This window comes from Pseudohalioglobus sediminis, from assembly GCF_008370495.1.
In the GTDB taxonomy this organism is placed as follows: Bacteria; Pseudomonadota; Gammaproteobacteria; order Pseudomonadales; family Halieaceae; genus Halioglobus.
The window spans coordinates 57,122-113,879 of sequence record NZ_VTUX01000003.1 but is presented as its reverse complement, the minus strand read 5'-3'; the positions used below and the strand labels follow the sequence as shown (position 1 = coordinate 113,879).

Here is a 56,758-nt window from a genome sequence, read left to right as displayed (position 1 = left end):
TTCTGCGCCGGCCCTGCGGCGCTGCCCCAGGCGGTGCTGGAACAGGCGCGCGATGAACTGCTCGACTGGCATGGTGCCGGTTTGTCCATCATGGAAATGAGCCATCGCAGCGCCGAAATCGTCGGTATCGCCGAACGTGCCGAAGCGACCCTGCGCGAGCTGATGGGCATAGGCGATGAGTATGCGGTGCTGTTCCTGCAAGGAGGCGCCAGCACCCAGTTTGCCGCGGTACCACTCAACCTGCTGGGCGAGAATGGCACGGCCGATTACGTAAATACGGGGCAGTGGTCAAAGAAAGCGATTGCGGAAGGCAAGCGCTTTGGCAGTGTCAATGTGGCTGCCAGTTCCGAGGACACTAATTTCACGACTATCCCGCCCCGGGATACCTGGAAGCTGTCCGCAGACGCCGCCTACCTGCACTACACGCCCAACGAGACCATCGGTGGTGTGGAGTATTTCTGGGTGCCCGAGGCAACGGCACCGCTGGTCGTGGATATGTCGTCGACCATCCTCTCGCGCCCGATCAACGTGGCGGACTACGGCGTTATCTACGCGGGTGCACAGAAGAATATTGGTCCAGCGGGACTGACCCTGGTCATCGTGCGTCGGGACCTTCTCGGTCGTGCCGTGTCGCAGTGTCCCGCAATGCTCAACTGGAAGACTGCGGCTGATAATGACTCGATGTATAACACCCCGCCGACGTATGCCCTCTACCTCGCCGGCCTGGTGTTTGAGTGGCTCAAGGCGCAGGGTGGCCTCGAGGCGATCGGCGCGATCAACCGTCGCAAGGCTGAAAAGCTCTACGCCGCAATCGATAACTCCGCGTTTTATGCCAACCCTGTCGAAGTGCCCAGCCGCTCGTTGATGAATGTCCCGTTCACGCTGGCGGACGACAGCCTCGACAAGGTGTTCCTGGCGGAAGCGGAGCAGGCCGGCCTGCTCAACCTCAAGGGTCACCGCTCTGTGGGTGGCATGCGCGCGAGCATCTATAATGCGGTTGGCGAAGATGCGGTCGACGCACTCATCGCCTTCATGCAGGATTTCGAACAACGTAACGGCTGAGCCCATGGCGGACAAACCCGACAACAGAAGCCTGGAGGAGGTCAGGGCAGACATTGATGCCATTGACCAGGAAATCCAGCAGCTGATCAACCGTCGCGCCCGCTGCGCCCAGCGCGTGGCGGATATCAAGCTGGCGGAAGTGCAGGCGGCTCAAGCAGCCGGGCAGGGCGAGGCCGAGGTGGTCTACTACCGTCCGGAACGCGAAGCCCAGGTGCTCCGGCGGATAATCGATCGCAATACCGGGCCGCTGGCCGGCGAGACCGTGGCACATATCTTTCGCGAGGTCATGTCTGCCTGCCTGGCACTCGAAAAGCCCCTGCAGGTCGCATACCTTGGTCCCGAGGGCACCTTCACCCAGGCTGCCGCACTCAAGCACTTCGGCCACGCAGCGATCTGTGTGCCCCAGGGCACTATCGACAACGTGTTTGCGCAGGTTGAGTCGGGGGAGTGCAATTACGGTGTGGTACCGGTGGAAAATTCCACCGAGGGCATGGTCAGCCACACGCTCGACAGTTTCATGGATTCCAGCCTGAAGATCTCGGGCGAGGTGGAGATGCCGATCACGCACCACCTGCTCGCTGCCGAGCACACCGGGCTTGACGGGATTCAGCGCATCTGCGCGCATCAGCAGGCCCTGGCCCAGTGTCGAAACTGGCTGGACCAGCATTGTCCCGGCATTGAAAGGCAAGCGGTCAGCAGCAACGGGGAGGCTGCCCGCATCGCCGCCTCCACGCCCGGGGTTGCCGCCATCGCCGGCGATATCGCCGCAGAGCTTTACGGCCTGGAAAAACAGGCACAGCACATCGAAGACTACGCCGACAATACTACCCGCTTCCTGGTCATCGGTCGCGAGGAGGTGCCGCCCTCCGGCTGCGACAAGACCTCGATCATCGTTTCCAGTCGCAATAAACCCGGCGCCCTGTTCCTGCTGCTGGATCCTTTCCGCAAGGCCGGGGTGAGCCTGACGCGCATCGATACGCGCCCGTCGCGCACCGAAAAGTGGGCATATGTCTTTTTCATTGAGTTTGAAGGCCACCTCCAGGATGAAAAAATCGCTGGCATTGTCGCCGAGCTGGAAGAGCAGTCCATACTGCTGAAACCGCTGGGGTCCTATCCCCAGGCGGTGATGTAAATCGGCTTGCACATGAAAACTCGCGTGGAAACGGTGGCGATCATCGGGCTTGGCCTGATTGGTGGCTCGCTGGCAAAGGCGCTGAAAGACAATGGCTTTTGCCGTGAGGTCATCGGCTACGGACATCGTGAGCCATCGCTGCGCCGCGGTCTTGAGCTCGGGGTGATCGACTCCTTCACGCTGGATCTGGACGCGGCGCTGTCGGCCGCCGATATCGTGGTCATCTGCACCCCGACGCTGGTAGCGGCGGAGATCCTGGTTGATATTCTGGCTCGAACCGAGGCGCTGGAGCAGCCACCGGTGATCACAGACGGCGCCAGCGTCAAGGGCAACCTGGAGCGCGCTGCGCGCAGCGCCTGTAAGGAATTTCCGCCGTATCTTGTATTGGGTCACCCGATAGCGGGGTCCGAGCGCAGCGGCGTTGAGGCGGCCAGGTCTGACCTGTACGTCAATCACCGGGTGATCCTGACCCCGGTGGCGGAAAACAGCAGCGAGGCCCTGGCCCTGGTGAGCGACATGTGGGCTGCCGCCGGCGCGACAGTGGTGCAGATGACGGTAGCGAGGCATGACGCTGTGTTGGCTGCTACCAGTCATTTGCCCCATGTCCTGGCCTATGCGCTGGTCGATGCGCTGGCCGAATCTGACGAAAGCGACGAGATTTTCCGCTGTGCGGCAGGTGGCTTTCGCGATTTCACGCGCATAGCGTCGTCAGACCCGGTGATGTGGCGCGATATCGCCATCGCCAACAAGGCTGCCCTGTTGCAGGCGATAGATCAGTTCAATGAGCATTTGCAGCAGTTGCGTCGTGCGGTGGTGGAAGAGGATGCAGCGGGCATGCATGAGACATTTACCCGTGCCAAGCAGGCCCGGGATGAATTTGCCGCCATTCTCGCCGAACGTGAACAGGCGAAAACATCGTAATCATTAAATTGCCCCCGGGCGCCGGCGGGTAATACGGAAGTTCTTTACTATGCAATTCATACTACAGCCAGGTGGCAGTTTAAGCGGTGAAGCCCGCGTCCCCGGCGACAAATCCATGTCACACCGCTCCATCATGCTCGGTGCACTGGCGCGGGGCACAACTCGCGTCAGTGGCTTTCTCGAGGGCGAGGACGCGCTGGCCACACTGAACGCCTTCAGCGCGATGGGGGTCAGTATCGAGCGCCCGGAGGACGGACATGTACTGGTGCACGGGGTTGGCCTGCATGGCCTGAAGGCACCCTCTGATCCACTCGACCTGGGGAACGCCGGCACCGGTATGCGCCTGTTGGCCGGCCTCATGGCCGGTCAGGCATTCGATACCGAACTCACTGGCGATGCCTCGCTGTGCTCGCGCCCGATGGGGCGCATCATGGATCCGCTGGCGTTGATGGGTGCCCGGATCAGTGCGCAGCCTGGCGGGCGGCCGCCGCTTAACATTCAGGGCGGCACGGCGCTGCGCGGCATACATTACGATCTGCCCATGGCCAGCGCCCAGGTCAAGTCCTGTGTGCTGCTCGCGGGACTTTACGCGGAGGGCTGTACCTCGGTCACCGAGCCCGCACCGACCCGGGATCACACCGAGCGTATGTTGCGCGGTTTTGGCTATCCGGTGAGCTCCGTAAACGGGGTGATCAGCCTGCAGGGTGGTGGGGCGTTGCAGGCTACCGATATCGACGTGCCCGCGGACATTTCCTCGGCTGCGTTTTTCCTTGTTGCCGCGAGCATTGCGCCTGGATCAGAGCTCTTGCTCACGCATGTCGGGGTGAACCCGACCCGCATCGGCGTGATCAATATTCTCCTGCTGATGGGGGCGGACATCGAACTGCTCAATGAGCGAGAAGTGGGCGGCGAACCGGTCGCCGATATCCAAGTGCGATACGCGCCGCTGCACGGCATCGACATCCCGGAAGACCAGGTGCCGCTGGCCATAGACGAATTTCCCGCCCTGTTCATCGCCGCGGCCTGTGCCGAGGGGCGCACTGTGCTGCGCGGCGCAGAGGAGCTGCGGGTGAAGGAAAGCGACCGCATTGCCGCAATGGCCGAGGGGCTGGACACCCTCGGGGTTACCAACGAGGTGCTGGAAGACGGCATCGTTATCGAAGGCGGCACCCTCGGCGGAGGTGAGATCCACACACACATGGACCACCGCATCGCCATGGCTTTCTCCATCGCCGCGCTGCGGGCGCAGGGAGAGATTGTGGTGCGCGATTGTGACCACGTGGCCACGTCCTTTCCGGGGTTCGATGCCCTCGCCGGCGCTCTCGGCCTGCAAATCCGTACCGAGCGGGGTTGAGATGCAGGCAGCGCCGGTCATCACCGTAGACGGCCCCAGTGGTGCCGGCAAGGGCACCATCAGCCACATGCTGGCGGCAACTCTCGGCTGGCACTTGCTGGACAGTGGTGCGCTGTACCGCGTCACCGGGCAGGCCTGCCTGATCGAGGGTGTCAGCTGGGACGATCACGCCGCGGTGACCGATATCGCCCGGCACCTGGATGTCACCTTCACGGCTGCCGAGAGCGGCGAGATCCTGGTGGCATATAAAGGCCGTGATGTTTCGGCTGCCATACGTACGGAAGAGGGTGGTCGCGGCGCTTCCAAAGTGGCCGCGATTCCGGAGGTGCGCCAGGCCCTGCTGGCCAGGCAGCGCGACTTTTGCCGTGCACCGGGGCTGGTGGCCGATGGTCGCGACATGGGCACGGTGGTGTTCCCCGACGCCCCGGTGAAGTTCTTCCTCACTGCCTCTGCGGAAGAGCGCGCCGAGCGGCGCTATAAGCAGTTGATATCAAAGGGGGAAAGTGTTAGTCTCGCGCGCCTTCTGGACGACATCAGGGAGCGTGACGCGCGCGATTCAAGCCGCAAAGTCGCCCCGCTGGTGCCGGCAGAGGACGCCATTGTCATCGACAGCAGCGGCCAGGGCATCGAACAGGTGTTTGATCTGGTTATGCAGAAAGTGACGGAAAAGGGGCTTTTATAGCGGCCAAATGCCGCCATCTCCTTATAAATGGCAATCACTGTAGTGGCGATCGAATCCAGTCATGGTCGCTGTTGGCAGTGCTGACTAACGAACCCCGTACCCGGCTGGAGGGACGGATGACAAACCAACAGGTAATGTGTAATGAGCGAATCTTTCGCTGAACTATTTGAAGAAAGCCTTAAGACCGTCGATATGCAGCCGGGTGCCATCGTCACCGGCGTTGTGATCGATATCGACAGCGACTGGGTAACCGTGCATGCGGGACTCAAGTCTGAAGGAGTAATACCCCGTTCCCAGTTCACCGACGCAGCAGGCGAGTGCTCGCTGAATATCGGTGACGAGGTGCAGGTAGCGCTGGAATCAGTCGAAGACGGCTTTGGTGAAACCAAGCTGTCCCGTGAAAAAGCCAAGCGCGCCGAAGCCTGGAAAGAACTGGAAGCCGCCCACGAGGCCGAAGAAGTGGTCAAGGGCGTGATCAATGGCAAGGTCAAAGGTGGCTTTACCGTTGACGTGAATGGCATCCGCGCATTCCTGCCCGGCTCACTCGTCGATGTGCGTCCCGTGCGTGACACCGTGAACCTCGAAGGCAAGGAACTGGAATTCAAGGTCATCAAGCTGGACCAGAAGCGCAACAACGTGGTCGTTTCCCGTCGCGCAGTCATGGAAGCAGCCAACTCTGAAGAGCGCGAGGCGCTGATGGAGACGCTGCAGGAAGGCATGTCCGTCAAGGGTATCGTCAAGAACCTGACCGACTACGGCGCGTTTGTCGACCTGGGCGGTGTGGATGGACTGCTGCACATTACCGACATGGCCTGGAAGCGCATCAAGCATCCGTCCGAGATTGTGGAAGTTGGCCAGGAAATCGATGTCAAGATTCTCAAGTTCGATCGCGAGCGCAACCGTGTATCTCTTGGCCTCAAGCAACTGGGCGAGGATCCCTGGGTGGAAATCACCGGTCGCTACCCCGAGGGCAGCCGCGTCAAGGCGAAGATCACCAACCTCACCGACTACGGTTGTTTCGCCGAGTTGGAAGAGGGCGTCGAAGGTCTGGTGCACGTTTCCGAGATGGACTGGACCAACAAGAACGTTCACCCGTCCAAGATTGTCCAGCTGGGCGACGAGGTCGAGGTGATGGTACTGGATATCGACGAGGAGCGTCGTCGTATCTCCCTGGGTATCAAGCAGTGCATGCAGAACCCGTGGGATGCCTTCGCATCAAGCTACAGCAAGGGCGACAAAATCGCTGGCACCATCAAGTCAATCACTGACTTCGGCATCTTCATTGGCCTCGAAGGCAATATCGATGGCCTGGTGCATCTGTCTGACATCAGCTGGAACGAAGCCGGTGAAGAAGCTGTGCGCAACTACAAGAAGGGCGATGAAATCGAGACAGTCATCCTGTCTATCGACCCCGAGCGCGAGCGTATTTCCCTGGGCATCAAGCAGCTCGAGGACGACCCCTTCGGTAACTACGTTGCGGTCAATGATCGCGGCACCATCGTTACCGGTGAAGTGATCGAGGTAGATGCCAAGGAAGTGATCGTCAAGCTGGCAGACGAAGTAGAGGGCATTCTCAAGGCGTCCGATATTTCTCGTGATCGCGTCGAAGACGCGCGGAACTCGTTCAAGGTTGGCGATGAAGTGGAAGCGAAGATCGTTTCCGTTGATCGCAAGAACCGCGGCGTGGTCCTGTCCATCAAGGCCAAGGACTACGACGACGAGAAGGAAGCTGTGAAGTCGCTCAAAGAGCAGGAGCAGGAAGCTGCCTCTCCGGGCACCATCGGCGACCTGATCAAGGCGCAGATGGGCGACAAGTAAGCGACGACATCAACCCGGGCCCTGGCCCGGGGAAGCGGAAGGGCTCACGTTGTGGGCCCTTTTTTTTGCCCGCGCTTTATCGCCCGGCGAACCCGAATTCCTGTGCCCTGGGCGGGATTTGGTAACTTTTCCTATATAAAATAAGGAGTTGCGTAATTTCTAAACTGGGTCCACAATACCATCTGGTTAAAAAAACGGCCGTATAAGACCGATGACGAAAAGTGAACTGATTGAGTCCATCGCCGCAAAGCAGGCGCAGTTGTCCGCCAAGGACGTGGAGTTGGCCGTCAAGACCATCCTCGAGCACATGTCCCAGTCCCTCGCCGATGGCGAGCGGATCGAGATCCGCGGTTTCGGCAGTTTTTCCCTGCACTATCGCGAGCCCCGGCGCGGACGCAACCCCAAGACCGGTGATGCGGTTGAACTGACCGGTAAGTACGTACCCCACTTCAAGCCGGGAAAGGAACTGCGCGAACGCGTGAACCAGGGATTACAAATGGGGCTGTAAACTTGCCCTTGTTAATACAGGCGGTATGATCGCGAGGTCATACCGCTTTTTTGATCGCCAGCAACCGGAAGGCCCGATGAAACTGCTTCGCAACATTTTGTATATCGCTATTGTCCTGGCCATGGCCGCCATCGGTGTGCTCTTTGCCCTGCAGAACGCGACGCCGGTGCCCCTGGATATGCTGGTGTACACATTTGCACCGCGCAGCCTGGCGCTTTGGTTGTTGCTGGCTTTCGCGATCGGGGGCGTACTTGGCCTGCTGGTGTCGTCGGCTCTGCTGCTGCGCAAGCGCGCTGCCCTGGCCTCGGCAAATCGCCAGTTGGCCAAGACCCGGGCGGAGGTGGATACGCTGCGCACGGCAGGCCTGAAAGACGGTGAATGATTATCTCGTCTTCTCCCTGCTGTTTGTCGCAATCGCCATAGGCTGGTTTCTCGGTCGCCGCAGCCAGCGTGGTTCGGTCAATGCCCGCGACCTCCCGGGGCAATACTACAAAGGACTGAATTACCTCCTTGACGGCCGCCCTGACGGCGCCGTCGATGCCTTTATTAACGCGCTGGAAGTCAACAGTGAAACGCTGGAGACCCATATCGCGCTGGGGAACCTGCTGCGCAAGCGCGGCGAGGTCGACCGCGCTATTCGCATACACCAGAACCTGCTCGCCAGGCCGAGTCTGCCCCGGGTACAGGTGCACCAGGCCCACCTGGAACTGGCGCGCGACTATATCAGCGCGGGCCTGCTCGATCGGGCAGAGCGCCTGCTTATGGATCTGGTGGCGGAGTCGCCGGCAAAGCGCCGCGCCAGCCAGTGGCACCTCCTGGATATATACCAGAGTGAGCGCGAGTGGCAGCGCGCGATCGATATTGCCCTGGACCTGTTGCCGCGCAAGTCCCTGCTCGGTGGTTCCAGCGCGGAAGACCCCGAGGAGCCGGGTCAGTCGGTGCCGACGGTGCTGGCACACTTCTACTGTGAGCTGGCGGAGGAGCGCCACCGAGCGGGTGAGTTGACGGCTGCCCAGAACCTGCTGCTTGAAGCGCTGGCACGAGACAAGCAGTGCGTGCGCGCCTCGATCATGCTCGGTGCCGTGGAACTGGATGCCGGTCGTGCCAAGCAGGCCATCAAAGCCCTGCGTCGGGTGCGCCAGCAGGATCCCCTGTATATCAGCGAGTCGGTGCCCACCTTGCGTGATTGCTATCGGCAACTTGGCGATGAGAAAGCCCTGCGCGCCTATCTCAAAGAGTGCCTCGACAGCCACCCCTCGCCGCCCTTGCTGCTGGCGACAGTCGAGGATATTCGTGCCTCCGAGGGCAGTGAGGTCGCCGAGGCGTTCCTGGTAGCGCAGTTGGAAAAAATGCCCTCGCTGCGCGGGCTGGAACAACTGCTGGATCTGCAAGCCGATGTCAGTGAGGGGCAGTCCGGCGATAAACTGGGGCTGGTCCAGAACCTGGTCCAGCGGCTGATCGAGGAACGCCCCTCGTACCGCTGCAGCCACTGTGGATTTTCCGGTCGACACCTGCACTGGTTCTGCCCGGGCTGCAAGTACTGGGGTACGGTAACACCTATTCGCGGCACCAGCCTGGAATAACACGGCACACCGTAAGAGATAAGATGTGATGAATGACAAACCCGTGATTGTGGCGCTGGACTTCCCGGCGGCGGAACCCGCCCTCGAATTGGCCGCGCGCCTGTCGCCTGAGCTCTGCCGGCTGAAGGTGGGCAAGGAGCTGTTCACCCGTGCTGGTCCGCAACTGGTTGAGTCCCTGCAGGACCGCGGCTTTGAAATCTTCCTGGATCTCAAGTTTCACGATATACCCAATACGGTTGCCGGAGCGGTGCGTTCGGCGGCCGAATTGGGCGTGTGGATGGTGAATGTGCACGCCGGGGGTGGCCGGCGCATGATGGAAGCGGCGAAGGAAGCGCTGCAGTCGTTCTCCACACCGCCGCTGCTGATCGCGGTGACGATACTGACCAGTATGTCCGATGAAGACCTGCGCGAACTCGGCTATACGGAATCCGCCGGTGATCGTGTTATGCGACTCGCAGCCCTGACCCGCGATAGCGGGCTGGACGGGGTGGTCTGCTCCGCCATGGAGGCACCAGCATTGCGGCGGCAGATGGGCGCCGACTTCTGCCTGGTCACCCCGGGTATTCGCCTGCAGGGAGATGACGCTGGCGATCAGCGGCGTGTACTTACGCCCGCCGCAGCGCTTGCCAGTGGCTCTGATTACCTGGTGATCGGCCGTTCCATCACCGGTGCAGATGAGCCCCTGGCGGCGCTGGAACGGGTTCACCGGGAACTGGCGGCCAGCGAATAACATCAAATTCGGCGGCGGTGTCGCGATCGCGGCATCGGCCTGCTAGCCTGCTCCTTGATACGGGTGCCTGCACGGACGCAGAACTGATCAAGGAGATCACACTATGAAACTTCAATTGACTGGATTACCACCGGCGGCCGCTGCCGCCTATTCGCGTTCATCGTTGCCAGCAGCGCTTGCTGCTATCGCGGTTACGCTGCTCTGCCTGTTGCCGGGAATATCTCCCGTGCATGCGCAAGACGGCGTTGCCGGCCAGGGCAGTGTGCAAACGGTGAACATCAATGCCGATAATGCGACGGAAATGGCTGCAGGGTTGACCGGTGTCGGCCTCACGCGGGCGGAAGATATCGTTCGCTATCGGGAGCAATTCGGGCCCTTTACCACGGTGGAGCAACTCGCCGAGGTGAAGGGGATAGGCACGGCCACGCTCGACAAGAATCGAGCGCGGATAAAACTGGATTAAGGCGGCTGCATCCGTATCATGAGGGGGCTTATGCCCCCTTTTCTCTACATCGCTGCATGAAGTGCCTGGTAACCGGCGCTACCGGTTTTATTGGCCGGCAGCTTTGCCACCTGCTGGCTGAACACGGACACCAGGTGCTTGCCTACAGCCGCGCTGGCCAACCGCTTGATGACGGCTCTGCCACGCAGCCTGTTGATTTTCGCCATGAAAGTATCAGCGAGACGGCACTAGCGGCCGCCGACGTGGTTTTCCACCTTGCCGGTATTGCCCACCAGAATGCGCTCGCTGCCGATTACGAGACCGTCAACTATCGCGCAAGCGTCGAACTGGCGCGGCGGGCGTGCAGCGCGGGGGTGCAAAAATTTTTGTTCCTCAGCAGTGTCAAGGCGATGGGGGAGGGCAGTGCCGGGCAGGAACGTGCCGAGAGCGATTGCAGCCTCCCGCAGGACGCTTACGGCCTCTCCAAATGGCAGGCGGAAGCTGCCATCAACCGGGATCTGGGGGATGCGGCGAACAGTATCTGCATCATTCGTCCGGCACTGGTCTATGGCCAGCAACCCAAGGGTAACCTGGCTACACTGGCGCGAGCGGTGGCCCTCGGCTTGCCTGAACCCCCGGAGATCGGCGCCCGCTCAATGATCGGTGTCAATGATCTCTGCAGGCTGATGCTGGTGCTGGCGGCAGAGGGGCACGCCGGCGTGAGCACCTATATTGCCACCGACGGAGAGCGTTACAGCACGCAGCGTATCTACCGGGCAATACGCCGTACGCAGGGCCGGCCCCCGGCCCGACACTGGTGCCCGCGCTGGGTGTGGCGAGCGGGCAGTGCCGTGCTGGATGTGCGCGACTCCGGCGCCGCCCAGTCGACCTGGGACAAATTGTTTGGCAGCGAGCTGTACAGCAATACGCAGGTGCTGCGCTCCACCAGCTGGCGGCCGGCCGACCAGTTGGAAGACATACTGGTCGGTCAGGGCATCAGGCCATGACCGCGTCATTAATGACCATGGCACTCTCTGCGCTTATGTGCCTTGCGTATCTGCTACTGGCCCGTCGTTGGCGTCTTGTGGCGCAGCCCAACGAACGCAGCTCGCACCAGGTGGCGACACCTCACGGCGGCGGCGTGCCGCTTTTTCTCGCTGTTTTTGCGGGTGCCTGGCTGGCGTCACTTGGCGGTATCGTCTGGACACATGAATACCTGGCCGTTCTGGGGGTGACCGCTGCGCTGGTGGTGATCGGCGTGGTAGATGACATGATGGAGCTGTCGTCAGGTCGGCGCCTGGTGCTCTACGCGGTGTGTTGCCTGGTCGCGGTGGACGCGGTGCAGCCTTTCCTCGCAGCGGGAATATCCCTGCAGCTGTTGGTCGGCCTGCTGCTTGCCCTCGGGCTGTTGTGGCTGGTGAACCTTTACAATTTCATGGATGGTATTGATGCCTTTGCTGCCATGCAGTGCATCCTCGCCTGCGGCGGTGCCGTGTTGCTGGCCTGGCAGCAGGGCGCCGACCCGGCCTACCTGCAGATGTGCCTGTTACTCGCGGCCGCGCATGCCGGATTCCTGTTCTGGAACTGGCCACCTGCGCGGTTATTCCTGGGCGACGCCGGTAGTGTGCCCACCGGCTTCCTGCTGGGGGCCATGGCATTGCTGGGGGCGTCACGGGGTTACCTCCCGCTGGCGGCCTGGTTGATCCTGCTCGGCTGGTTCATCGTCGACGCATCGGTGACCCTGGCCTGGCGCATCGCCAGTGGCCAGCCCTTTACCCAGCCCCACCGGCTGCACGCCTACCAGCGCCTGAGTCGCTACCTGGGCGGGCACCTGCCCGTGGTCTTTATCCTCCTGGCCGTCAACACCCTGTGGTTGTTTCCTTTAGCCTGGTTCGCAACAGTTCAATCCAAGTACGTATTTTTATTGGTAATTTTGGCGTATGTTCCGCTGCTTGCAGGCGTGGCTAAAGTGGCCAAATTGGGCTAATATCCTTACTGCGTCGGCGCCTTTCTAAAAACTACTACAGCAGCCGCACAAGACCGTTAGACCATTATCTTAGAGAGTGAGGAAGGGGCTTGCTGAATTACCTTGGTCGTATATTTACGCAGTCGGTTTCCGGAGTTCTCGGGGGCCTCAAGGGCGGCCTTGAGAAACTGATCGAACTTCCGCGCAATATCAAGCAGGCCTGCCTGCTGGCCCTGGACATGGGCTTCGTCACCCTGGCCATGTGGGCAGCGGTGGTTTTTCGCTACGGACACCTCAATTTCTCACTCGGCCCGGTAGAGTACTTCTGCGCTGGCTTTACCGTCCTTGCCAGTGCCATCATCTTCCTGCGACTGGGGCTGTACCGGGCGGTTATCCGCTTTATGGGACAGCAGGCCATCTGGGCTGTTATTACCGCCGTCAGCTACTCCTCGCTTATCCTCGGGGCGACAGTGTTTTTCACCCAGGCCGACGTGCCCCGGTCCATGCCGTTCATCTACTGGGTGCTGGCGATGCTGGGCATCGGCGGTACCCGCCTGAGCGTGCGCGCCTACTACCAGGCCAAACTGCGCTCTTTATCAGAGAACGTGGTCATATACGGCGCCGGTGAGTCCGGCCGGCAGTTGCTGACCGCACTGAATCATGGCGACCAGTATCGACCGGTGGTATTCGTTGACGACGACCCCCGACTGCATAACTCGGTAATCAACGGCTTGCAGGTCGTGCGCCCGGAAGAAATTGAACGACTGATCACTGAATACGACATCACCCAGGTACTGTTGGCGATCCCCTCGGCTACCGCAGATCGCCGCAAGGAAATCATCAATTCGCTGGTTGGCCTGCCTGTCTATGTGCGCACCGTGCCGCGCATTGCCGCGCTGGTTGCAGGCGAGGCCAGCGTGAACCAGATTCAGGACGTGGACCTGGACGACCTGCTCGGGCGCGATCCGGTGCCCCCCCATCCTGAACTTATTGATCGCTGTATAACCGACAAGGTCGTCATGGTGACCGGGGCAGGTGGCTCGATCGGTTCCGAATTGTGTCGACAGATCGTCAAGTCAGGGCCGCGTGAACTGGTGCTGCTGGACAACTCCGAGTATGCGCTCTACAACATCGAGCGCGAGTTGCGCGCCATGATGGATTCGGTCGACTGTGACTTCGAACTGGTGTCCCTGCTGGGCACGGTGCAGGACAGCCGGCGCCTGGAGAACATCTATCGCACCTTCAAGGTAGAGACGGTCTACCATGCGGCTGCCTACAAGCACGTGCCGATGGTGGAGTACAACGTCGCCGAGGGCGTTGCCAACAATGTGTTTGGGACCTGGTATGCCGCCGAGGCGGCGCGCAAGGCGGGTGTCGATACCTTTGTGCTGGTGTCAACGGATAAGGCTGTGCGTCCGACCAATATCATGGGCGCATCAAAGCGTTTTGCCGAGATGATTTTGCAGGGTCTTGCCCAGAAAGAGACCAAGACGCGCTTCTGTATGGTGCGTTTCGGCAATGTCCTGGGGTCTTCAGGTTCGGTAGTACCACTGTTTCGAGAGCAAATTGAAAGCGGTGGGCCGGTGACCGTCACCCATCCGGAAGTCACCCGCTATTTCATGAGCATTGCCGAGGCCGCACAGCTGGTGTTGCAGGCCAGTGCCATGGGCACGGGTGGCGATGTGTTCGTACTCGACATGGGCGAACCGGTGCGCATTGTCGACCTCGCCCGACGCATGATCCGCCTGAGCGGGTACGAGATGAATCACGACAACCATGTCGGTCATCATATCGACATCGAATTCATTGGTTTGCGCCCCGGTGAGAAGCTCTATGAAGAGTTGCTGCTGGGCAGTAACGTGGCGGGTACCGGGCACCCGATGATCATGCGTGCCGAAGAGGAATGCCTGTCCTACGGGCAGATGCATGGTTATGTTTCCGAGCTGATGCGCTATTGCGACGGGCTGGATTGTGCCGGCATTACCGAGGTCTTGCGCAAGGCTGTCAGCGGGTTCAGCGAACAGGAAGTGCGTCACGACTATATCTGGAACAAGCAGGCCGATCAGGGCAGCCAGCCAAAGGTTCCCGTCGTTTCCTCAAACGTGAAGGAACTGTTCCCGGAAAAGTCTTCCTGACCCGCGCGTCAGTGCCGGGCAACGCTAGTCTTCAACGTCATCGACGTCAAATTGCCCGGTCAGGCGGCGACGGATGTGTGACCACGACATCCCTACAGCCAGCAGGAATGCGACCAGTACCAGGGCTACCCAGGTAATGGCGCCGCTGGAATCCAGCGCCAGCCATCCGAGGTCCACGAACAACCACACTACACAGCCAAACAGCGCCGCGCCGAGGATGATGCCGAGCCAGCCCATGGACATGAAGGTGGCGCGCAGAAACACGATCCAGGCGATCAGCAGCGCCACGCCCACCAGCGCGGTGACAGGACCGAAAGTGGTAGTTTCGTTCATAACCCAGCTGACATAGGAATAGTCGGTAGGGTTGTAGGTGCCAAAAACAAGGACAAGTGCGAATACAAGCCGGCTGATAAAGCTGAAGGCGGTGAATTCCCTGGCCATGGTCTAATCCTTCTAGGTTGACTGGTGCTGCCGTGTTATTGGGTTCAGGCTGCTGGCAACAGCGCCCTGACAATAGTAGTTATTTCGGTTTCTGACATGTAGCGGGGCACAGGGTAGAGGTCGCCGGCTTCCTTCAAGGCCTCCTCAACGATGCCGGGGATATCACTGGCCTGTAGATCTTTTGGCTTCAAAGGCAGCTCCATTTCAGCGCGCATGGCGATAATCGCCTGTATGAACTTCTGCGCCAGCGCCGCTTCGCTCTCGCCCTTGTCGCCAAGCTCCACCAGTATCGCCAGATCCGCCAGACGCGAATGAACGCAGTTGCCGTAGGCGGCCAGTACCTCTGGCAGCACCATGGCGTTGGCATTGCCGTGTGGGGTATGGCAAACACGGCCCAGTTGATGGGCCACACCGTGGACGTAACCGACTGACGTGCGGCCGAAGGCGGCGCCGGCATAGAACGATGCGATTGCCATGGCGTCGCGCGCTTCCATATCGTTCCCATCGTGCCAGGCCCGGGTCAGGTACTTGAAAATCAGGCGAATGGCCGCCGTCGCCTGCAGTTCAGTCGAAGCGGTAGAGGCTCGCGAAAGGTACGACTCGACTGCGTGGGTCAGCGCGTCCATGCCGGTAGCGGCGGTGATGCCGGGCGGCATCCCCTTCATAATGTCGGCGTCGAGCGCCACGTAGCCCGGTATCAGCTTGCTGTCGACCACCGGGACCTTGCGGTGCGTTTGCGGGTCGGTAATCACTGCAGCCAGGGTTATTTCAGAACCTGTACCCGCCGTGGTCGGTATGGCGAATAGCGGCGCACCGGGATTATTTGCTTTCTGGATACCATCGAAAGAGGCCAGGTCGCCGGGGTTGGTGTGCAGCAGGGAAATCAGTTTGGCGGCATCCAGTACGGACCCGCCACCCACTGCCATGACAGTGTCGCAACTCTCGGTGCGCATCTGTGCCTCGCCAGCCTGAACCTGGTCGAAAGCCGGATCGGGCAGGACGCCGTCAAAAACAGAGTAGGGTATGCCATCTTTATCAAGCTGCGCCTTGATGCCATCGAGTATGCCAGAGCCGCCGAGAAAGCTGTCGGTAACGATCAATACCTTCTTCAGGCCCAGGATGGCTACCTGTTCCGTCAAGGTAATGGACGATCCCTGTCCTTTGTATACCACGGGTGCATTGCGCGGAATCAGGCGCAGCAGCCAGGTAACAACAAAGGCCCTGAATCTAAAATAAAGCATTTTCATTGGTGGAACCCTCGAATCAGCTGAAGCGCACAATAATACGCCCGGGACTGGCTCTAGGCTACCCTGCTACGCCGCGGTTTTTTCTGTTTGCGTTGCCAGGAACTGACGCTGGCTAGCGGTGGCAGCACCTTGTTGCGAACAGCCCTGGCGACGTTCTCGTTGACGAAGCGGGTCATCGCTGCTGTTATCTGACGGGCCATGCTGTTGCCCTCGGGGGAGGTAGACATGACCAGAAGATGGGGGTTGAGCGGGTCTACCGAGAGTTGCTCGTGTTCGCGGGGCAGGATGACCAGGCGCGCGGGAACACGTAAATCTGATTCACGCGAGACCCCTTCCTTGCGCAAGCGCGCATTCAGCAGGTAGCGATGCTCCTCTCGGTGTCGGCGGGCAGACACCAGGAAGTCGTCCTGGTGAATGATACTGAGAAACGGTATGTCGTAGGCCAGCAGTATGTCCAGTGCCTTGAGGTGTCGCGCCTGGTAGGTGACGGGATCATGCAGGGCGGCGTTGACCTCCTTGGCCAGGCCATAGAGCGACGCCGTTTTCAGAAGCCGGCCGCCGACCAGCCTCATCACGTAGGGCATGTCTGAATTCAACATACGTTGCTGCACGGTCTGGTTGTTCAGCAGACTCCGGAGTCCCACGGTCATGCCGTTGATCAGCGGGCGTGATATGCGGCGCTTGAGGAAGTTGTCGAGGCCGGACAGATTGTCAGCGCTACTGGCGAGCTTGTCCCCGTGGGCGGGCTGTAGCCTGCCATCCTCGCCAACCGTGTAGGTGCGCTCCAGGCCACTGTAGTCCAGGTCAGTAGCGTTGCGCAGGTGAGAAACCAGGGAGCCTATGTTGGCACCGGTATTCGGCCCATCTGTGGGCGACCAGGTGGCGAGGTGGATGATTCCGGACGCGCGCAACGCATCCACCAGGGCGCGATTCTCCTTGTTGAGATCCTCGTAGCGTGGAATCTCCGCTTCATAGTCGCCGAGTATCGACAGTAGCAGGTGGTCAGAGATGACACCGGCGATGGAATGCCCGGCGATGGGCACCGGGCGCTTATTGCGCCAATTGCTCAGTATCGCTTTGCGCAGCGCCCGAGCGTAGTGGGGGAAGATGTCCTTGTTATCCATGAACTTCGCCCGGCTGCCCCTGTGCAACGCCGAGACTTCCCACGCGCTGGGCAGGCGTATCAGCAGGTTGGCGAAACTGAACAGGCCCATGAATCCGTGCAGGAGCAGTATGTGAACGCCGTTTTCTTCCTCGCCCGGACGCGTCTCGGCCTTGATGGTGACTGCCTGGCCGCGTTCACTGAACTGGAACTGGGTTTCACTGAAGTGCAGTGCCTGCTCGTCGGCGAATATGTACACTTTCTCCGCAATTTCGCGATTTTCCCGCAGCATGCGCAATGGAGTCTCCATCACGGTTTGCTCGAAGTCGGTGGCTTCCTCCATCTCGAAACGGCCCAGCGCTTTCAGTTTATGCATGCCCGAAACAATCAGGTAGATCTGCTCGGCGTTGACCAGAACGCCACGGCTGAGTGCGATACGCAGTGAACCGGAGTCTTTTTTGAGTAGCACCGCATCGGCCTGACGCTCAGCCAATTCTGGCGTATAGGGTGAAAATGCGCCCAGAGTGCCGTCCTTGCCGACACCACTACAGATACAGTGGAATGCCATCGACGCTCCGAGCTTGTTGCGGATACTGTCGGCATAGCGTTGCGCCTCGATGCGCGCCAGGCGCAGGGCCTTGCGCCGGTCTTTGGTTTCCAGGGCCTGGGTAACCGGCGCAATGTTGATCGGGTGAATTAACCTCGCCACGGCCGCATCAATGATATCGTCCTCGTCGGCACCGCTGTCCAGGCCGAGGGTCCTGGCCAGTGAGCGACGGCCTTTCTGTTTGCTGAGTTTCCGTGTCAGCGGCACGATGAAGTGCATGATCAGGGCGTGCTCGGCGCTCTCCCAGCCGCTTTCCCCGGCGGTCTCTTCGAGGAAAAAGAAGCGGACGTGAGCCAACCAGTCAATGCTTCCTGAAAACCCGTCGAGCCAGGCTCGGTACTGCGCCTTAACCGTGTTGCCGCCGCCGACCGCAACGGTGAAGTATTCGCGCTTGTAATGTCCCCAGGCGTGAAAGCGGTCACGTTTCAGCCAGCGCTGGTACTGCTCATGCAGCGTGATTGCAGCGTGTTGCCCGGCGAGGGCGAGGTTGGCGGAGATGCCCATGGAGATGCCTGCCTCTTCCTGAATCAGGGCAAATCGCTGCCGCTTCGGCTTACCCACTTTCATGCTGACTCCATGGCGAAATAATTGGTGGCCTGACCACTAATAGTCTCACAAATACCGGGGTTATGAGAGGGCTCAGGCTGAATTGCGGCCTGAGGCATGGAAATCTGGACTCCTGCGAACGGCCGCCCTGATTATTGATGTCGATCATTTTGTGCCCTGGCATGAGCAGCTTCGCGGTAGATGCCTGAGCCGGGATGCCCGATAGCGGGTTGCAAGCGGCATAGCGTCGTGACAGTCACTGGTGTGTCGGTTCTCACTTTCGTCCATTGTGGATACCAGCAAGCAACATTATTTGGCACACTGCGACGTCGAAAGGTAACCAAAAGCCCGGGCATCGAACTCGAAGCCACCGTCCTTGTCACAATGAAGAGCCTCTTTGCTCAGCCTGAACAACAATAGAGTATTTGCATGCCCCAGGAAGAGACGGCACGGGTAACAGCGGTACCCAGCGTCGCAGTGATTTTAGGATTTGACTATACCGGCGTGGCTACCGCTCGATGTCTCGTGGCTGCGGGCGTTGAGGTATACGGCGTCTCGCTCGAGAAGCGGGACATCGGCCGATGGTCGCGCTGCTGCAAGCTGGTGAAGATGCCAAACAACAGCGAGCAAGACCTGGTAGCGTCATTGATGGCATTCCTTGGCGGTTTCAGCAACAAACCCGTGATCATACCCACGTCTGATGGTCTCGCACTGCTGCTGGCAAAGAATCGGGATAAGCTGTCGATGCGTGCTCACTTCTCACTTTGTGACCAGTCACAGTTACAGGAAATAATTTTCAAGGCCGGCCTCGCGCGTCTGGCGGCCAAAGCAGGTGTAAGTGCGCCGGCTCAGTTGACGCCGGATAGTCAAGAACAGATAACACATTGGGCTGAACAGAATGATCCACCGTACCTGCTAAAACCCCTGTATCAAAACATTGAGAACTGCTCGCTTGGGGTCAAGAATCTTCAGTTGGAAACGGTGGGCGAATTACAGGCCCAGACGCGAACAAGCGGTATCGCGCAACTGGTGATCCAGCAGTTGCGCCAGGGGGGCGACGGCAATATCTACGACTGCTACGGGGTCAGCGATAAGTTCGGTCGACCGATCACCATGGCTGCGCACAAGCGCATACGCCAGTGGAAGCGGGACCTCGGCGCGACCTGCTATGGCGAGATTCCTCTATCTGGTTCAAGCCAGTTCGAGCGTCGTCTTTTTGCTGAGACCGAGAAACTGCTTGCGGTCAGCAGCTATCATGGCATTTTCGGTATCGAGTGGTTGCACGATATCGAGACCGACGAACTTCTACTTGTTGATTTTAATGCCAGGCCATTCTCCTCCATCGGCCACCTGTATGACTGTGGCATGAACCTACCCTGGCTTAACTACCTCGAATTGTCGGGGCACGCACTCTCGGCAGTTGACCTGGCGCCGCGTTTGCAACACCTTTTCTGGATACATTTTTCACGCGATCTGAAAACCCTGCCGGGTCGTCTGGCCGATCGAAGCCTGACGCCTGTTGCCTGGCTGCGAAGCGTATTCCAGGCGCGATCCTATGCGCTGTGGTCGTGGAAGGACCCGCTGCCCGCGGTGGTGGAGGGTGCCAGGTTGCTGTCAGATGCGCTGCGCCACACCTGGAAAGCCCTGCGCGGGCTGTTCGGGTACAAGCGGGCCCCGGAATAGGTTAGCGGGCAACTACGCAGGCGAAAAAAAGCCCCGATGTCATCCGACATCAGGGCTTTTCTTTATATGGCTCCGCCTGCTGGGCTCGAACCAGCGACCCAATGATTAACAGTCATTTGCTCTACCAACTGAGCTAAGGCGGAATTAAGCGTTAACCAGAGGCCGCGTATATTAATGATCGGGGGAGGTGGGGTCAACACCCGCAAACGGATTATTTCGGCCCGTGGACGATTCCTGAATTCGGGCTGCAATCGGTCGCTATGTGAATGATAATGCTGGGGTATTTTTCACCCCAGTTACAGGCAAAACACCGTGTCGCGTCCATTTGAAGTGCATTCTAAATTCCAGCCCGCCGGCGATCAGCCACAGGCCATCCACCAGCTGGTTGAGGGCGTGCAGGCGGGCCTGGCCTCCCAGACCCTGCTGGGCGTGACCGGGTCGGGCAAGACTTTCACCATGGCGCAGGTGGTGGCGCAGCTGCAGCGCCCCACCATCGTAATGGCACACAACAAGACACTGGCGGCCCAGCTGTACGGTGAGTTCAAGGACTTCTTCCCCAATAATGCGGTGGAATATTTCGTCTCCTATTACGACTATTACCAACCCGAAGCTTACGTGCCGTCCTCGGATACGTTCATAGAGAAGGATGCCTCGGTCAACGACCATATTGAGCAGATGCGCCTGTCTGCGACCAAGGCGCTGATGGAGAGAGAAGACTGCCTGGTTGTGGCCACGGTCTCGGCCATCTACGGCCTTGGCGACCCGAAGTCCTATTTCAAGATGGTTATGCACCTGTCCCGGGGGGAGTTTATCGACCAGCGCCAGATACTGCGGCAATTGGCTGAACTGCAGTACACGCGTAACGATGTGGATTTTTCCCGCGGAACCTATCGCGTGCGCGGCGACGTGATTGATATCTTCCCTGCCGATTCCGAGCGGGAAGCGGTGCGCGTCGAGCTGTTTGACGAGGAAATTGACAATATCACCCTGTTCGATCCCCTGACCGGTGCCGTGGAGAGCAAGCTGCCGCGGGTCACCATTTTCCCCAAGAGTCATTACGTCACCTCACGGGATGTCATGCTCGATGCCGTCGACAAGATTGAGGCGGAGCTGGCCGAACGCGTCAAGCAGTTGCAGGACAACAACAAGCTGGTAGAGGCGCAGCGGCTGCAGCAGCGCACCCGGTATGACGTGGAAATGATTCGCGAGCTCGGCTATTGCCAGGGAGTGGAGAACTACTCCCGCTATCTCTCCGGCCGCGCTGCTGGCGAGCCTCCGCCCACGCTGTTCGAGTACCTGCCGGACAACGCACTGGTCATCATTGACGAATCCCATGCGACCATCCCGCAAATAGGCGGCATGTATCGCGGTGACCGCTCGCGCAAGGAAACCCTGGTCGAATACGGCTTCAGGCTGCCCTCGGCCCTGGACAACCGTCCACTGCGCTTTGAAGAGTGGGAAAAACTGGTGCCGCAGGCGATATTCGTTTCCGCCACCCCGGGTCCCTATGAGAAAGAGCACGCGGGTCGCACGGTGGAGCAGGTGGTGCGTCCCACCGGCCTGGTGGATCCGGAGGTTGAAATTCGCCCGGCCACATCGCAGGTAGATGACCTGCTCGGGCAGATTCATAGCACAGTCGCGCGTGGGGAGCGTGTCCTCGTTACCACCCTGACCAAGCGTATGGCCGAGGACCTGACCGAATACCTGGCGGAGCATGACGTGCGCGTGCGCTACCTACACTCGGACATCGACACGGTCGAGCGTGTTGAGATTATTCGCGACCTGCGCCTTGGTGAGTTCGATGTGCTGGTGGGTATTAACCTGTTGCGGGAGGGCCTGGATATGCCGGAGGTCTCCCTGGTGGCGATCCTGGACGCAGACAAGGAGGGTTTCCTGCGCTCGGACCGCTCGCTTATCCAGACCATTGGCCGCGCCGCACGCAACCTGAATGGACGAGCCATTCTCTATGCTGACAAGGTAACCGGCTCGATGGAGCGAGCGATGGCAGAAACCGCGCGTAGGCGGGAGAAACAGGTAGCGTTTAACCTGGAGCACGGCATCATCCCGAAAGGCGTGGAAAAGAGCGTGCAGGACATCATGGAGGGCGCGCGGCGCATGCCGACTCGCGGTAAGGCCAAGGCTAAAAAGGTTGCCGAGCCGCGTCTGTCATTCGGTGCGGAAGTGGCCCAGTTGTCACCGGCCGCACTGTCGAGAAAACTCAAGCAACTGGAGTCGCAGATGCAGGAACACGCCAAAAACCTCGAGTTCGAGGAGGCGGCGGCCCTGCGCGACCAGTTGGCCGAAATAAAGCAGGCGGCCTTTCTCTCAAAATAACGGCGACAGCGGGCGTTAACGGTTGTTTTTCCCGCGGAATCGACTATGTTTGCTGCAGGGAATCGCTTCCCGTTTCCATATAAGGAGTTTTTAATGTTGAAATTCACCAAATCGCTGGTTGCCGGCACGCTGGCCTTTGCGGCCCTGGGTGCGCAAGCAGCGGATAAACCCAATATCCTGGTGGTGTGGGGTGACGATGTTGGTCAGTCCAATATCAGTGCCTACACCATGGGTATGATGGGGTACCAGACCCCCAATATTGACCGTATCGCCAATGAAGGCATGATCTTCACTGACTACTACGGCGAGCAGAGCTGCACGGCGGGGCGATCCTCATTCATTATGGGCCAGTCGGTATTCCGGACCGGCCTCAGTAAGGTTGGCCTGCCGGGTGCTGATTTGGGCATGCGTGAGGAAGACCCGACTATCGCCGGCCTGCTGAAGAATCACGATTACATGACCGGGCAGTTCGGCAAGAACCACCTGGGTGATCGCGACGAGCACCTGCCGACCAACCATGGTTTCGACGAATTCTACGGCAACCTGTATCACCTGAATGCCGAGGAAGAGCCTGAAAACGCGGACTACCCCACGGATCCCGAGTTTCGTAAAAAGTTCGGGCCACGAGGCGTTATTCGCTCTTCTGCGGATGGCAAAATCGAGGATACCGGTCCGCTGACGAAAAAGCGCATGGAAGTGGTTGACGATGACACCGCTGCTGAAGCGCTGAAATTCATCGAGAAGGCGCATCAGGCCGGCAAGCCCTTCTTCGTCTGGTGGAGCGGCACGCGTATGCACTTCCGCACCCACGTCTCTGACGAAAAGATGAAATGGTGCCAGGAGCAATACCCGCGGCGGGGCAAGGACCCCTATACCTGCGGCATGCTCGAGCACGATGCCCACATCGGCCTGTTCCTCGACAAGCTGGATGAGCTGGGCATCGCCGACAACACCATCGTTTTCTATTCCACCGACAACGGCCCGCACATGAATACCTGGCCCGATTCGGCGATGACGCCTTTCCGCGGTGAGAAAAACACCAACTGGGAAGGTGGCTGGCGGGTGCCGGCCATGGTGCGCTGGCCTGGCAAGATCGAAGCCGGTTCCGTGTCCAATGAAATCATGCACCACATGGACTGGCTGCCCACTTTTGTGGCCGCTGCCGGCGAGCCTGACGTCAAGGAAAAACTGCTCAAGGGCCACCGCGCCATCGGGCGTAAATACACCGTCCACCTCGACGGCTATAACTTCCTGCCGTTCCTGACCGGTGAAAGTGATGCGGCGCCTCGCGACGAGATCTTCTACTTCTCCGATGACGGTGACCTGACAGCGCTGCGATATCGGGACTGGAAGCTCGTGTTCATGGAGCAGAAGACTGCCGGTACTTTCCGCGTGTGGATGGAGCCCTTTGTACCGCTGCGCGTGCCGCTGATCTTCAACCTGCGTCGCGATCCGTATGAGCGCGCACCGCTCACATCCAACACGTATTTTGACTGGATGATCGATCGCGCCTATATGCTGGTACCGGCACAGGCTTACGTCGGTGAATTCCTGGAGACATTCAAGAAGTATCCGCCGCGCCAGAAGGCGGCCAGCTTCTCGCTGGACCAGGTGATGGAAGCACTTTCCGAGCCAGGCGGTCCGCAGTAAGGTCTGTAGTAGCTACCGAAAGGCCCCGAAAGGGGCCTTTTTTTTGTCACAGCACCGGCAGGCTGACAGTGATGCGGACGCCGGGTGGCGTGCTGGTATTGGCGGCGCTGATCTCTGCGTCCAGGTACTCGCTGATCAGTCTGGCGATATGCAGCCCCAGACCCAGGTGTAACTGCGGGTCGTCCGCGGGTCGCTGTGACACCATCGGTTCGAACAGGGTGCTGTGCACATCGGCAGGGAGTAGTGGCCCACTATTACTGACCGAGATATGCCAGCGTTCCTCGACGCGATCTAGCGAGAGTATCAGTGGCTCTCCTTGCGGGCTGAACGACGCGGCGTTGTCCATCAGTTTGTCCAGCAACTGCACCACCAGTTCCGGTGCTGCCAGCACGCGGGCCTGGCCCTGTTCCGGCAGTGACACTTTCACGGGGTGATCGTGATAGACCGCCCCGTAGGCTTCTGCCAGTTCCCGCAGTAGTGGTACCAGGTCTGTTTCCACCAGTGGGTTCTGTGACAGGCTTTCCTCCAGCCTGCTGGCTTCGCTCATGGCGCCCAGTATGCTGTTCAGGCGATGCAGCCCCTGCCTTGCGCGATTGAGGTAGGTGCCGGCCTGTGCCGGGTTCGCGGTGGTTTCTTCCAGGTTTTCAAGAGAGGTTTCTATTACCGCGATCGGCGTGCGCAACTCGTGTGCCAGCTTGCGACTGAGTGTTCGCAGGTAATCATTGTACTCGCGCAAGCGTTGCAGCAGTTCAGCGTATCGCCGCGAGAGATCGCCGATTTCGTCGGGCGCCGAGCTGTGCGGGAAGCTACCGCGTATCGACCCGTCGGCGGCGATGACAGCCTGGGCCGAGCGACTCAATTTGCGGATGCGCCAGGACAACAGCGTCGCGTAGCCCAGTAAGCCAAGTGAACCCACGGCGATGGCGATGGCGCTGTAGCCGAGCAATCGGCTGAAGGCCTTGTCGGTCAGCGACAGGTACTGTTCACTGCTCTGGCGTGTGATTACCGCGCCGATAACCTGCCCACCGTGCCTGACCGGGACGGCCGCGACGCGCAGTTGCCTGTTGCTGCTGGACGGATCGCGATAACGCAGGTTGGTGGCAGTGCCGCCAAGGGCCATGTCGACTTCTGCGGGAGCCAGTTTTCCTGGCTGCTCCGCCGGGTCAGGGTAGGGCAGTCGGTCATCTGCCAGGATATTCCTGTAGATGAAGCGCAACAACCAGAAGGTATCGGATTTGCCCGCGGCAGCGTCCGGTGCCGGCAAGTCCGCCACTACCCAGCCAGCATTGTCCAGCAACTGTATGGAGTAGGTCTGGGCCCGGAACGGGGATAATGCCATGGCAGCGGCAGGGGGAGTGCGAATCAGCCAGGGTGGGGCACCTGCTTGCCCTGGGCTGATATTGCCCGCCGTGCTTCTCGCTGCAGGGAGCGCATTGTTGTGGTCAACAAAATTGCTGCTCTCGTCACCGGAGGCATGGCCGCGCTCGTTGAAGGCCAGGTTGGCAGCGTCGCTGTCGATCACCAAAAACCCCAGTCGTTCCCCGGTCAGCGGCAGTGGCAGTTCCAGCTCCAGCGTGTATCCGTGCAGCGCGTCCTGCCAGTAGCCCCAAATGCCAGCCGCGTCGCTACCGGGTGCTGTGGCGCCGATTTTCCTTGCCTGCAGGCGCCCCGGTGCGGCGGTGGTGAGCACGTAGTCCTGGCGTTCGCCACCGGCCCACAGGCGCAACAGCAGCCGGTCACCATTAGGGGCTCGTGTTAAACCCGGGTTGTCATAAACGACCTGCCTATCGTGCACCTTGAGCAGCAGGTAGAGCCTGTCATCCTGCGTCGCCGCCTGTGTGCGCACGACGAGGTCGCTGCCTTGTTGCGATGATGTCCAGGCTTGTTGTGCAACGTCTTCCCATTCCTCCGCGTAGCCATCTACCACCACGCGCTGTGTTGCCGGCGTGGCGTAAACCGGCGCCGCGGGTGCATCTGTCGCCGCCATTCGCTCTGGGTCGACGTAGATGAGCCCGGGGCGCTCGCCGGCCATTGCCGCCACCGTCTCCGCGGTAGCGCGCAGGGCCTGCTGCTGGGCATTACCCAGTGCATCCTCCAGTTCCCTGATGAACTGGCAGCCCGCCCAGGGCAGAGTCAACAGGAACAGGGAAACGATTATCAGCTGACGGCGCAGGCTGAAGTTCAGCCTTTCCATCGGTAACCCACGCCATAGGCGGTTTCAATGGCGGCAAAGCTTTCGTCGTGCTGGAGAAACTTGCGTCTTATACGCTTGATGTGGGACGTGATGGTGTTGTCGTCCAGGACCACGTCGGCGCTGTCCATCAACTGCTGCCGGCTTTTCACATGTCCCGGGTGCAGGGCCAGGGCGTTGACCATCCAGAATTCGGTGACGGTCAGGTCCACGGGCTTGCCGCGCCAGCATGTGGTCATGCGTTCCAGGTTCATTTCCAGCTCGCCCTGTTGCAACAGCTGTTCCTCACGCTCGGGCGCGGTCAGGGCGCGCACGCGGCGTAGCAGGGCATGTATGCGGGCCAGCAGCTGGGCATTGGATATGCCTTTGGTGAGGTACTCGTCTGCACCGAGCCGCAGCCCGGAGATTTCGTCGAGCTCGGAATCCCTGGCGGTCAGGAACACGATGGGCAGCGTGGCCGACCGCGCCCGCAGTTCACGGCACAGGTCGAATCCGCCTTCCATTTCTTCACCCAGTCCGATATCGACGATGACCAGGTCGGGCAAACGGTCACGAAACGCCGTCGCGGCCGAGTTGCGGTCGCCATACAGGGACACTCTGAAGCCCTGGCGACGCAGGTGATCACGATAATTTTCGGCTATGGCCGCCTCGTCTTCGACAATGGCGATATGTTGCGACATGGCGTGTGGGCAGGGCTTAAGGGTGACATGGCATGGTTCCAGATAACGGCCACCAGCTCAAGCGCTTGCCACTATTCATCACAATTGCCCAGCGCTTTGCCATTTTTCGTCTCCTCTACAGCCACAAAGCTGCGCTGTAATCTCGACACGATGATTTTGGAGAGAGGGCGTTATGGTGATTTACCGGAGTTTGCTGCGTGACCAGCGGCGTTTTGGCGGACTATCTTGGTGGCTGATCTTTCGCTGCCTGCCAACTTTACTCCTGACTATGCTGACCTTACTGCTGCTGTCCGCCGCCACGGCCCGTGCCGAGCAGGGCAGCCTGGCAGGGGTGGGCAGTGGCCAGTTGATGTTATCCGATGCGGCAGGCACTGCGCATCCCGCGGTGATGCAGCGCAGTGAAATCGACCTGGAGATCGCGGGCATGGTGGCAGTGGTCCGGCTGCAGCAGGTGTTTCGCAATGACACAGCGAAATGGATGGAAGGCGTTTACGTCTTTCCACTGCCCGGCAATGCCGCGGTGAGGGCGATGCATATGCAGTTGGGGGAGCGGCGCATTATCGGCCAGATACAGGAGAAATCCGCCGCGCGCTCAACCTATAAGGCTGCCCTCAAAGCGGGCAAGAAGGCGTCCCTGCTCGAGCAGCAGCGCCCCAACCTGTTCACCACGCGAGTCGCCAATATTGCCCCGGGGGAGGAGGTCCTGGTGTCACTGGAGTTTGTGCAGCAGGTCGACTATCGCGCTGGAACCTTTTCCCTGCGCCTGCCTACCACCATTACTGCCCGGTATATCCCAGGTGTTCCGCTGGAGCGGGGGCCGGCAGATGGCGTAACCGAATTGAACAGCCACGGCTGGGCACTGGCGACCGATCAGGTAGCGGAGGCAAACGCGGTGTCGCCACCGCAACATCGCCAACCGGGCAATAACGTAAAACCGCTTAACCCGCTATCCATTCGCGTCCGCCTTGATGCGGGCATGCCCCTGGCGAGCGTGGAGGCCACCTATCACGACGTTGCGCTCGCCCGTCGCGAGCGAATTTATGAGCTGGAACTGGCCGACGGCGTGGCCGAGATGGATCGCGACTTTGAGTTGGTCTGGCGCCCGGTGACCGGCGCAGCGCCCACAGCTGCGCTGTTTACCGAGCGAGTCGACAACGCATGGTATGGCTTACTCATGGTGCTACCGCCGCAGCTAGAGCGCGCACCCAGTCCACCGCCCAGGGAGCTTGTGTTGGTAGTGGATACATCGGGCTCCATGGGCGGAGAGCCCATTCGCCAGGCGCGGGCCAGTGTGTCGAGTGCACTGCAATGGCTGCGTCCTGAAGATACCTTCAATATCATTGAATTCAATGACAGCCACCGCGCCCTGTTCAGCCGCGCGCGACCGGCAACAGCGCATAACCTGCAGCTGGCGATGGAGTTTACCCGCCACCTGCAGGCATCCGGGGGCACCGAAATGCTGTCGGCCCTGCGTGCCGCACTGCTGTCCCCGGTAAGCGCGGACGAGCTTGCGCCGCAGCCGGCATTGCGCCAGGTGGTATTTATCACTGATGGTGCAGTCGCCAACGAAGATGCCTTGTTCAGCGAGATTGCCAGTTCGCTGGGAGCGTCGCGGCTGTTTACCGTGGCCATTGGCTCCGCGCCCAACAGCTGGTTTATGCGCCGTGCAGCCGATTTTGGCCGTGGCAGTTTTACCGCCATAGGCCAGGTCAGTGAGGTGGCGGGCAAAATGGCGGCCCTGTTCCGGCAGCTGGCGTCGCCGGTTGCCGTTGACCTGGAGGTCGACTGGCCGGCAGGGGCAGAAGTCTGGCCCCAGCGCGTGCCCGATCTTTATCTCGGCGAGCCCCTGGTGCTGGCCGTCAGGTTGCACGACGCGCCGCCGCAGCAGGCGCTGCGGGTTAGTGGTCGCCTGGCGAATACGCACTGGCAGAACCGGGTGCCCTGGCCCGGGGCAACAAAGGAGCAGGCCGGTTCCAGTCACGATGGTGTAGCATCGCTGTGGGCACGCAAGAAAATACAGTCACTGCTGGGTACCCTGCGCCACGGCGAGAGTTCTGACGCAGTGCGTGGCGAGGTGTTGGCCCTGGCCCTGCAGCACCAGTTGCTCAGCCCCTACACCAGTTTTGTCGCAGTGGAACAGGTGATATCCCGTCCAGACGATGCCGATACCGGCAGCGCTGCTGTGCCCAATACCCGGCCGGCCGGGCAATCTCCACAGCCCTATGCGTTCGCACGCACCGCGACCACGGCTGCGGCCAAGCTCTGGTTTGGCTGTTTGCTGCTGTTGCTTGCAGTCGTGGTTTACGCCTGCAGACAGGAAGGTCGCTATGCCTGACCGCGGCCTCAAACTCGTCGCGGCACTGGTGCTCATTGTGGCACTGCAACAATTCATGAGCGCGGGGCTGATTCACGCCAAGGCCTGGCTGGCGCCGATACTGGTGGAGCGGGCGTGGGCGGCGACGCTGGCGAGTGACGGGGCGCCACACAGGCCGTGGCCCTGGGCTGATACCTGGCCGGTGGCGCAGCTCTCGGTGCCAAAGTTGCAGGTGTCGCGTCATATACTGTACGGAGATGGCGGACATGCCCTGGCATTTGGCCCGGGACTGGACAGCGGATTGGGCCTGCCGGGAGAGGAGGGCGTGACGCTGGTCAGCGGGCATCGGGACACCCACTTCGCTTTCCTGCGGGACCTGCGCCCGGAGATGCGCCTGGTTTTGCAGCGACCCTCTGGCGACGTTCATGCTTATCGCGTGGTGGACGCCGTCACCGTGGATAGCCGTTGGCAGGGGCTGCCACTGTTGTCCGCGCCAGAGCAGTTACTGTTGGTCACCTGCTATCCCTTTGATGCAATCCGCGCCAATGGTCCGCTGCGCAGGGTGGTGCGGGCACTGCCGATACCCGGCACCCGTGGTACCGTCGCGCAGGGATCCTCCTCAAGCTGACGATCGCGCCCGGGTGGTATCTCATGCTGCCGCGGACTTGGTATACTTCCCGGCCCGAACCGCATCGACCTGACAGACTTATGAAGACGACTCGCATCAAACCGCTGGACGCCGTCTGGCTGATGATGGAAACCTCGGATACACCCATGCACATGGGTGTGCTGTCGGTGTTCCAGAAGCCGCGGAACTGTGGCGCAAAGTATTTTGTGCAGCTCGCCGAGCAGATGCGCAGCGTGCAGCCGGTAGCACCCTGGAATTACCGTCTTGCCAAAGGCATCGGCTATCGCACCGTGGTGGACGAGGACTTCGATATTGATTACCACTTTCGGCGCTCGGCCCTGCCGGAGCCGGGGGGTGAAAGGGAACTTGGACAGATGATATCCCGTCTGCACAGCAGTGCCCTGGACCTCGGGCGGCCGCTGTGGGAAGTGCACCTGATCGAGGGCCTCGAGCGCGATCGCTTCGCCCTCTATATCAAGATGCATCACGCGCTGGTGGAAGGCGTGAACGGCGTACCCGCGTTGCTGGCAACACTGTCGCACAGTGCGCGCTCGCGGAGCGTGGAACCGTTGTGGGCACAACCTCCGGTGAACCGCGACCAGCATGAAGACATTGCTGAAAACCTGCAGTGGCCAGGGCTGGCGGAGTCGATTGATTCCGCAGCCGCCATGGGCCGGGCGGCACTGGGCCTGCTGAGCGGTGCGCTGCGGCCGAGCGAGCGCAACAGCTTCCTCTTGCCCCGGGGTACGCCCCGTTCAACACTGAATCGCCGTATCAATGCCCAGCGCCGTTTCGCTACCCAGCAGTTTGATCAGCAGCGTATCGAGGCAGTGGCGGATGCCACGGACAGTACGGTGAACGAGATACTGACCTATCTTTGCGGCAGTTCCCTGCGCCGTTTTTTCAAGGAGTACAACGCGCTGCCGGATGAGTCCCTGGTGGGCATGATACCGGTGTCACTGCAGGAGCGCGGCCAGCACCTCGCCGGCAATGCCATAGCCGGCCTGCGCATGCCGCTGGGTACCCACATTGCTGATCCACTGAAGCGACTGCAATGCGTCAAGAAGACCATGAAGGAAGTTCGCCGCGACCGCGCCTCGTTGCCGGAGGAGTCAGTGACGTCATACGTGCTCTTACGGGCGGCCCCGATATATGCCAGCCAGATCGAAAAGCTGGGGCAATTTGTACCGCCGCTATACAATCTCGCGGTATCCAACACCGCCGGCGCTGAAAAGACCTGCTATTACAACGGCGCACGATTGGAAGCGGTCTATCCACTGAACCCGCTGTTGCAGTTCAGCGCGCTGAGCATTGACTGTGTCAGTTACGCCGGCACCCTGAACGTTGGCTTCACCGGGGCCAGGGATACACTGCCGCACCTGCAGCGCATGGCGGTTTACCTGGGTAAGGCGCTCGCCGACCTGGAGGAACTGGTGGCCAAAGGGGAGGCAGCGTGATGAATAAACTTTCCCGCATCGCACTGGACCGTGGCCTCGCCCTGAACCAGCGCCTGGCCTCCTCTACTGCCAACAGCATCGACTGGTTGTTCAAACGCGATACGCTGATCAAGTCCGGCCGCACCTGGTTTGAGCTGGTACACGATGGCGACCTGATGTCCGTGCGCTACTACGAGTTACCTGACGACGACGAAATCGAGCTGGTCGATGGCAGCAAGATGCCGATCGAGCGCCAGCAGCACGCCGTGCCCCTGGTGCTGGTGCCCCCGCTGGGGGTGACCACGGAGACCTTTGACCTGATGCCCCAGCGCAGCCTGGTAAGATACATGGTTGCCCGCGGCTTCAAGGTTTACCTGGTGGACTGGGGTAAACCCAAAAAGGAGCACGCGCACCTGGGCATGCTCGATTACGCACAGGACATGATGGGTGTGGCGCTCGACAAGGTGCGCCGACACTCGGGCAGCAAGGAGCTGTCACTGATGGGCTGGTGCATGGGTGGCCTGTTTTGCCTGCTGTACCAGGGTTTCACCCGCGACAGGCATATCCGCAATATCGTCACGGTGGCCAGTCCTATCGACCTGGAAACCGGCAAGGGCGTGATATCCATGGTCGCCAGCGTGGCGCAGGCGATGGACGGGCCGGCGCAACTGGTTAGCAACTATTCCAACTTTCGGCTCAACACCCTGGATCCGGCGCGCCTGTCACTGCCGGACTGGGTAACCACCCTGGTGTTCAAAATGACGGACCCGGTGAGCAGCGTCACCACCTATTGGGACCTGGTGACGCACCTCAGGGACCGGGAGTTTGTCGAGTCGTATTCAACCACGTCTGACTACCTGAACAACATGCTGCGCTATCCCGGCGGCGTGGTGAAGGACATGGCCGGGGGCGTGGTCAACGAAAACCAGCTCGCCCGTGGCCGGGTGTACATCGGCGATGAGGTCGCCGAGCTGGATCGGATAGACTGCAACCTGCTGGCCTTTGCCGGCAAAACCGACAACCTGGTGCCGCCCGACGTCGCCCGCGGCATTATCAATGTGGTGGCTTCAGACGACAAGGAGTTCAGGGAAGCTCCCGGCGGCCACATGGGGGTGATTATCGGCAGCAAGGCCCAGAGCGCGGTGTGGGCAGAGTCGGCCGATTGGCTGGCGTCGCGTTCTGCGGGCCGCCCGCCGGCGCGGCGGAAGAAAAAGGCAGCGCGAAAAAAGGCTGCCTCCCGTGGCGGTGCCCGAGCCGGGCGCAGCGGCTGACTGCGCCCCACGGCCGGCAATTTTCACAACGGCGGATAGCTGCGATTCGCCGGCAAACCTGTGCTAGAATGCGCCTCCAATTTTAACCGCGGTTCACCGAACCGGTAATTCAGCCATATATCCCGGATTGAAGCTGACTCACGTGGCCTTTAGTAGGGGTCACCACTGACACAAGGAAAGCTCATGCCTGTCGTTACGCTGCCTGACGGCTCCCAGCGCACTTTTGAACAACCTGTTTCTGTACACGATGTAGCCGCCGATATCGGCCCCGGCCTGGCCAAGGCTGCCCTTGCGGGCGTGGTCGATGGTCGCGAGCGCGATACCTCATTCTTGATAGAAGACGATGCCGAGATCGCGATCATTACCGACCGTGACGAGGCGGGCCTGGAAATTATTCGTCACTCCACCGCGCACCTGTTGGCCATGGCTACCCAGGATATATTCCCGGGTGTGCAGGTCACTATCGGTCCCGTCATCGAAGACGGTTTCTACTATGACTTCGCCACCGAGCATCATTTCACGCCGGAAGACCTGGAAAAGATCGAGGCGCGCATGCAGGAACTGGTGGCCGAGGATATCCCGGTTCAACGCATCGTTACCTCACGCGAGCGTGCGATAGAGCTGTTCCAGGGCATCGGTGAAGACTACAAGGTAAAGATCATTGAAGAGCTGCCTGAGGGGGAGGAAATTTCCCTCTACAAGCAAGGTGACTGGGGCGACCTGTGCCGCGGGCCTCACGTACCCAGCACGGGCAAGCTTGGCGCCTTCAAGCTGACCAAGGTGGCAGGCGCTTACTGGCGCGGCGACTCCAGCAATGAAATGTTGCAGCGCGTCTACGGTACGGCCTGGGCCAACAAGAAGCAGCTCAAGCAGTACCTCAACCGCCTCGAGGAGGCGGAAAAAAGGGATCACCGCAAGATCGGCAAGAAACTGGACCTGTTCCATACCCAGGAGGAAGCGCCGGGTATGGTGTTCTGGCACCCGGCGGGCTGGACCATCTACCAGACCATCGAGCAGTACATGCGCGCGCAGCAGGTTGCGCAGGGCTATCAGGAGATCAGGACACCCCAGCTGGTGGACCTGTCCCTGTGGGAGAAGTCCGGGCACGCGGACAAATTCGGCGACGACATGTTCATGCTCAAGGCCGAAGAGCGCGAGTTTGCGGTGAAGCCAATGAACTGCCCCTGCCATGTGCAGGTGTTCAACCAGGGCCTTAAATCCTACCGTGACCTGCCGCTGCGGCTGGCAGAGTTCGGTTCCTGCCATCGCAACGAGCCCTCTGGATCGCTGCACGGCATCATGCGGGTAAGGGGCTTCGTGCAGGATGATGCGCACATATTCTGTACAGAAGAGCAGATTCAGCCCGAGGTGTCGGCGTTTATCGACTTCCTGCACGAGGTCTATGCCGACTTCGGTTTCTCCGACGTGATTTACCGTCTCTCTACCCGCCCGGAGCAGCGGGTGGGCTCGGATGCTGACTGGGATCGGGCGGAAAAGGCCCTCGCAGATGCGCTCGATGCCCAGGATCTGCCCTGGGAAGAGTTGCCGGGTGAGGGTGCGTTTTATGGCCCCAAGATCGAGTTTTCACTCAAGGATTGCATCGGGCGGGTATGGCAACTGGGCACCATACAGGTCGATTTTTCCATGCCCGGTCGCCTGGATGCGCAGTATGTCGCCGAAGATGGTTCACGCCAGGTGCCGGTGATGTTGCACCGGGCGATCCTCGGATCTTTCGAGCGTTTCATCGGTATTTTGATCGAACATTACGAGGGAGTATTCCCCACCTGGTTGTCGCCGACGCAGGCGGTAGTGCTCAATATCACCGACAAACAGTCCGAATACGCCAAATCTGTGGAAGATTCCTTAAAAAACAAGGGCTTTCGGGTCGTTTCGGACTTGAGAAACGAAAAGATCGGCTTTAAAATCCGCGAGCACACGATTCAGAAGGTCCCATACCTCCTTGTGGTGGGGGACAAAGAAGTCGAATCACAGACAGTGGCCGTGCGTGCACGTCGCGGCGAGGACCTGGGATCCATGGATCTCGGCGCGTTTGAAGCGCACCTCGCACAGGACGTAGCGCGCCGCGGTCGCGTTGCATTGGATTAATGGAGAATCAGCATTAAGAGAGACAGTAAAGGTGCCGCAAAAAAGGCGCTGACGAACGACCAGATTACGGCGGACCCGGTTCGCCTTGTTGGTGCCAACGGTGAGCAGGTAGGTATTGTACCCCTGAGTGAAGCCAAGGCGGCGGCGGAAGCCGCCAGCATGGATCTCGTATTGATAGCTGATTCGGATCCCGCAGTCTGCAAGATCATGGACTACGGGAAACACATCTTTGAAGCGAAGAAGCAGAAAGCTGCCCAGAAGAAGAAGCAGAAGCGGACTCAAGTCAAAGAAATGAAGTTTCGTCCAGGGACGGAGGAAGGGGATTACCGGGTAAAACTACGCAACCTGGTACGTTTCCTTGAAAATGGCGATAAGGCCAAGGTCACGCTGCGTTTTCGCGGTCGTGAAATGGCTCACCAGGAAATTGGCATGGAACTGCTCAAACGAGTGGAAGCTGACCTGGCCGAGTTGGGTGCTGTTGAGCAATTCCCGAAAATGGAAGGCCGACAGCTCACAATGGTTATTGCCCCCAAGAAGAAGAGCTAGCGGCTTTGTGACGCCCTGGTTTCTCTATTTTTTAATTGCGAATGCGGAGTAATTTATTATGCCTAAAGCGAAAGTTCACAGTGGTGCTGCCAAGCGGTTCAAGAAGACCGCCGGTGGCTACAAGCGTAAAAGCGCGCACAAGAGTCACATCCTGACCAAGATGACGACCAAGCGGAAGCGCCAGCTGCGCGGAACCTCCATGATTCACAAGAATGATGAGGTTCTGATCGATCGCATGCTGCGTGCCAAGTAACGGCCGGACATTAACTACCAGGTAAAGGAGAAGACTCATGCCTCGCGTAAAACGTGGTGTGGTGGCTCACCGCCGTCACAAGAAAATTCTGAAGCAGGCCAAGGGTTACTACGGAGCCCGCAGCCGGATATTTCGGGTTGCCAAGCAGGCCGTAACCAAGGCCGGGCAGTATGCCTACCGTGACCGCCGTCAGCGCAAGCGTCAGTTCCGCGCGCTGTGGATCACACGCATCAACGCTCAGTCCCGAGCCAATGGCCTAAGCTATAGCCGTCTTATCAACGGCCTGAAGAAAGCCGATATTGCCCTGGATCGCCGTGTACTGGCGGACCTGGCGGTGCATGACAAGCCGGCTTTTGCAGCGATTGTGGAGCAAGCGAAGGCCTCGCTGGCCTAAGCCCACCCCGCTGCGGCGATAGCTGCCGCAGGCTCGCTGGCTACACTGTAAAACCAAAAGGGAAAGGGCACTGCTCTTTCCCTTTTTTTATTTCGTAGGAGCGGCTACAGCCGCGATAGGCCTTGAGCATCATGCTGGAACCTAGCGCGGCTGCAGCCGCTCTCACAGCAGTAATTGATTCATAGATTGAGAACCAAATTAATGGAAAACCTCGACACCCTCGCGGGACAAGCCAAAGCCGCTATCGAAGCCGCTGACGACGGGGCCACGCTGGAACAGCTGCGCGTCGACTACCTGGGCAAGAAAGGGCAGATCACAGCGCTGCTCAAGGGGCTGGGCAAGCTCTCCCCCGAAGAGCGTCCCGCCGCGGGGGCGCAGATCAATGTGGTCAAGCAGGAACTCCAGCAGCTGATCGGCGAGCGCAAGAGTGCTCTTGAGGCTGCGGCCGTAGAGGCACAGCTCGCTGCGGAGACGATTGATGTCACGCTACCGGGCAGAGGGCAGTCAACCGGGGGTATTCACCCGGTGAGTCGCACCATGGAACGCATGGAAGCGTTTTTTGCCGCCATCGGGTTCGAAGTCGTCGAAGGTCCGGAGGTGGAAGACGATTACCACAACTTTGAAGCCCTGAATATCCCGGCCCACCATCCTGCGCGAGCCATGCACGATACGTTCTACGTCGACGAGCATACGGTGTTGCGCACACATACCTCGCCAGTGCAGGTGAGGGTAATGGAAAGCCAGCAACCGCCGCTGAAAATCATCTGCCCCGGGCGTGTATACCGCTGCGATTCAGACCTCACCCATACGCCGATGTTTCACCAGGTGGAAGGCCTGTTGATCGATGAGCACACCAGCTTTGCTGACCTGAAAGGCGTGATCGAGGCCTTCCTGCGCGAGTTCTTCGAGCGCGAGCTGGCGGTGCGCTTCCGCCCGTCCTACTTCCCCTTTACCGAGCCTTCGGCGGAAGTGGACATACAGTGTGTCAACTGCGGTGGTGACGGTTGCCGGGTTTGCAGCCAGACAGGGTGGCTTGAAGTGATGGGCTGCGGCATGGTTCACCCCAGGGTGTTTGAGTACTCCGGCATCGACACCGAGAAATACACCGGATTTGCCTTTGGGATGGGTGTCGAGCGACTGGCAATGCTGCGCTACGGCGTCAATGACCTGCGCTTGTTCTTCGACAACGACCTGCGTTTCCTCGAGCAGTTCTGATCGCCACCCTTATAGTATTGGAGAGAATAGACAGTGATTATCAGTGAGCAGTGGCTGCGCGAGTGGGTCAGCCCGAAGATGTCTACCGAAGAACTGGCCCACCAGATCACCATGGCCGGGCTTGAAGTGGACGCCGTGGAACCGGTCGCAGGAGACTTCAGCGGCGTGATCGTGGCGCAGATCATCTCGGCGGAACAGCACCCCGATGCCGACAAGTTGCGCGTGTGCGAGGTCAGTACCGGTGATGGCAGCGTGCAGATCGTATGCGGCGCGCCCAACGCGCGTGCCGGCTTGAAAGCGCCCCTGGCCATCGTCGGCGGCGTGTTGCCGGGAGACTTCAAGATCAAGAAGGCAAAGCTTCGCGGTGTCGAGTCCTTTGGCATGTTGTGCGCCGAACAGGAACTCGGCTTGTCAGATGCCAACGAGGGCCTGATGGAACTCCCCGACGACGCGCCGGTGGGTCGTGACCTGCGCGACTACCTGGGGCTGGAAGACAAGGCGATAGAGATTGGCCTGACACCGAACCGGGCGGATTGCCTTGGCGTGGCCGGTATCGCGCGCGAGGTCGGACTGCTGAATAATCTCAGTGTCTGTGAGCCGGTGATTGAGCCGGTGCCTGCCAGCGTTGACGATAGCCTGCCGGTAGAACTGCTCGCTCCCGAGCGCTGCCCGCGCTTCGTGGGCCGGGTGATTCGCGGAGTGGATATCACGCGTCCAAGCCCGCTCTGGCTGCGGGAAAAACTGCGTCGCGTCGGCCTGCGTTCGATTGATGCCGTGGTGGATGTCACCAACTACGTGATGATGGAACTGGGCCAGCCCATGCACGCCTTCGACCTGGCCAAACTGCGCGGTGGCATTCGCGTGCGCACGGCGGAGCGGGGCGAGAAGCTGGAACTGCTGGACGGGCAGACGGTTGAACTCGATAGTGAGACCCTGGTGATCGCGGACCACGAGAAAGCGGTGGCCATGGCCGGTGTGATGGGCGGGCAGGGCACCTCCGTCAGCGCAGCCACGACAGACCTGTTTCTGGAAGTGGCGTTCTTTGCGCCCACGCCGATGGCAGGCAAGGCCCGGGCTTACGGGCTGCACACCGATGCCTCGCACCGCTTTGAACGCGGCGTGGATTTCACGCTGCAGCAGCGTGCCATGGAGCGCGCCACCGGCCTGTTGCTGGAGATCGTGGGCGGCGCAGCGGGGCCGCTGCAGGAGACCGTATCGTCAGCCCATCTGCCAGCGCGGCCTGACGTGACGCTGCGCGCCGCGCGCATACCCAAGCTGCTCGGCTTCGAGCTCGATGGCGAGGAAGTGGAACGGATCCTCAGTGGGCTGGGCCTGGGTGTTACTGCTACCGGCGAGGGCTGGCTGTGTACGGTGCCTAGTTGGCGCTTCGATATCGCCATTGAAGCCGATTTACTGGAGGAACTGGCGCGCGTTTACGGTTACAACCGGCTGCCGGCGACGCGCCTGAGCGGTGACCTGGTCATGCCCGCGAGGCCGGAAAAGCATCAGTCGGTGTCGGCACTGCGGCGCCATCTGGCGGCGCGTGGCTATCGCGAGGCGATTACCTACAGCTTTGTCGACCCCAAGTTGCAGAAACTGTTCGACCCCGGGCTGGAACCGGTGGCGCTGAGTAATCCTATCTCCGCCGACATGGCTGTTATGCGCACCAGTCTGGTACCGGGACTGGTCTCGGCAGTGCTGCGCAATACCAAGCGGCAGCAGCCCCGGGTGCGCCTGTTCGAGACTGGCCTGCGATTCCTGCCGGGGGAGGACTGTCTCAAACAGGTGCCGACACTGGCCATGGTGATTACCGGCAGCCGTTTTGCCGAGGGCTGGAACGTGGACGCCAGTGCGGCGGACTTCTTCGACCTGAAAGGGGATCTGGAGAGTCTGGTGGCGCTGACACGTGCCAGTGACGATTTCAGCTTTCATGCAGCTCGCCGTGATGCACTGCATCCCGGTCAGACGGCATTCATAACCCGCGATGAGGAAACTGTCGGTTATGTGGGCGCCCTGCACCCCTCGATCTGCAGTGAGTTGGGCGTGCAGGCGCCACTCTATGTGGCCGAAATCACCCTGTCGACACTGCTTGAAGCGGAGCTGCCAGTCTTTGCCGAATTGTCGAAATTCCCCGAAGTTCGCCGCGACCTGGCGATTATCGTGGACAAAGAGGTGCCTGCAGAGGCACTCTTGAGAAATGTTCGAGCTTCGGCAGGGACTTACCTCACGGACTTAACCTTATTTGATGTCTATGAGGGCAAAGGTATTGATCCTAAAAGAAAAAGTCTCGCTCTTGGTTTGACATTCCGGGATTCTTCGCGCACTCTAAGCGACGAAGATGTGAACGAAGCGGTCAAACAAGTGGTTGATTCGCTGGATAAAAATTACAAAGCCGAGCTTCGGGGCTAGTGAGGGGACATGGCGGCGCTGACAAAATCTGAAATGGCTGAGCGCCTGTTTGAAGAGCTTGGGCTCAACAAACGCGAGGCCAAGGAGATTGTCGAGCTCTTCTTTGAAGAGATACGCTCCTGTCTCGAGAATAACGAACAGGTGAAGCTTTCCGGCTTCGGCAATTTCGACCTGCGTGACAAAAGCCAGCGCCCAGGTCGTAACCCGAAGACGGGTGAAGAAATCCCTATTTCCGCCCGCCGTGTGGTGACGTTCCGTCCTGGCCAGAAGCTGAAAGCCCGAGTAGAAGAATATGCTGGAACCGAGCAACAACAATGAACTCCCCGCCATTCCGGGAAAGCGCTACTTCACCATAGGTGAGGTCAGCGAACTTTGTGCGGTCAAGCCGCACGTGCTGCGCTACTGGGAGCAGGAGTTTCCCCAACTCAAACCGGTGAAGCGTCGTGGCAATCGCCGTTACTATCAACGCGACGATGTGCTGACAATTCGCCAGATACGCAGCCTGCTGTACGACCAGGGGTACACCATCGGCGGTGCCCGCCAGCGCATGACCGATGAGGGTGACGCACCTGCAGGTGTCGACATCAAGGCGGTGATCAAAGAGACCATCGAAGAGCTGGAAGAACTGCTGGAAACGCTGGCGCCCGCGCAGAAATAGTATTTGTCTGCAGGTAGGATTTCAGTATAATGCCGGCCTCGCAAGCAACGCGATACTCGGGGCGTAGCGCAGTCTGGTAGCGCACCACACTGGGGGTGTGGTGGTCGTAGGTTCAAATCCTGCCGTCCCGACCAACAAGACAAGAAGGGTTACAGCATAAGGCTGTGACCCTTTTTTTACGCCTGTAGATTTACCATCACAACCGGGCTGGCGTCATTCTGCGCCGGCATGCTCCGGCAGAGGCTATCAGGGCAGTGCGACGCTTGTTACGCAAGCCCGGCCGTAGAACGCGTCTGCCCTGGCCGCAGCTGGACAACACCCTAACGAGAGGGCCGCTATGGTTGATCGGCATCTTTTCCGCGCTGCAGCAGGGCCTGGCGCCTGGCCTCAAGTTGCTCAGCGCGCTGTCTGTCTGCGGCGATCTCTGTCCTGGTTTTCAGTACCCGGTCGCGCGTGAGTTGCCCTTCGAGCATAAGCTTCAGCCACGCGCTCTGCTCGACCGGCTTTTTCGTGTTGTCTGGCATGCTGTGGATACTAGCAGTTTTTGAGCGTCGGGTTTTGCCGCAGTCGTTGTCGCGAGAGCCCGGCCCCGGAGCTTTTCGTCGGGCTCGGCGCCAGCCGCAGTCTCGCAGCCGGAATACTGCCGACCCAGTTGGGCGCTGTTCAGCTCAGGCCGGTGGGGCGGTGGTTCGCTGGACGTCCACCACCATGGATACCAGGTCAACCGGGTCGCCGAACTGGGTGAAGATGGCCACGTCTGCCGCATCGCGTCCGTAGGCAATCGCGACGCGTCCTCCCTGCAAGCTTTGCTGGGTAGGATCAAAGGTGTACCAGCGCCCGCCCACAAAGGCTTCGAACCAGGCGTGAAGATCCATTGGCGCAAGTGGTTCGAGGTAGCCCACGACCATGCGCGCCGGGATCGACAGGGCCCTGGTCAACGCGATCGCCAGGTGCGTCATATCGCGACAGACGGCATCACTGCTGCCGTTGACTTCACGCGCGCTGCGCAGGGTTGTCCCGCTGCCGGGTGTATAGCGAATGCTGCGCGCAACGTAGTCTATGATCGCGTTAACCTGGTCCCAGCCGGGCGCGCAGCCCGCTGTCAGTTCGGAAGCCATGTCATAGAAGAAGTCAGATTCGCAGTAGCGCGAGGGCAGTAGAAAAGGCAGCACACTTTCCGGGAGAAACTGGACCTCGACAAAGTGCGCCCCGGGGGCAGCATCTGCCCATTCAGCGCACTCAACGTCGGCACTGGCTAGAATCGAAAACGGGCCAACCGGTGAGACCAGGCGCTGGCACAAGTTGCCAAATGCGTCGGTGAACTCGACGGCAGGCACGCTGGGCGATAGCACGTATTGCTCCCGGCTGACCCACTGCTGCCAGCCGCTGCGTGGGCGCAGCATGAGCAGGAACGGGGTGGCGACCTCGGCGTGAAACTGCAGTCGCGTGGATGTGTGTAACCACATGGTGATTCTCCGAATTGCTGCGTATGGGCCCTCGGGGGCTGGCTGCTCCCCATTGCCGGGAGATCAGGGCCGTGTGCAGACAGCTGCTGCCCGGTCACAGCATAACGCACATTGCCGTGCGCAACCCGGACGACTTCTGCTGGCGTCGGCTGCGCAGTCGATCTCCGGCAACATGTCTGCCGTCGTCACCAAACGCCGCCTGGCTGGGTGGCGGATAAGCCTAGGGTGGTGGCTGCAGCGTTTGCGATGCTATCCAGTCGGTCACAATTTGTTCGAGAATGGCGATCGCGACCGAACCATTACCAACGATCACATCGTGAAAAGCGCGAATGTCGAAGTCCTTGCCCAGTGCCTGTTGCGCATGTTGACGCAGTGCCTTGATGCGTAACTCGCCGATCTTGTAGGCGGTGGCTTGCCCTGGCCAGGTGATATAGCGGTCGACCTCGGCTGCCACCTCGGCTTGTGTCAGTGCTGAGTTTTGCAACAGGTAGTCGATAGCTTTTTTCCTGGACCAGCCGAAGGCATGGATTCCGGTGTCGACGACCAGTCGATTGGCGCGCCACATCTCGTAGGTCAGGCGGCCGAAGTCACTGTAGGGGTCAGCATAGAAGCCGGCTTCCTTACCCAGGCTTTCAGCATACAATCCCCAGCCTTCCGAGAAGGCTGCGTGGTAAACCGTGCGCCGGAATTCGGGCAGATCGAGCTCCAGTGCCAGCGCCGTCTGGTGGTGATGGCCCGGCACGGCCTCGTGCAATGTCAGTGCTTCCAGGTTGTACAGGGGTTGGTATCGCAGGTTGCTGGTGTTGATGAAATAGATTCCGGCGGAGGAGCCGTCCTCTGCGCCGCTGACGTAGTAGGCGCCGCGCCCTGTGCTGCTGCGAATTTCATAGGTGTTGCGCGCCAACCGGCCGAAATATCTCGGCATCAGGCCGTCCATGCGCTTGGCGATAAATGCGGTTTTCTCCAGCAGGTCCTGTGCATCGCTGGCGTAAAAGCGCGGGTCGCTGCGCAGGAAGTCCAGGAATTGGCTGAACTCTCCCTCAAAGCCGGTCTCGCGGATGACGGCATCCATCTCACGGCGGATACGTGCCGTCTCCGCCAGCCCAAGCTCATGTATCTCCACCGGGGTCATATCTGTGGTGGTGAAATAGCGCAGCAGGTAAGCATAGTAGGCCGCGCCTCCAGGCAGACTGCTGATGCCGGGCTGGCGTCGGCAGGCCGGCATGTACTCAGTGGTGAAGAAGGTAAACAGCTCGCGATAGGCGGGCATCACGCGTTTATCGATCAGTTCCCGGGCACGTGCCTGCAGTTGCGGGGCCTGGGCTTCGCCGACGCTGGAGGGTATACGTTGAAAGGGCTTGTAGAGGCTGCTCTCGGTGGCGTCGTCGACGATCAGGCCGGAGATGGTTTGTTCATATCCGCCCATCGACTCACAGTAGTGGGTGTAGCCCCTTGCCACCGCTTCATCAAGCAACGCCATCTGCTCGCGGTTATAACGGGGGAAATCCTCAAGGCTGGTCAGGAAGGTCTCGTAATCCTGGGCTGTGTCGAAGGTCATGTTTGCCGGCGCGTTGGCAAAGTAGGTGTGATAGCCGAACAGGCTGGTGATGGGAAACAGGTAGTCCGGGCTGGCGAAGCTTGCGCGCTCGGTTTCCCGTTCGTAGCGGAACAGCTGGTAGCTTATCCTGTCCTGCCCGGTCAGTGCGTCCAGATCGATGGCCGCCAATTTCTGCAGCATGGCCTCGTTGAATTGGCGGCGCCGCTCACGTGCCTGCTGGTTCACCTCCGGCAATTTGCCATCGGGTCGGAAAGCATCACCGTCGGTGCGAAAGAAAACCCGTTCCTGCTCGGCGTTGGCCCAGTGCTCAGCGAGCAACTGCTCTAATCGCAGTGAAGCGTCAGCATGGGCGAGGGCGCACGAGAAGATACAGGTAAGGGCAATCAGGGCACGATATGGCATGGCAGTGGTTCTTTTAGGGGGTCGGGCCAGAGTTTAGCGGCTTGATTGGCCGTTTTCATTGATTTTGGGCTGAGTCCATCCTCACGTTGGCGACACTGATTGCGGCCGGGGCATAACTCCAATAAGCTCGTGCCTCCGTCCGGCGTAAGGAAAACACGACATGGCTGAAGTCATACTGCATCAATATGAACTCTCTCCCTTTGGCACGGCGATGCGCCTTGCTCTCGGGCTCAAGGGTATCCCGTGGAAATCCGTGGAGGCGCCGATGGTATCGCCCAAGCCGGACCTCAGCGCCCTGACCGGCGGTTATGAAAGAATACCGGTGTTGCAGATCGGCGCTGATATCTACTGTGATACTGACTGCATCACGTCGGCTCTGGAGGCCTACGCGCCTGAACCGACCCTGTACCCGCAGCCCCTTGGGCTGGCCGGTAAATTCATTGCACAGTGGGCCGGGAACTGCTGGTTCATGCCCGCTGCGGGTACTGCCCTGGGTGGCAATGCGGACAGTCTTCCCGAGGAATTCTGGCTCGACCGGGAAAAACGCTTTGGCATGGACCGCAAGACTTTCCTGCCCGCTGTGCCGCACATGCAGTCACAGTTCGCAGCCGGGGCGCAGTACCTGGTCGCGGCTCTCGCCGACGGTAGGGATTTCATCGCCGGGGATACGGTGGGACATGCAGATCTCACACTGTACATGATCGTGCGCTTCGTGCAGTTGTCAGGTATCCAGCCAGCGGATCTCAGTGCAGCGGTTGCGGAGTGGTACCAGCGGGTGGAGGCAATCGGTTGGGGCGACCTGGAATCATGGACGGCGGAACAGGCCATCCAGCATGCCCTGGAAAACACCCCTGTTGATGCCTGTGCAGTGGCACCGGGCCAGGGCTGGGAGGCTGGCCAACGCGTGTCAGTGCGTACCGAATCACCTGACCCGGCGGCCGTGGAGGGTACCCTGGTGGGGCTGGATGATGCACGCATCTCCATCGCTCGCGACGACCCCAAAGCGGGCCTGGTACACGTGCACTTCCCGCGCATGGGCCAGATTCTTACCCCGGCATAGGATGCCTCGCCAGTGTGGTGTCAGGCCCGGTGCCCGTTAAGTGCGGGACTCAGAAGGCGCCGCCGCTGGCACACTCGATCAGTAGCTGGCCTTCCAGTCCGGCGGCGCGGTGTTGTTGCGCTTGCTGGTAGGTTTCGTCCCTGAGCATATCCAGCATGACCTGGGCAGAGGGGTATTGAATCAGCGCGACTTCGTCCCACAGGTCATCGCCGGCGCCGATCAGCAGGCCCCTGACATCCCCGGCATAAAGAATCTTCACGCCCCGGGGCTCCGTGACTTCCCGAAATCCTGCGGCGTAGAGTTTGTAGGCGTCGCGCCCGCTCAGGTCTGTCTCCCTGCCGTCTTCGTAGAGTGCACGCTCTCTGAACTTGAGCAAATTCAGCATGGCAATCGGTTCACCCGTGGCGCGATCGCGAAACGCGCGCACCTGGTCACCCGTGGGTTGCAGTACGTTGTTGATCATTCGAATGTCTCTCTGGCTTCAGCTTATAAATGGGGAGCGGTATCGTCGCAGCCCCGGGGAGCAGGGGCAAGCCTGTGCGGGTGCGAATTCCGCCGCGCAGCCAGAGGTTCCGTCCGAATTTGTCTGGAAAATGCAGCGTGCAGCAGACTTATCCGCTCAGCGCCCGGAATATGAGCATTTTATTTTTTCCTGGCGAAGAAAATAAATATAGCAAAAACAGTGAGTTAGCTTCACTCTGGGCCGTCCAGGAGATTTTTTTCAGATTTTTTTGCGATAAATGGAATAAACCCGCCAGCTGAGCCGTCAAGTTAGCAAAGTGGAGTGAAACACCACGAGAGGTAACGGGTGGTAAGCCATTTGGGTACGCATCACAGAGCCATAAGGCCATACAGAATGCGTGGCACCACCGCAGCCCTCACCCCTTTTCGCCACGGCGGACAGGCATACAAAATGCCGGTCTGTTCGTGGCTCATGCCTCCCAGAGCGGGGACCGCTAGCCCTCCGCACTGAACCTCAGGGTCTGTCGTCTACATGGGGCGGCAGGCCCTGCTTCTCTTCCCTCACTGTTATCACCCTGTTTTCAGGCCCTGCTGTGTGAAAAGCTGCCGGTTCTGGATTTCCTGCGTTGGAACAAACTGCGCAGCAGTGACTGCTGATCCGCATCACTGATGCCTCCGCATGCGGTTCCAGGCCTGTGCCTGTCCGTTTCGCTGACAAAGTTGGCGCCGGGGCCGTGAATCGGCAAAAAAAAGCCCGGTCGCCTTTGCGAGGCGACCGGGCACGAAAACGATTGGTGTTTGCCTAGCGCAGCCAGGCTTGTTCTATCAGGCGCTGTTCTTCACTGGCGCTAAGAGCAATATCGGCACTGTAATCGGCGAGGTAGTCTGCCACCTGGTCCGCATCACCGGCGCCCGCCGGGCGAAATTCGGCGCTGCTGCCAGGCAATTCAGCTGCTGCGGCGACCCTGACCTGCCACTGGCCATCGTCAAGCCGACAGGCCACGCCGCGGGTGCTGGCCGCGTTCGCCTTGAGCAGGTATTCACGACACCAACTACCGTCGATGTGGCTGAAGCTCAACACCGGCCGCACCTGTTCGCCGTTTGCCAGTGAAGCCCAGCCAGACGCCATAGACGGCGTTGATTCGAGCACGGTGGCCAGGGTCGGGGAGGAGGGCGTCGATGTCTGCCACTGTGGGGTCAGCAGCAAGCCCGCTGCCGCCACCAGGGAAGCGGCCACGGCATACTGCCAGGCGGGGCGCGCCGGGCGCTGGCGCGTGAGAGGTACGACATTGCTGCTGGGCCGCACCATTGCGGCGACGCTTTCAGGTACCGTGTCGGTACCTGCAAACGTTTCGCGCAGACGCGCGTTCAGCGCCAGCAACTTGTCCAGGGTCTCTCGTAACGCGGGTTCGGCATCCAGTCGCGCGCGCACTCGCTGGGCGGTGACCTCGTCCAGTTCCCCGTCCACATATTGTGACAGCAGTTCGTATTCCTGGTCTTTCATATTTCGTTCCTGTCAGCCCTCATCGCGTTGCGGACTGTAGTGCTGTAATAAATTCTTTCTTGCCCTGGCAATACGGCTCATGATCGTTCCCACCGGTACCTCGAGTATCTCTGCCGCTTCAGCGTAGGTCTTGCCTTCTATGCTCACCAGGCTCAGTGCCAGTCGCTGGTCTTCCGGCAACTGGTCAAGCGCGGCTGCTACCGCGTCCAGTTCTTGTTCGCCCGCTGCGACTTCCTGTGTACTCAACGCCACCTCCGAATCGGTTACCGTGGCGGGGTAGCGCTGTCTCACGTCGCGCGACCTGAGTTCGTCGATCCACACGTTCTTGCAGACCCGGTAACTCCATTTCGCCGCGTGTGCATCCTCAGGCATGCCTTTCTGCAGTAGCCTCTCAACTGTGGACTGCAGCAGGTCGTCTGCATCGGCGTTGTTACCGGTCAGCGAGTAGCAGAAGCGGCGTAATCCACCCAGTTCGGCCATAAGGGCCTCACGCTGTGAATCGCTGAGCGTTGGCATACGAATCCTGTTAAAATAAGGGACGTTTAAGCATGCGATTTTATTCCCCAGACCGGAATTTTTATTCGCGCTAAACGTCATCTATGTAGAAGGTGACGCTTTATTTTCACGGTAAATACTATCATGATTTTCCGCAACTCTTTGAAAGAATTGAAGATATTCGCCCTCCGAGGGCTGTCTTCCACCGCCTCGGCGGCATTTTTGGTGCTGTTCCTGTGCCTGCCGCTGGCGCAGCAGGCCTCGGCGCAGGTTCCCGGTAGCCTGGACGACTCTGACCTCATAGAGGAGCAGGTGGAAGACGAGGTCGAGGAAGATGTCGAGGACCAGGTCGATGATTCGGTAACTGACGCCGCCGAAGACCAGGTGGAGGAAGCGGTTGAAGACCGCCTGGACGAATTGCTGCTGGGCCCCGGCGATCGCTTCGTAGAAGAGAAGGTGGAAGAGCAGATAGAGGACGAGGTGACAGACAGCGTGGAAGACGTTGTCGAGGACGCGGTCGAAGAGGTTGCCGAGGAAGAAGTCGAGAATTCTCTGGAGGACGCGGTAGAGGAGCAGATCACTGACGCTGTTACCGAGGAAGTGGAAGACGATGTCGAGCAGGAAGTGCAGGACGAGGTCGAGGAAACCGTAGCTGACAACGTGGAAGATTCCGTCGAGGACCAGATCGAAGAGTCAGTGCAGCAGGAAGTTGCCCAGAATGTGGAGCAGAATGTTGAGGACAACGTCGAGAGCTCGGTGGAGACCAGCGTGCAGGAAGACCTCGAGCAATCTGTTGAAAGCGAGGTGGAAGCCAGCGTTGAAGTTGCCGTTGAAGACAACGTGGAGCAGTCGGTAGAGAGCGCGGCTGAAGTGCAGGTCGCGGCGGTCGTGGAAGAGCGCCTTGAGAACGAGATAGACGATATCCTCGACGACCTCGAAAGTGAGCTGGAAGTCGATGAAGCGCGGATTCAACGCGAACAGTGGCTGGTGATGGCAGAGCCGGAAGTCTTCGAGGAACTGGCCGAAAAGGGCTACCTCTTCGACACCGTGACTGACCTGCCCGGGCTGGGAATGCGTCTTGCCGAGGTGGCGGGCCCTTCCAGCTTTGACATAACAGAAGTGCGCCGCGGTGTTCTCGACGTCGTCGGCAAAGACCGCGCGGAAGTCGACCTCAACCATATTTACACCGCAGGCTCTGAAGTCGCGGTGGCGGAGCAGGGCATTGTGCCGCGCTCCGCGATCACCATGCCCGCGTCTGCCGATAACGATGGCGTGCGGATCGGCATGATCGACAGTAAGGTGGACACTTCTCACCCTTCGCTGGCAAATGCCAGTATCGAGAGTCGCTCATTCGTATCGGCAAAGGCGACCTTGCCGGATTTTCACGGTACCGCGATCGCCTCAATCATAGCGGCCAACGATGGCGACTATCAGGGCCTGTTGCCAGGCGCTGAGGTCTATGCCGCTGCCGTGTTCGAGGTGGATGAAGAGCGTGGCGAGATCGCTTCCACGGTCAGTTTGCTGCGCGCACTCGATTGGCTGATCTCAACCAGGGTTGATGTGGTCAATATAAGCCTTGCCGGCCCACCCAACCGTCTGTTGGAAGCTGCGCTACAGCGTGCGTCGGAGCAGGATGTGCTGGTCATGGCTGCCGCCGGAAACGGTGGTCCCGTGGCGCGGCCAATGTACCCTGCGGCTTATGACACGGTGGTTGCAGTGACTGCCGTCGATGAGGGCCACAGGGTCTTTCGCCTGGCCAATCGTGGTGATTATCTCGATATAGCTGCGCCGGGAGTGGGGCTGCTGCATGCGCGCGCCGGTGGCGGTTATGTGGCGTCTTCGGGCACATCCTTTGCCGTGCCTTTTGCCGCCACGGCTGCTGCCCGACTGCGTAAACAACAGCCGGGCGCCGACGTCATGGCCTTGCTGTATAACTCCGCCGAAGACCTCGGTCCGCCGGGGCGCGATGATATTTACGGTTACGGCCTGTTACGCATCCGGGAATCCTGAAGCAGCGTCCTGAACAGCACGCGGTCCGCTACCAGCGGTAGGAAAACCGGGTTCCCACAACGTGCTGGTCGTAGTCTGAACGAGGGAAGTTGGAGTCGTAGTCGGCGTACCCCACGTACAGTTGTATCGCGGCCTTCTCCAGGATCGGGTACTCGATATCAACCTTCCAGCGATGGCGGTTATCTTCCCTTTCTTCGCCAATGCTGGGGGTGATAGAGCTGTAGTCACGGTATTCGTAACGCCACGAGAATTCGGTTTTCAGAACCTCGCCAAAGGCGTCGAAACGGTGAATGTAGCGCAGCTTCAGGTTGCTCGCGCTGTAGTCAAAACGGTCTTCTACCGCGTTTTCATCTTTAAATTTGTAGCCAAGATTAAAATAGCTGCGCAGACCGCGGCGAAAGAAATACAGGTCTATCTCTCCCGCATGACTATCAGCATCTCTGCCCGGGTTCTGTTCGATGCTCTTGTCTGAATAGACGTAGGCGCCGCGGGCAAACCACTTTTTCGACAGGAAGCCCGAGACATACGGCGATGCGCGGTAGTATTCGAGGAAAGCATTTCCATCCAGGCGTGCATTGATGTAGTACAGCGTAAGACCGGAGTTGACGGCACCCAGGTCAGCCCCGAAATCGACTCCCAGCAAGTGCGTTTGCCTGTCAAGGGCACCGAACTGTTCGTAGTTGCTCTGGCTGACATCATAGGTCACCGCCATGTCCAGCGTATCGTTGAAACGGTGGTCGAGCTGCAGTTCCGCGTCGATGATAAGCGCGTAGTCGCTCTCGCTGCTGGACGCATCGAGTTCGTCGACGGAGACGTTACTATCGTACTCGCCGCCTATGCCCACTTCTGCGGAGAATTCAGTGGAGGAACCGCCGGCCGCGGAAAAGGCGGGTGCTGTTGTACCCGCCATCATAAGAGCGCAAGACAGGTGAACCGTGTATGCCGGCCATTTCATCTGACGGTATCCGGGAGTAGCCTGATTATGGCGTTAAAGTGTTGAACCACGAAACTGCGACATAATAGCAAAATTTACCGTTCCGGGAGGGGGTACCATGGCAAATTCCGTGCACCGTGCGACTGTTGGCCAACGACGCTCGAAGCGTCCATTATTCTCCCTATGATGCGCAATTTACTCTTACCTGTCGCCCTTTGCGGCGCGCTCGTTACTGGTGTGGTTTGGGCGCAACCGTCAACGGAACGTGAACAGGCCTGTGTGGTCTTGCTGCACGGACTATTTCGCAGTGCGGCCGCGATGAAGCCGCTGGAGTGGTATCTCGAAAACGAGGGCTACGCTACCGTCAACGAAAGTTACCGCTCATTCAGCACACCGATTGAAGAACTCTCCGAGGAGGTTGTGGGCGACGGGCTGCGAGTGTGTCATTCAATGGGTTTTGAACGGGTGCATTTTGTTGCCCATTCCATGGGGGGAATACTGGTTCGGCAGTACGCATCCATGCATGCGCTACCTCAAGAGACCCGCGTGGTCATGCTTGGGCCACCCAATCAGGGCAGCCAGGTTGCTGAGTACTGGAGCGAATTTGATCTATTCGGGCTGCTGGAGACGAGGGTGCTGGAGCAGTTGGGTACGGGTAGTGACTCGCTCAGCCGGCGCCTTGGGCCAGTAACGTTTCAACTGGGAGTGATTGCCGGTAATTTACGCAACAGGACATTGCTACCCGGGTTTCCTGATCGCCCCAGCGACGGTACGGTTTCGGTAGCAGAAACGGTAGTGCCAGGTATGCTCGACTTTCTGGAGATGCCGGTCTTGCATACTTTCATGATCTGGGACACATCGGTTATGGCGCAGGCGGTGAACTTCCTGCGCTCGGGTGCCTTCGAACGCGAGGGGCCTGCGGGGCCGCAGCGGGAGACAGAAGCTGGAAACTGACGTTTCCTCGATGCTTTGTGTGTGATGCCAGCTTGGGGCTGCCGGCCTCGGCAGGAGGCTGACGAAAATGCTAGAATCGCCGGCTTTGATCAGCATTGGTTTACAGGGAGAATTATCATGGCCAAGTCCGACGCAGAAAACCATCACGAGTGCATGAACCGCTTCATTGAACTCGGCAACAAGATGAAGGAGGAGGGCGTAGGCACCCACGTGGTCTCCGCTGCATTGATGTCCGCCTCCGCTGTGTACTCAACCTACGTGGCGGTGGGTAACACCGGCGGCCTGAATCCATCGGGTGTAGACAAAATTGTAGATGCCTACCGTCACCAGATGGAACAGGTGCAGGCATCGCGTCAGGCGGAGTCGGGCAGCGCCGAATAAACACCGGGCGCTGGCTTTCGGTGTCCGTTAAAAGCGTAAATCGGGGCAGCCTGTAGCGTGCCCTTTCTGCAGCCGGCGGCAGCTGGTGACTGCGAGCTCTAACGAGAACGGGATCAGGTAAGCGAGAGTTCGCCCCGGCCGACTTTTTCCTCTTCCTTGCGCAGCCTGTCCAGTCTTTGCTCCAGAGAACGCTGGTGTCGCTTGCGGGTGATCTCCAGCTGTTGCAGACGTGCCTGGGCCTGGTGCTGCTGCTTTTCCTCTTCTTCCCACAGCCCGGTCAGCATTTCTTCGTGCTCGATTTCCTGCTCTAGTTGACGCTGGCGCAGCTGTTCCTGCTCCGATCGAAATTCGCGGGTATGTTCTTCTCTCCGGGCGCTGAATGTTTCCAATTCGCTCTGGTGCTCGGCCTTGAGCTCTTGCTCGCGCGCGCTGAACCCCTGCTCGATTTCCTGTATGTCCTGTTCTTTTTCGGTCAACAGGCGATCCATGCTGTCGACGTCCTGTTCGCACTGCTTGCGGATGGCGGCAATCCTCGCCTCTAGTGAGGCAATTTCCCTGGCCGCATCATCCCGGCACTGCTGCCGCTTTGCCTGCAGTTCATCGCAGGACAACCTCGCCGCTTCGCACCGCTGTGAATGCTCCGTTGCCAGGCTGGAGATGGCCTGTTCCAGTGTGTCGCTTAATGCGCGCTCCTGTTCTGTGATACGGTCAATTTGCTCGGTAAAAAGTCGCTCTTTTTCCTGCTCCAGGTCCTTGAGCTGTGTTTTTGTGTCCTCGGCCTCAAGCAGCACCTGTGCCCGACGCTGCTTGATTGACTCAAGCTGCTCCGCGGTTTGCTGTTTGATTTCCTCTTGCAGGGTTTGCAATTGCTCGAGCTTGTCGTCGTGGACAGCCTGTGCTTCCTGTTGTAACTGCTGCAGGCGCTGGATCACTTCATCCGCGCTTGGCGTTGAGGGCTCCGGACTGCTCTGCTCCACGAGCTCAAGTGTATTCACATCGCCAGCCGGTGTGTCGTCCATCACCGGCAGTAGCGGATCAGCAGGGGGGCTCATACCCTCTGTAGACCCACTCACCGGGCCCGGCTCAGCGCCCATTGCAGCCGCAGTAGCTTCCGGTTCCGGGCTGGATAGCTCAGAAACCACGCGGGTGACCAGTTCGGCCTTGCCGCCGCGCTCAGACATTTTCCGGAAGTAGTCAGCCGCTGCCTTGCGGTCGAGGTTGCTGCGCAATATAAAGGCGTCGCCAGAGAACAGTTCGTCCAGCACCAACGGATCGTTGATCTGGAAGAGTTCAGCCAGGTTTGCCCGAACCTGATCAGGATCGAATCCGGGTAAAATATCGCCCTTGAAGGTCAGGTCAAAGCACTTCATCAGTTCTGCAGTCCATTTACAGGCCATCCATGGAACCTTATCACTCACAGAATTTAGGGGTCTCCCGGCGCTTTTTCCATAAAAAACGTTTGAAATATGCGGTTTTTCGCTGATAGTAACTAACTATGTGTGTCACTCCGTCTTTTTCGCTGAGCCAACTTTTTGCCCTCGTTGTGATCGCGTTGCTGCCAGTCCTTGGCCATGCCCAGTGGTTGCAGGATACCCGCGCACTCATGGGCACCGAGATCACCGTGGAACTCATGGAACCCGGGGCAGGAGAGGGAGAGGCCCTCCTGGAGGCGGTTTTTACCGAGTTTCACCGGCTTGACCTGATGATGAATCCCTGGAATGAAGAAAGTGTGCTGGCCAGGGTCAACCGGGACGCGTTTGCAGGTCCGGTGAGCGTGCCTGCGGAGATGGTGGCAGTGCTCGAGCGCGCGCTGTACTACTCTCGGCTCAGTGGTGGTGCTTTTGACGTCAGTTTTGCCGCCGCATCGCAGTACTACGACTTCCGGCGCGGCCGAACGCCCTCGAAAGCTGAACGCGAGGAGGGCGTGCGCGCGATAGACTATCGGTCAGTGGAACTGGATACGCAGGCCGCCACTGTACGCTTCCTGCGTCCGGGGATGGCGCTGGATTTCGGAGGTATCGCCAAGGGCTTCGCGGTGGATCGGGGTATAGATATATTGCGGGCCGCGGGCGTCGAAGCGGCTGTGGTCAGTGCCGGGGGCGATAGCCGCATGCTGGGTGATCTGGGCGAGCGCCCGCGTATGGTAGGCATACGCCACCCGCGGCAGCAAGACGATTACGTCGCCATCATCCCGCTCAGCAACACGGCAATATCCACTTCCGGAGATTACGAGCGTTACTTTGAGCGCGATGGCGTGCGCTATCACCACATTCTCGATCCGGCGACTGGTGATTCAGCCCGTGCTGTGCTGAGCGCCAGTATCATCGCTGCACAGGCCATCGACAGCGATGCCCTGTCCACCACCGTTTTCGTCCTCGGCGTGGAGCGTGGCCTGGCGCTGGTGAACCGGCTCCCGGGCGTGGACGCGATCATCGTAGACGGCCAGGGTCGCTTGCATTACTCCGCGGAGTTGTTGCTCAGTACCAAAGAGTGAACAGGATCTTGTATACGTCGGCGTCAAAGCTGTAGTTCGGTTCGTCTCCAGGCAGGAAACCTTCCTCCGTCAGGTCGCTGAAATTGTCGTAGTCGAAAGCGATGCGATCATATTGCAGACTGATGCCGGCTTTATAGGCATACCGCCAGCTCAGCGGTCTTTGATAACTCAGGTAAAATGACAGGGTCTGGTCGCTGAATTCGCTCATCTCCTTGTCCCTGGCCCGGTAATCCTTCTCATCCTGCGACGGGAACAGGAACAGGTCCTGGTAAAAGTCGGCCTGGCCCTGGCTGTACCAGCGGTACTGGAAGTCCAGCGTCCAGTGTTCGTACAGGACATGGGTGTAGCTAACCAGGATTGTATGCGCATCAATACCCCAGTCGTCGGTGAAAAAACGGTACTGGCCACCGACAGCAGCTTCCCAGGGCAGACGGTAGCGCAGTTGCAGGGAGGCGGCATCGGAGGTGCGTGTGCTGGGGTAGACCTCGCGGGCGAACTGGAAGCCTGCTGCGGGGTCCAGCGGGTCGCTGAGGTAACGATAGCTGCGATAGGGATTATTCAAATAGCCCTCATCTGTAATCAACTCGTAGTTGGCGGCCAGTAGTAAGCGGGGTGTCACTATCTGGCTGATGCCAACGCGAAAACTGTGCCGGTCGATTTCTTCCTCAAAGTCGTCGTTGCCGTTCTGTGATACGTCATCCTGGCCAAGTGCGTAGCCGAAACTGAGCGTGGTCAGGTCGCCGAAAAAGTCCTGGCTCACTCCGAGGCTGTAGGTGCTGGCCTGGTAGTCACTCTCATCGCTATAGGTGACACCCGCGCTGAGTATGGACTTGCCGTACAGGTAATCACCGGCTAGTGAATACTCCGTGCGTTCTTCACTGTATTTGCTCGCGCCCGAAGTGATGACATCGATTGAGGCGCTACTGATGTTGTCGACGTAGTAGTTGCCACTGAGCGAGACCGTCTCCTTGAAATTCTTCCTCACCAGCAGCGACGGTCCATCGACAGTCACGCCGCCACCATCGTAGCGGTGGTACATGGCATCGGCCCGCTCTTCGGGCAGGGTTGCCGCGTTGGCTTGCTGTGCTGAAGAAAGCGCGCTGGCGAGCAGCAACAGGCTCGCCCGCAGCAGTACAGCACGACGCTGGTTAGTTGCAGCCACAACCCACCCCCGCGCCGCCCTCGGCGCCCCGGGCGCCTTCGCGCGCCTGGTAAACGTGTCTGGTGTAGGCGCCCGCCACAGGATCGCGGTCGAAACGCATGATGGCTTCTGCCATGTGCTGACGCTCGTAGGGCTTGACCCAGGGCTCCACGGCGCAGCCGGCAGTCACCAGTAGCAGGGGCGGCAGCCACAATAGACGCGCGCGTTTCATGTTCTACTCCTTGACCAACTGTCGGACCTGTTGCTCATAAAGCGCTTCATAGCCAGGCTTGTAACCCTTGTGGGTGTAGCGGATGTCGCCACCGCGATCCACCAGTACGGTCACCGGCATGGCATCCACATCGTAGAGTTCGCTGACAGTGTTTTCGTCATCGAAAAGGATAGGGAAGTTCACGCCAAGATCGCGCAGCACACGTTCGGCGCTGGCGCGATCCTGCTCAACATTGATACCCAGCACGGTAAAGCCGAGATGTCGATATCTTTGCTGTAATGCAGCCAGTTCCGGCATTTCCTGTCGGCAGGGCCCACACCAGGAAGCCCAGAAGTTAATCAGCACGACTTCGCCGCGCAATTCGCTGAGACGGATATTTTCACCGTTTGCGCTTTTCAGTGTGAAGTTCGCTGCATCACCCTGGTCGGAAAGTGCATTGGCCATCGGTGCCAGCGATAGCATCAAACTCAAAAACAGGTCTCTTATTACGCCCATGTTCGTCGCTCCCCGTACTCAGAAGAAAAAGGTGACGCCTGTTGACCACTCGACGTTGTGGGTGGTCTCGTCTTCACCGAAGCTGTCCCTGTCGAAGATGTGATCACGCACATCCAGGCGCCATGCGATCCAGTCGTTAACCAGCAGGCGGTAGCCGATGCCGAACGTTGCCGTGAACCAGGTATCGCCGAGAAAATCCGTTGCGCCTACGCCGCCCAACAGATACAGGTCCGATTTGAACGCGCGATTCTCGGAGAAATAGATTTCTCCCGGTAACAGGTTCCAGCCCACGTTGAGGTTATAGAAGTTGTAGTCGCGTTCGCTGTCCTTGAATAAGGGCGCACCGCCGCTGATCTTCTCGTAGCTGGTGAGGTCGACTTCAGCCGCACCGAGATTGGCTTCAAAAAACCAGTTCTCGGACAGGTGCCATGCGCCGCGCACACCGTAAACCGGCTCGCTGGCGAAATCGTCGATACTGATCATGCCGACAAAAAATCCCAGTTCGAAATTTTCCGTATCGATGTCAGGGGTGATGATTTCCCTGCGTTCAACTTCGGGCTCGATCACCTGCACCACGTCCTGTGCCGTGGCACCTGCTGCCAGCAGCGCGGCTGCGATGCCTAGTAAAAAGCGCTTATGCCGATTTTCCATTCTCCTGCCTCCTCGTCGTCATCACGGTCGGTCATGACCACGTAGTGTTTGTATTGCAGGCGCAGCAGCAGCCGGCCTGTCAGATAGATGCGTAGCCCGGCACCGACACTGGCGACGCCGTCCGTGCGGTCATCGGTATCGACCAGGGTTGATCGCGGATTGGTCTGCCTGGCGCCACCGCCCAGGGTGAAAAACGGTGAGTAGCGCGATTGCGGGAACATCTGGTGGACGACGCTCGCGCTGAGCATCCTGCCGTCGGAAAAATCCCCATAGTTTTCGGTATAGTCCGCCTCCAGCGCCAGGTTCGGCGTGAACTGGTAGCCAGCGTAGGCGCTGATGGCATCGGTCTTGTCGAGTGATCCCAGCATAAAGCCGAATTCCCAGCCCCGGTTGGCGAACGATTCCCGGTCGGGGCTGTGCAAGCCGAGCGGGCTGCCACTGGCGTCCACGGTGCGGCCGATGTCGTTCACGTGCA

Annotated in this window: 52 protein-coding genes and 2 tRNA genes (2 of these 54 cut by a window edge); 35 read left to right on the top strand and 19 right to left on the bottom strand. The window is 59.7% G+C overall.

The annotated features are described in order from the left end of the window. The 14 genes from serC to F0M18_RS07080 form a co-directional block, all read left to right on the top strand. On the top strand, positions 1 to 1,062 hold the 3' portion of the coding sequence (gene serC, locus F0M18_RS07145; protein ID WP_149610732.1) for a 3-phosphoserine/phosphohydroxythreonine transaminase. The gene continues 18 nt to the left of window position 1, outside the view; 1,062 of the gene's 1,080 nt are visible here — the last part of the coding sequence; its start codon lies off the left edge, out of view; it ends in the stop codon at positions 1,060 to 1,062. Positions 1,063 to 1,066: 4 nt separating this feature from the next. After that, positions 1,067 to 2,194, top strand: coding sequence for a prephenate dehydratase (gene pheA, locus F0M18_RS07140; protein ID WP_149610731.1), 1,128 nt, complete (start codon positions 1,067 to 1,069; stop codon positions 2,192 to 2,194). A 12-nt stretch (positions 2,195 to 2,206) separates the two neighbouring features. Next, positions 2,207 to 3,115, top strand: coding sequence for a prephenate dehydrogenase/arogenate dehydrogenase family protein (locus tag F0M18_RS07135; RefSeq protein WP_149610730.1), 909 nt, complete (start codon positions 2,207 to 2,209; stop codon positions 3,113 to 3,115). 49 nt (positions 3,116 to 3,164) lie between these two features. Beyond that, positions 3,165 to 4,469, top strand: a complete 1,305-nt coding sequence (gene aroA / locus F0M18_RS07130; RefSeq protein WP_149610729.1) for a 3-phosphoshikimate 1-carboxyvinyltransferase — start codon at positions 3,165 to 3,167, stop codon at positions 4,467 to 4,469. Between the two features lies 1 nt (position 4,470). Further along, entirely contained in the window at positions 4,471 to 5,151 is a 681-nt protein-coding gene (gene cmk / locus F0M18_RS07125; RefSeq protein WP_149610728.1) for a (d)CMP kinase, read from the top strand. Positions 5,152 to 5,292: 141 nt separating this feature from the next. Continuing rightward, positions 5,293 to 6,969 (top strand): 30S ribosomal protein S1, encoded by a 1,677-nt coding sequence (rpsA, locus tag F0M18_RS07120; RefSeq protein WP_149610727.1) that lies wholly within the window; start codon positions 5,293 to 5,295, stop codon positions 6,967 to 6,969. A 211-nt stretch (positions 6,970 to 7,180) separates the two neighbouring features. Beyond that, a complete protein-coding gene (gene ihfB, locus F0M18_RS07115) occupies positions 7,181 to 7,477 on the top strand; it encodes an integration host factor subunit beta (RefSeq protein ID WP_149610726.1) in 297 nt (98 codons plus the stop codon). Positions 7,478 to 7,553: 76 nt separating this feature from the next. Further along, complete coding sequence (locus F0M18_RS07110) at positions 7,554 to 7,859, top strand: lipopolysaccharide assembly protein LapA domain-containing protein (protein ID WP_149610725.1); 306 nt, start codon at positions 7,554 to 7,556, stop codon at positions 7,857 to 7,859. Beyond that, complete coding sequence (gene lapB, locus F0M18_RS07105) at positions 7,852 to 9,060, top strand: lipopolysaccharide assembly protein LapB (protein WP_149610724.1); 1,209 nt, start codon at positions 7,852 to 7,854, stop codon at positions 9,058 to 9,060. The genes F0M18_RS07110 and lapB overlap by 8 nt, the downstream gene beginning before the upstream one ends. 28 nt (positions 9,061 to 9,088) lie before the next feature. Further along, positions 9,089 to 9,790: an orotidine-5'-phosphate decarboxylase gene (gene pyrF / locus F0M18_RS07100; RefSeq protein ID WP_149610723.1), complete on the top strand. Its 702-nt coding sequence runs from the start codon at positions 9,089 to 9,091 to the stop codon at positions 9,788 to 9,790. Positions 9,791 to 9,893: 103 nt separating this feature from the next. Beyond that, positions 9,894 to 10,253: a ComEA family DNA-binding protein gene (locus F0M18_RS07095; protein WP_149610722.1), complete on the top strand. Its 360-nt coding sequence runs from the start codon at positions 9,894 to 9,896 to the stop codon at positions 10,251 to 10,253. A 56-nt stretch (positions 10,254 to 10,309) separates the two neighbouring features. Continuing rightward, the gene (locus F0M18_RS07090) at positions 10,310 to 11,239 is read left to right on the top strand and encodes an NAD-dependent epimerase/dehydratase family protein (RefSeq protein WP_149610721.1); all 930 of its coding nucleotides are present in this window, start codon (positions 10,310 to 10,312) and stop codon (positions 11,237 to 11,239) included. Further along, on the top strand, positions 11,236 to 12,219 hold the full coding sequence (locus F0M18_RS07085) for an MraY family glycosyltransferase (protein ID WP_149610720.1): 984 nt from the start codon (positions 11,236 to 11,238) through the stop codon (positions 12,217 to 12,219). Before F0M18_RS07090 ends, F0M18_RS07085 begins: the two co-directional genes overlap by 4 nt. 89 nt (positions 12,220 to 12,308) lie before the next feature. Next, the gene (locus F0M18_RS07080; RefSeq protein WP_149610719.1) at positions 12,309 to 14,333 is read left to right on the top strand and encodes a polysaccharide biosynthesis protein; all 2,025 of its coding nucleotides are present in this window, start codon (positions 12,309 to 12,311) and stop codon (positions 14,331 to 14,333) included. Positions 14,334 to 14,357: 24 nt separating this feature from the next. On the opposite strand, the gene F0M18_RS07075 is transcribed toward F0M18_RS07080, so the two are convergent. From F0M18_RS07075 to F0M18_RS07065, 3 genes are read right to left on the bottom strand one after another with little or no spacing between them, the layout of a single operon-like run. Continuing rightward, positions 14,358 to 14,774, bottom strand: coding sequence for a DUF6524 family protein (locus tag F0M18_RS07075; protein WP_149610718.1), 417 nt, complete (start codon positions 14,772 to 14,774; stop codon positions 14,358 to 14,360). Between the two features lie 44 nt (positions 14,775 to 14,818). Next, the gene (locus F0M18_RS07070) at positions 14,819 to 16,021 is read right to left on the bottom strand and encodes an iron-containing alcohol dehydrogenase (protein ID WP_262500865.1); all 1,203 of its coding nucleotides are present in this window, start codon (positions 16,019 to 16,021) and stop codon (positions 14,819 to 14,821) included. A 53-nt stretch (positions 16,022 to 16,074) separates the two neighbouring features. Continuing rightward, a complete protein-coding gene (locus F0M18_RS07065) occupies positions 16,075 to 18,297 on the bottom strand; it encodes a 6-phosphogluconolactonase (protein WP_149610717.1) in 2,223 nt (740 codons plus the stop codon). A 408-nt stretch (positions 18,298 to 18,705) separates the two neighbouring features. On the opposite strand from F0M18_RS07065, the gene F0M18_RS07060 reads away from it, so the two are divergent. Further along, a complete protein-coding gene (locus tag F0M18_RS07060) occupies positions 18,706 to 19,959 on the top strand; it encodes a hypothetical protein (RefSeq protein WP_149610716.1) in 1,254 nt (417 codons plus the stop codon). 67 nt (positions 19,960 to 20,026) lie between these two features. On the opposite strand, the gene F0M18_RS07055 is transcribed toward F0M18_RS07060, so the two are convergent. After that, positions 20,027 to 20,102, bottom strand: a tRNA-Asn gene (locus F0M18_RS07055). 169 nt (positions 20,103 to 20,271) lie between these two features. Between F0M18_RS07055 and uvrB the strand changes: the two genes are divergently transcribed. Both uvrB and F0M18_RS07045 read left to right on the top strand, forming a co-directional pair. After that, a complete protein-coding gene (uvrB, locus tag F0M18_RS07050) occupies positions 20,272 to 22,293 on the top strand; it encodes an excinuclease ABC subunit UvrB (protein ID WP_149610715.1) in 2,022 nt (673 codons plus the stop codon). 93 nt (positions 22,294 to 22,386) lie between these two features. Continuing rightward, positions 22,387 to 23,943, top strand: a complete 1,557-nt coding sequence (locus F0M18_RS07045; protein ID WP_149610714.1) for an arylsulfatase — start codon at positions 22,387 to 22,389, stop codon at positions 23,941 to 23,943. 46 nt (positions 23,944 to 23,989) lie between these two features. On the opposite strand, the gene F0M18_RS07040 is transcribed toward F0M18_RS07045, so the two are convergent. Both F0M18_RS07040 and pdsR read right to left on the bottom strand, forming a co-directional pair. Beyond that, positions 23,990 to 26,137, bottom strand: coding sequence for an ATP-binding protein (locus F0M18_RS07040; protein WP_149610713.1), 2,148 nt, complete (start codon positions 26,135 to 26,137; stop codon positions 23,990 to 23,992). Continuing rightward, on the bottom strand, positions 26,125 to 26,814 hold the full coding sequence (gene pdsR, locus F0M18_RS07035; RefSeq protein ID WP_149610712.1) for a proteobacterial dedicated sortase system response regulator: 690 nt from the start codon (positions 26,812 to 26,814) through the stop codon (positions 26,125 to 26,127). Before pdsR ends, F0M18_RS07040 begins: the two co-directional genes overlap by 13 nt. A 268-nt stretch (positions 26,815 to 27,082) precedes the next feature. Here pdsR and F0M18_RS07030 point away from each other — a divergent pair, with 268 nt between their 5' ends. From F0M18_RS07030 to F0M18_RS06970, 13 genes are all read left to right on the top strand, one after another. Continuing rightward, on the top strand, positions 27,083 to 29,149 hold the full coding sequence (locus F0M18_RS07030) for a marine proteobacterial sortase target protein (protein WP_188109626.1): 2,067 nt from the start codon (positions 27,083 to 27,085) through the stop codon (positions 29,147 to 29,149). Continuing rightward, a complete protein-coding gene (locus F0M18_RS07025) occupies positions 29,142 to 29,756 on the top strand; it encodes a class GN sortase (protein WP_149610710.1) in 615 nt (204 codons plus the stop codon). Before F0M18_RS07030 ends, F0M18_RS07025 begins: the two co-directional genes overlap by 8 nt. Positions 29,757 to 29,836: 80 nt before the next feature. Next, entirely contained in the window at positions 29,837 to 31,213 is a 1,377-nt protein-coding gene (locus F0M18_RS07020) for a wax ester/triacylglycerol synthase family O-acyltransferase (protein WP_188109625.1), read from the top strand. After that, complete coding sequence (locus F0M18_RS07015; RefSeq protein ID WP_149610708.1) at positions 31,213 to 32,463, top strand: alpha/beta fold hydrolase; 1,251 nt, start codon at positions 31,213 to 31,215, stop codon at positions 32,461 to 32,463. The genes F0M18_RS07020 and F0M18_RS07015 overlap by 1 nt, the downstream gene beginning before the upstream one ends. 183 nt (positions 32,464 to 32,646) lie before the next feature. After that, positions 32,647 to 34,569 (top strand): threonine--tRNA ligase, encoded by a 1,923-nt coding sequence (gene thrS, locus F0M18_RS07010; RefSeq protein WP_149610707.1) that lies wholly within the window; start codon positions 32,647 to 32,649, stop codon positions 34,567 to 34,569. 6 nt (positions 34,570 to 34,575) lie between these two features. Beyond that, on the top strand, positions 34,576 to 35,115 hold the full coding sequence (gene infC, locus F0M18_RS07005) for a translation initiation factor IF-3 (RefSeq protein ID WP_149610706.1): 540 nt from the start codon (positions 34,576 to 34,578) through the stop codon (positions 35,113 to 35,115). A 58-nt stretch (positions 35,116 to 35,173) separates the two neighbouring features. Next, complete coding sequence (gene rpmI / locus F0M18_RS07000; RefSeq protein WP_149610705.1) at positions 35,174 to 35,368, top strand: 50S ribosomal protein L35; 195 nt, start codon at positions 35,174 to 35,176, stop codon at positions 35,366 to 35,368. Positions 35,369 to 35,405: 37 nt separating this feature from the next. Then, the gene (gene rplT / locus F0M18_RS06995; RefSeq protein WP_149610704.1) at positions 35,406 to 35,762 is read left to right on the top strand and encodes a 50S ribosomal protein L20; all 357 of its coding nucleotides are present in this window, start codon (positions 35,406 to 35,408) and stop codon (positions 35,760 to 35,762) included. A 201-nt stretch (positions 35,763 to 35,963) separates the two neighbouring features. Next, positions 35,964 to 36,977: a phenylalanine--tRNA ligase subunit alpha gene (gene pheS, locus F0M18_RS06990; RefSeq protein ID WP_149611164.1), complete on the top strand. Its 1,014-nt coding sequence runs from the start codon at positions 35,964 to 35,966 to the stop codon at positions 36,975 to 36,977. 33 nt (positions 36,978 to 37,010) lie between these two features. Beyond that, entirely contained in the window at positions 37,011 to 39,386 is a 2,376-nt protein-coding gene (gene pheT, locus F0M18_RS06985; protein WP_149610703.1) for a phenylalanine--tRNA ligase subunit beta, read from the top strand. Between the two features lie 9 nt (positions 39,387 to 39,395). Beyond that, positions 39,396 to 39,704, top strand: a complete 309-nt coding sequence (gene ihfA, locus F0M18_RS06980) for an integration host factor subunit alpha (protein ID WP_149610702.1) — start codon at positions 39,396 to 39,398, stop codon at positions 39,702 to 39,704. Further along, positions 39,679 to 40,044, top strand: a complete 366-nt coding sequence (locus F0M18_RS06975; protein ID WP_149610701.1) for a MerR family transcriptional regulator — start codon at positions 39,679 to 39,681, stop codon at positions 40,042 to 40,044. Before ihfA ends, F0M18_RS06975 begins: the two co-directional genes overlap by 26 nt. Positions 40,045 to 40,101: 57 nt before the next feature. Next, positions 40,102 to 40,178, top strand: a tRNA-Pro gene (locus F0M18_RS06970). 201 nt (positions 40,179 to 40,379) lie between these two features. Here F0M18_RS06970 and F0M18_RS06965 read toward each other — a convergent pair. The 3 genes from F0M18_RS06965 to F0M18_RS06955 all read right to left on the bottom strand — a co-directional run bounded on the left by F0M18_RS06965 (position 40,380) and on the right by F0M18_RS06955 (position 43,470). Continuing rightward, entirely contained in the window at positions 40,380 to 40,568 is a 189-nt protein-coding gene (locus F0M18_RS06965; RefSeq protein ID WP_149610700.1) for a hypothetical protein, read from the bottom strand. Between the two features lie 144 nt (positions 40,569 to 40,712). Then, the gene (locus F0M18_RS06960; RefSeq protein ID WP_149610699.1) at positions 40,713 to 41,510 is read right to left on the bottom strand and encodes a transglutaminase domain-containing protein; all 798 of its coding nucleotides are present in this window, start codon (positions 41,508 to 41,510) and stop codon (positions 40,713 to 40,715) included. Between the two features lie 220 nt (positions 41,511 to 41,730). Then, positions 41,731 to 43,470 (bottom strand): DUF885 domain-containing protein, encoded by a 1,740-nt coding sequence (locus F0M18_RS06955; protein ID WP_149610698.1) that lies wholly within the window; start codon positions 43,468 to 43,470, stop codon positions 41,731 to 41,733. Positions 43,471 to 43,630: 160 nt separating this feature from the next. Between F0M18_RS06955 and F0M18_RS06950 the strand changes: the two genes are divergently transcribed. After that, entirely contained in the window at positions 43,631 to 44,530 is a 900-nt protein-coding gene (locus F0M18_RS06950; protein WP_149610697.1) for a glutathione S-transferase family protein, read from the top strand. A gap of 49 nt (positions 44,531 to 44,579) precedes the next feature. Here F0M18_RS06950 and F0M18_RS06945 read toward each other — a convergent pair whose 3' ends face one another. The 3 genes from F0M18_RS06945 to F0M18_RS06935 form a co-directional block, all read right to left on the bottom strand. After that, on the bottom strand, positions 44,580 to 44,993 hold the full coding sequence (locus F0M18_RS06945; protein WP_188109624.1) for a DUF1330 domain-containing protein: 414 nt from the start codon (positions 44,991 to 44,993) through the stop codon (positions 44,580 to 44,582). Between the two features lie 801 nt (positions 44,994 to 45,794). Beyond that, positions 45,795 to 46,496, bottom strand: coding sequence for an anti-sigma factor (locus F0M18_RS06940; protein ID WP_149610696.1), 702 nt, complete (start codon positions 46,494 to 46,496; stop codon positions 45,795 to 45,797). A 12-nt stretch (positions 46,497 to 46,508) separates the two neighbouring features. Then, complete coding sequence (locus F0M18_RS06935) at positions 46,509 to 47,012, bottom strand: RNA polymerase sigma factor (protein WP_149610695.1); 504 nt, start codon at positions 47,010 to 47,012, stop codon at positions 46,509 to 46,511. 123 nt (positions 47,013 to 47,135) lie between these two features. Here F0M18_RS06935 and F0M18_RS06930 point away from each other — a divergent pair, with 123 nt between their 5' ends. After that, complete coding sequence (locus F0M18_RS06930; protein ID WP_149610694.1) at positions 47,136 to 49,001, top strand: S8 family serine peptidase; 1,866 nt, start codon at positions 47,136 to 47,138, stop codon at positions 48,999 to 49,001. A gap of 28 nt (positions 49,002 to 49,029) precedes the next feature. Here the strand turns inward: F0M18_RS06930 and F0M18_RS06925 are convergent, their stop codons facing one another. Further along, a complete protein-coding gene (locus F0M18_RS06925) occupies positions 49,030 to 49,911 on the bottom strand; it encodes a hypothetical protein (RefSeq protein WP_149611162.1) in 882 nt (293 codons plus the stop codon). 309 nt (positions 49,912 to 50,220) lie between these two features. Between F0M18_RS06925 and F0M18_RS06920 the strand changes: the two genes are divergently transcribed. Further along, positions 50,221 to 50,889, top strand: coding sequence for an alpha/beta fold hydrolase (locus F0M18_RS06920; protein ID WP_188109623.1), 669 nt, complete (start codon positions 50,221 to 50,223; stop codon positions 50,887 to 50,889). A gap of 117 nt (positions 50,890 to 51,006) precedes the next feature. Beyond that, positions 51,007 to 51,270 carry a DUF3144 domain-containing protein gene (locus tag F0M18_RS06915; protein WP_149610692.1) on the top strand — a complete coding sequence of 88 codons (264 nt, stop codon included), beginning with the start codon at positions 51,007 to 51,009 and terminating at the stop codon, positions 51,268 to 51,270. 113 nt (positions 51,271 to 51,383) lie between these two features. On the opposite strand, the gene F0M18_RS06910 is transcribed toward F0M18_RS06915, so the two are convergent. Continuing rightward, on the bottom strand, positions 51,384 to 52,688 hold the full coding sequence (locus F0M18_RS06910; protein ID WP_149610691.1) for a coiled-coil domain-containing protein: 1,305 nt from the start codon (positions 52,686 to 52,688) through the stop codon (positions 51,384 to 51,386). A 77-nt stretch (positions 52,689 to 52,765) separates the two neighbouring features. Between F0M18_RS06910 and F0M18_RS06905 the strand changes: the two genes are divergently transcribed. After that, a complete protein-coding gene (locus F0M18_RS06905) occupies positions 52,766 to 53,764 on the top strand; it encodes an FAD:protein FMN transferase (RefSeq protein WP_149610690.1) in 999 nt (332 codons plus the stop codon). On the opposite strand, the gene F0M18_RS06900 is transcribed toward F0M18_RS06905, so the two are convergent. The 5 genes in view from F0M18_RS06900 to F0M18_RS06880 are tightly spaced (at most 18 nt apart) and all read right to left on the bottom strand, a layout consistent with a single transcriptional unit that may run on beyond the window. Beyond that, entirely contained in the window at positions 53,748 to 54,926 is a 1,179-nt protein-coding gene (locus tag F0M18_RS06900) for a DUF3570 domain-containing protein (RefSeq protein ID WP_262500864.1), read from the bottom strand. The genes F0M18_RS06905 and F0M18_RS06900 overlap by 17 nt on opposite strands. Next, positions 54,913 to 55,137, bottom strand: coding sequence for a DUF4266 domain-containing protein (locus tag F0M18_RS06895; protein ID WP_149610689.1), 225 nt, complete (start codon positions 55,135 to 55,137; stop codon positions 54,913 to 54,915). The genes F0M18_RS06900 and F0M18_RS06895 overlap by 14 nt, the downstream gene beginning before the upstream one ends. Before the next feature lie 3 nt (positions 55,138 to 55,140). Beyond that, positions 55,141 to 55,632, bottom strand: coding sequence for a TlpA disulfide reductase family protein (locus tag F0M18_RS06890; RefSeq protein ID WP_149610688.1), 492 nt, complete (start codon positions 55,630 to 55,632; stop codon positions 55,141 to 55,143). An 18-nt stretch (positions 55,633 to 55,650) separates the two neighbouring features. Further along, entirely contained in the window at positions 55,651 to 56,283 is a 633-nt protein-coding gene (locus F0M18_RS06885) for an outer membrane beta-barrel domain-containing protein (RefSeq protein ID WP_149610687.1), read from the bottom strand. Then, a protein-coding gene (locus F0M18_RS06880) for an SH3 domain-containing protein (RefSeq protein ID WP_149610686.1) crosses the window boundary here: on the bottom strand, positions 56,253 to 56,758 show its 3' portion. Its footprint extends 241 nt past the window's final position; the window shows 506 of its 747 coding nt (coding positions 242-747); its start codon lies off the right edge, out of view; the stop codon is at positions 56,253 to 56,255. Before F0M18_RS06880 ends, F0M18_RS06885 begins: the two co-directional genes overlap by 31 nt.

Excerpts from the sequence above, each read along its gene's own strand:
- pheA (WP_149610731.1), top strand. The coding sequence starts at position 1,067 with ATGGCGGACAAACCCGACAACAGAAGCCTGGAGGAGGTCAGGGCAGAC.
- F0M18_RS06935 (WP_149610695.1), bottom strand. The coding sequence starts at position 47,012 with ATGCCAACGCTCAGCGATTCACAGCGTGAGGCCCTTATGGCCGAACTG.
- F0M18_RS06915 (WP_149610692.1), top strand. The coding sequence starts at position 51,007 with ATGGCCAAGTCCGACGCAGAAAACCATCACGAGTGCATGAACCGCTTC.
- F0M18_RS07065 (WP_149610717.1), bottom strand. The coding sequence starts at position 18,297 with ATGAAAGTGGGTAAGCCGAAGCGGCAGCGATTTGCCCTGATTCAGGAA.
- rpsA (WP_149610727.1), top strand. The coding sequence starts at position 5,293 with ATGAGCGAATCTTTCGCTGAACTATTTGAAGAAAGCCTTAAGACCGTC.
- F0M18_RS07070 (WP_262500865.1), bottom strand. The coding sequence starts at position 16,021 with ATGAAAATGCTTTATTTTAGATTCAGGGCCTTTGTTGTTACCTGGCTG.
- pheS (WP_149611164.1), top strand. The coding sequence starts at position 35,964 with ATGGAAAACCTCGACACCCTCGCGGGACAAGCCAAAGCCGCTATCGAA.
- F0M18_RS07060 (WP_149610716.1), top strand. The coding sequence starts at position 18,706 with ATGCCCCAGGAAGAGACGGCACGGGTAACAGCGGTACCCAGCGTCGCA.
- F0M18_RS07110 (WP_149610725.1), top strand. The coding sequence starts at position 7,554 with ATGAAACTGCTTCGCAACATTTTGTATATCGCTATTGTCCTGGCCATG.
- pyrF (WP_149610723.1), top strand. The coding sequence starts at position 9,089 with ATGAATGACAAACCCGTGATTGTGGCGCTGGACTTCCCGGCGGCGGAA.
- F0M18_RS07090 (WP_149610721.1), top strand. The coding sequence starts at position 10,310 with ATGAAGTGCCTGGTAACCGGCGCTACCGGTTTTATTGGCCGGCAGCTT.
- F0M18_RS07020 (WP_188109625.1), top strand. The coding sequence starts at position 29,837 with ATGAAGACGACTCGCATCAAACCGCTGGACGCCGTCTGGCTGATGATG.
- rpmI (WP_149610705.1), top strand. The coding sequence starts at position 35,174 with ATGCCTAAAGCGAAAGTTCACAGTGGTGCTGCCAAGCGGTTCAAGAAG.
- thrS (WP_149610707.1), top strand. The coding sequence starts at position 32,647 with ATGCCTGTCGTTACGCTGCCTGACGGCTCCCAGCGCACTTTTGAACAA.
- F0M18_RS06955 (WP_149610698.1), bottom strand. The coding sequence starts at position 43,470 with ATGCCATATCGTGCCCTGATTGCCCTTACCTGTATCTTCTCGTGCGCC.
- F0M18_RS06925 (WP_149611162.1), bottom strand. The coding sequence starts at position 49,911 with ATGGCGGGTACAACAGCACCCGCCTTTTCCGCGGCCGGCGGTTCCTCC.
- F0M18_RS06940 (WP_149610696.1), bottom strand. The coding sequence starts at position 46,496 with ATGAAAGACCAGGAATACGAACTGCTGTCACAATATGTGGACGGGGAA.
- F0M18_RS07030 (WP_188109626.1), top strand. The coding sequence starts at position 27,083 with ATGCTGACCTTACTGCTGCTGTCCGCCGCCACGGCCCGTGCCGAGCAG.
- F0M18_RS07135 (WP_149610730.1), top strand. The coding sequence starts at position 2,207 with ATGAAAACTCGCGTGGAAACGGTGGCGATCATCGGGCTTGGCCTGATT.
- F0M18_RS06960 (WP_149610699.1), bottom strand. The coding sequence starts at position 41,510 with ATGTGGTTACACACATCCACGCGACTGCAGTTTCACGCCGAGGTCGCC.
- F0M18_RS07075 (WP_149610718.1), bottom strand. The coding sequence starts at position 14,774 with ATGGCCAGGGAATTCACCGCCTTCAGCTTTATCAGCCGGCTTGTATTC.
- F0M18_RS06905 (WP_149610690.1), top strand. The coding sequence starts at position 52,766 with ATGTGTGTCACTCCGTCTTTTTCGCTGAGCCAACTTTTTGCCCTCGTT.
- cmk (WP_149610728.1), top strand. The coding sequence starts at position 4,471 with ATGCAGGCAGCGCCGGTCATCACCGTAGACGGCCCCAGTGGTGCCGGC.
- F0M18_RS06975 (WP_149610701.1), top strand. The coding sequence starts at position 39,679 with ATGCTGGAACCGAGCAACAACAATGAACTCCCCGCCATTCCGGGAAAG.
- ihfB (WP_149610726.1), top strand. The coding sequence starts at position 7,181 with ATGACGAAAAGTGAACTGATTGAGTCCATCGCCGCAAAGCAGGCGCAG.
- aroA (WP_149610729.1), top strand. The coding sequence starts at position 3,165 with ATGCAATTCATACTACAGCCAGGTGGCAGTTTAAGCGGTGAAGCCCGC.
- F0M18_RS06945 (WP_188109624.1), bottom strand. The coding sequence starts at position 44,993 with ATGATCAACAACGTACTGCAACCCACGGGTGACCAGGTGCGCGCGTTT.
- F0M18_RS07015 (WP_149610708.1), top strand. The coding sequence starts at position 31,213 with ATGAATAAACTTTCCCGCATCGCACTGGACCGTGGCCTCGCCCTGAAC.
- F0M18_RS07040 (WP_149610713.1), bottom strand. The coding sequence starts at position 26,137 with ATGGAAAGGCTGAACTTCAGCCTGCGCCGTCAGCTGATAATCGTTTCC.
- F0M18_RS06895 (WP_149610689.1), bottom strand. The coding sequence starts at position 55,137 with ATGAAACGCGCGCGTCTATTGTGGCTGCCGCCCCTGCTACTGGTGACT.
- F0M18_RS06950 (WP_149610697.1), top strand. The coding sequence starts at position 43,631 with ATGGCTGAAGTCATACTGCATCAATATGAACTCTCTCCCTTTGGCACG.
- ihfA (WP_149610702.1), top strand. The coding sequence starts at position 39,396 with ATGGCGGCGCTGACAAAATCTGAAATGGCTGAGCGCCTGTTTGAAGAG.
- F0M18_RS06890 (WP_149610688.1), bottom strand. The coding sequence starts at position 55,632 with ATGGGCGTAATAAGAGACCTGTTTTTGAGTTTGATGCTATCGCTGGCA.
- F0M18_RS06965 (WP_149610700.1), bottom strand. The coding sequence starts at position 40,568 with ATGCCAGACAACACGAAAAAGCCGGTCGAGCAGAGCGCGTGGCTGAAG.
- F0M18_RS06885 (WP_149610687.1), bottom strand. The coding sequence starts at position 56,283 with ATGGAAAATCGGCATAAGCGCTTTTTACTAGGCATCGCAGCCGCGCTG.
- F0M18_RS07045 (WP_149610714.1), top strand. The coding sequence starts at position 22,387 with ATGTTGAAATTCACCAAATCGCTGGTTGCCGGCACGCTGGCCTTTGCG.
- F0M18_RS07025 (WP_149610710.1), top strand. The coding sequence starts at position 29,142 with ATGCCTGACCGCGGCCTCAAACTCGTCGCGGCACTGGTGCTCATTGTG.
- F0M18_RS07085 (WP_149610720.1), top strand. The coding sequence starts at position 11,236 with ATGACCGCGTCATTAATGACCATGGCACTCTCTGCGCTTATGTGCCTT.
- F0M18_RS06930 (WP_149610694.1), top strand. The coding sequence starts at position 47,136 with ATGATTTTCCGCAACTCTTTGAAAGAATTGAAGATATTCGCCCTCCGA.
- F0M18_RS07095 (WP_149610722.1), top strand. The coding sequence starts at position 9,894 with ATGAAACTTCAATTGACTGGATTACCACCGGCGGCCGCTGCCGCCTAT.
- pdsR (WP_149610712.1), bottom strand. The coding sequence starts at position 26,814 with ATGTCGCAACATATCGCCATTGTCGAAGACGAGGCGGCCATAGCCGAA.
- rplT (WP_149610704.1), top strand. The coding sequence starts at position 35,406 with ATGCCTCGCGTAAAACGTGGTGTGGTGGCTCACCGCCGTCACAAGAAA.